The sequence below is a fragment of the Streptomyces sp. Je 1-332 genome, assembly GCF_040730185.1.
In the GTDB taxonomy this organism is placed as follows: domain Bacteria; phylum Actinomycetota; class Actinomycetes; order Streptomycetales; family Streptomycetaceae; genus Streptomyces.
Map to the genome: position 1 here is coordinate 7003768 of NZ_CP160402.1, position 56532 is coordinate 7060299.

The window sequence follows — 56532 nt, forward strand, 5'->3', positions numbered from 1 at the left end:
CACCCTGCACATCGAGTTCGAGAACCTGATGGACGTCGACGCCAGCCTGCACGTCCACGGCATGGACTACGAGATCTCCAGCGACGGCACCAGACACACCAAGAGCCACGTCGAGCCGGGCGGCAAGCGGACCTACACCTGGCGCACGCACGCGCCGGGCCGCCGCAAGGACGGTACTTGGCGCCCTGGCACGGCGGGCTACTGGCACTACCACGACCACGTCGTCGGCACCGATCACGGAACGGGCGGCGTACGCAAGGGGCTCTACGGCGCGCTGGTCGTGCGCCGCAAGGGTGACCTGCTGCCGGACAAGACGTTCACGATCGTCTTCAACGACATGACGATCAACAACAAGGCAGGGCACGACAGCCCCAACTTCGAGGCCACGGTGGGTGATCGGGTCGAGTTCATCTCGATCACGCACGGCGAGTACTACCACACGTTCCACGTCCACGGTCACCGCTGGGCGGACAACCGCACGGGCCTCCTGACCGGCCCCGACGACCCGAGCCAGGTCCTCGACGACAAGATCACCGGGCCAGGTGACTCGTTCGGCTTCCAGGTCATCGCGGGGGAGGGGGTGGGGGCGGGCGCCTGGATGTACCACTGCCATGTGCAGAGCCACTCCGACATGGGGATGGCTGGTTACTTCCTGGTCAAGAAGGCGGACGGCACGATCCCGGACTACGAGCCGCACCATCCGCCGGCCGCGAAGAAGTCCGGCGGTTCCAGTGACGCTTCCGGTTCCAAGTCCGGCGCCTCCGGGCACGATCACGGCTAGGGCGTTTCCCTTCCGTTTCCCTTCCGGGTCGTGGCCCGGTCACGGCGCCGACAGGCGAGAGAACGCCCTACCCCACCGTCAGGTTCGTGAACTGCGGCGGCGCGAGCCGCTGGTGGAACGGGTCATCGGAAGACTCCCTGAGCTGTCGGCGCTTGAGCCGTGGAGGTGGGCCAGGAACATCTCCCTGGCCCCCGGTCAACGGCGGTGTCTGTCGGACGGCTTGAGTCTGCGGGCCGACCGGTCCCGGCCACCACGAAGAGCGGGAAGATCGGGACGCTGGAACGCACACCCCGGCGCTGACCAGGGGAAACAAAGCAGGGGTGGAACGCTGGAATGGGACGCGCACAGCGGGAGCGGAGGCGGGAAGCGCGGGAACGCTTCAGGCACCCTTGATGCGTCGGACCCTGCCTAGAGGTCGCGCAGGGCCTCGATGAGGTCGGAGAGCAGCTCGGCCCGGTCGGCGATGCTCAGGACCTCCACGTTCGGGCGGGCCGCGGCGGGCTCGGGCACCTGCCGGTCCGCCCAGCCCGTGTCGCGCAGGGTTTCCAGGCGTTCGATGAGCGCTTTGCGCACCGCGCGCGAGGGAAGAACGAAGCCCGTGTCGGTGGGCACGTGCAACAGCCCCCTCAACAACTCGCTGTGCACATACGGGGCTTCGAGCCCGTCCAGCAGCCGGTCGTACGCGTCCGGGGCGCCGCGCCGCAGAGCGTCGGCAACGCTGTGCGCGCGAAGCTCGGGGTCGGCCGCGTCCGCCTGACGCTTCAGCGCCTCGGCTCCGGCGCGGGAGTGGCGCTCCTCGCTGTACTCCATCCACCGCAGGGAACTCGCGGCGTGCCGCCGTACCGTGACGTCGGGGTCATGCTCCAGAAGCCCGATGAGCCCCTCCACGGCCTGCCCTTCCGCGGCCGTACCCACGGCGATCGGGTCGAGACCTTCGGCGGCGGAGGAGCGAACACCGGGAGCGGGGTGCCGAAGACCGTCCAGGAAGAGGTCGAGGGGTGGGGCGTCCAGGGGCAGCAGGGTGTGGAGGTTGCTGTAGCAGTCCAGGACCCGGCTCAGGACGAAGGGAGCCGGGAGGGTGGATGGGTCGGAGTCCGGCGGGGTGTGGGACGGGGCGCTGGCGGCTGCGCGGGCGAGGAGGCGGGGCAGTGTGTCCAGTACCTCGTCGCGCCTGACCGCCTCGGCGAAGAGGAGCTTGGCCAGGGCTTCGGTGCCCAGTGTCACCAAGTCCGGGTCCTCGCTCGCGCAGAGGGACAGTGCCTCGTCGACGCGCGCGCCCGCTCGCGCGCGGTCGGTCCACGAGCCCAGCTGTGTGTTCCGGAGGAACGGGCCGAGGACGGCCGCCCGTTCGGCGCTCCCCGGCGCGTGGGGCAGCGCCTTCTTGAGCGTGGCGCGCTCGTCGGCGCGGACCTGCTCCGCCTCCTCGGCTGGCAGCGGCGTGTTCCGGCGCATCACCACGCAGGCCAGCAGGACCGCGAGGTCGAACGCAAGCTCGCTCACGAAGTGATCAGGCCGGCCGAGGCCGGCAAGGCCCTCCGCCGTCCAGCCCCTCTCCCTCAGGGAGGCGAGGCGGGCCCGCATGTCGTCGCGCAGGTCGGCGGGGACCTCGCGCACGGCGGGGGCTCCGCCGAGCTCCGCCGTCAGCTCGGTCCAGGCCCGCACGAAGCCCTCGGGGTCGTCGAGATGCCCCGCGAAGATCCGCTCCGTACGCTCGCGGACCGGCCGCTCGCGGCGCAGCGCGGTGGCGAAGCCGTCCACCACCGTCTCGGAGAACTCCTCCGCCCACGGCTCACGCTCGACGGCCTGCGCCAGCTCACGCAGTGCCCACCGCGGCTCGGCACTCACGGCCGCGGTGTCGGCGGCCTTGCGCCGGACCCCCGCGTCCGGGTCCCGCAGCGCGGCGGCAAGCTCCTCGTGCAGCTCCGACTGCTTGCGGGCTCTTCGCTTCTCGAACATCCGGACAGCCTAAGCGCCCCGCGTCACACGCCGAGCGTGCCGATGTCGAGGACGGACCACGCGGCGTACGGCTCCTTCTGTGTGCTGTGCTCGGCCTCGCCCTTTCTGGTCGTCATGTGGAGATCGTGTGGGACAGGCCGATCCTCGCGCCATCCCTTTACCCGGAGGTCCACGATGGGTGTACTCCTTGTACGCCTCATCCATGCACCTCATCCACGCGCCACACCTGCCATGAACTGCCATTCAAGGGAGTCGAGTTGAGCAAGGACAGCGTGTACGACTACGTCATCGTCGGCGCCGGCTCCGCGGGATGCGTTCTCGCCGCGCGGCTCTCCGAGGACCCCGCGGTGCGGGTGGCGCTCGTCGAGTCGGGGCCGCGCGACCGGAAGCCCGAGATCCGTATCCCGGCGGCCTTTCCGAAGCTGTTCAAGACGCCCTGCGACTGGGACTACTCCACCGTGAAGCAGTCCGCGCTCGACGGCCGCGAGCTGTACTGGCCGCGCGGCCACATGCTGGGCGGCTCGTCCTCGATGAACGCCATGATGTGGGTGCGCGGGCACCGCGCCGACTACGACGCCTGGGGCGAGGCCGCGGGGCCCGAGTGGTCCTACGACGCGATCGAACCGTACTTCCGGCGGGCGGAGCGGTGGACGGGCGGGCCCGGTGGACGGGGACGCTCGGCCGCGGGCAGCGTGTACGGGAGTGAGGGGCCGCTCTGGATCTCTCCGCCACGTGCCCTCAACCCGACCACCGGCGCGTTCCTTGACGCCTGCCGTGACGCGGGCCTGCGCGAGCTGACGGAGCTGAACGAACCCGACCACACCGGCTTCGCCCTCACCCCGGTCAACCAGCGCCGCGGGCGTCGGTGGAGCGCCGCCGACGGCTATCTGAGACCGGCCAGGCGCCGCCGCAACCTCGACGTGCTGACCGCCGCGCGCGTCCGCAGGCTGGAGTTCGACGGCACGCGCGTGGCCGGAGTCATCGCCGACGGCGTCCCGGGCAAGCTGATAGCCCGCCGAGAAGTGCTGCTGTGCGCGGGCTCCATAGGCTCGCCCCAGCTCCTCCAGGCCTCCGGCGTCGGCGACCCGGAGACCCTCGCGAAGGCCGGCATCGAGCCGCGCGTGGAGTCCCCGGGCGTGGGACGCCACCTTCAGGACCACCTCGCCTACGCGGTGACCATGCGCTGCCCGGAGCCCGTCACGCTGACCGGCGCGGACTCCCTCGCCAACGTCGGCCGCTTCCTGCTCGCCGGGCGCGGCCCGCTCACATCGAACGTCGGCGAGGCCGTCGCCTTCATCAAGACCAGGCCCGAACTGGCGGCCCCCGACATCGAGTTGATCTTCGCCCCCGTCCCCTTCGTCCAGCACGGCCTGACCCCGCCCACCGAACACGGCATCACCGTCGGTGTCGTGCTCCTCCAGCCCGAGAGCGAGGGCCGGATCACGCCGAGGGGGCCTGGAGTCGGCTCCGCGCCCCTCATCGACCCCGGCTATCTGACGGCGGAGGCCGACATCCGTACGCTCGTCGCCGGGGTGCGCCGCGCGGAGGAACTCCTCGCCGGGCCCGCCCTCGGTCCGTACACGTCGGGGCCGTTGGCGCCGCATCCGGGCAGGGTGGACGACGCGACGCTGGCCAGGACGATCCGCGGGGCGTCCGAGACGCTCTACCACCCGGTCGGCACCTGCCGGATGGGCAGCGACGACGCCTCCGTCACCGACCCGGCGCTGCGGGTGCGGGGAGTGACGGCGCTGCGGGTCGTGGACGCGTCGGTCATGCCGCGGATCACTCGCGGCCACACGCACGCCCCCACGGTGGCGCTCGCGGAGAAGGCGGCCGAGCTGATCATGGCGGACGCGGGCAGGTGATACGGGCAGGTGGCGCGGGGAGGGGGTGCGGGCAGGGGGTGTCTCCGTGCCTCGCCCACCGGTCGTATCCTGACCGGCGCACACCAGCAGGACCGCCCCCGAGGAGCCCCACGTGACCGAGCCGCCGAGCGCCGCCCCGCGCCCCACCCTGGAGGCCGTGGCCGCGCGGGCCGGAGTCTCCCGGGCCACGGTCTCCCGCGTCGTCAACGGCGACGCGGGCGTGCGCGAGGTGCTCGCCGAGAAGGTCAGGCGGGCGGTCGACGAGCTCGGCTACGTCCCCAACCGTGCCGCCCGCAGCCTGGTGACCCGCCGCCATGACGCGGTGGCCGTGGTGATCGCCGAGCCCGAGACGCGGGTCTTCGCCGACCCCTTCTTCGCCCTGCAACTGCGCGGCATCAGCAAGGAGTTGACGTCACGTGACGTGCAACTGGTGCTGCTGCTCACGGAGGGGCGCGACGATCACGAGCGGGTCGGCCGCTATCTGGCCGGAGGCCATGTGGACGGCGCTCTCGTCTTCTCCCTGCACCTGGACGATCCGCTGCCCGGCATCATCCAGGGCGCGGGCGTTCCAACCGTGTTCGGCGGCCGCCCCGGGTGGCCGGACGGTACAGCGACGTCTCCGTACGTCGACTGCGACAACCGAGGCGGTGCGCGGGACGCGGTCCGCCACCTCCTCTCCCTCGGCCGCACCCGCATCGCACACATCACCGGCGCGCTCGACCAGACGTCGGCGGTGGACCGCCTCGACGGGTTCCGCGACGTCCTGCCGGAGGCGGGGGAGAGGTTCGTCGCACAGGGCGACTTCACCCCGGCGGGCGGCGAACGCGCGATGCGCGAGCTCCTGGACCGCGTCCCCGACGTGGACGCGGTCTTCGCCGCCAACGACCTGACGGCGTCGGGTGCGCTACGAGTGCTCCGGGAGCGGGGCAAGCGGGTGCCGCAGGATGTCGCGGTGGTGGGCTTCGACGACATGCTGGCCGTGGCCGAGCAGGTGGACCCACCGCTGACGACAGTGCGCCAGGACATCGAGGAGATGGGCCGCCTGATGGCCCGCATGCTCCTGGCACGCGGCGAGCTGCCGACGGAAAGCGTGGTGCTGCCGACGGAGCTGGTGCGCAGGGGCTCGGCGTAGGAGGTGTTCTGGGGGTTCCGCACGGCTCCGGAAGGGCGGCATTCGGTCCATGGGTCCCACTAACGGGTGCCCTCGTTACACCGCACGGTCCACCGGCGTTTTTGGCGCGGCGTGCGTGGGTGAGGCTCGGTTCAGCACTTCCCCTCATCCGGAGGTAACACCATGCGCAAGTGCGCGATCCTGGCAGCAGCGGCGTTCGCCGCGGTCACCGTCATCGGCGGGGCCGGCTCCGCCGTCGCAGGCCCCGGCCCCGGCTCCTCCGCCGAGGCCACGGCCAAGGAGTCGCCGGGCGTCCTCAGCGGCAACGTCGTCCAGGTTCCCGTGGACGCTGCCGTCAACGCGTGCGGCAACTCGGTGAACGTCGTCGGCGTCCTCAACCCGGCCGCCGGCAACAAATGCAAGTAGGTCTCAGGACCGGCGGGCCAGGCCTGCCGTAACGACACCCGCCCCGTCGCGATCAGCTCGCGGCGGGGCGGTGTATGTGTGTGCGGGGGCGGTGCTGTCCGGGACGTTCAGGCGCCGACGCTCACGGTGAAGCGGCGCGGGTTGCCGTCGTGGGCCGCCCCTGACACGTCGGGCTCGCCGTCCGGCCGGACGTCGTCGTACGGGAACGCGTACCCGATGGGCGAGTTGGCGTGCACCACACGCGCCCAGTGGTTGGTCACGTCGCCCTTGTAGTAGTCCCCGGCGCCCGCGCCGTTCGGCTGCTCCGCGTGCGTCAGCATGATGCTCCGGTTGAACCCCGCGGCGAGCCGCGCGAGCAGGCCCTTCTTGTCGTCGGAGTCACCGGGATTGTTGGTGAAGGGGCCGTGGTTGCAGGTGAAGATGTCCTTCGACGTCGGCTTCGGGAACGTGTGCCCTCCGTTGAACGTCAGCGTGTCGCCGCTCACCCGGCCCGTGAACACGCCTCGGCCGCCCTGGAGGTCGATCTTCAGGTCGGTGCCGCGGTACTTCTCCCACGTCTGGTCGATGTAGCTGTTCCACACGTCGCGGAACGGCATCTGGTCGGGGCGGTCGAAGTAGGGCGCCATGAGGTTCTGCGGCGAGATGACCCGCAGTACGTCCCCGCCGTCACCGCGGATCACCAGGTCACCCCAGGGCTGCCCGTCCTTCTGTCCCTGGGCGACGAGGTCGGCGGCTATCTTGTCGACGGCGCCGTCCGGCAGCGGGGCCACCGTGTGCGTGGCGTCGCCCTCCAGGGTCAGGCCGATGGGGAGGGCCGTGACGAGGTCCACGTAGCTGATGTTGGCGTACAACTGCGTGCTGTTGAAGGTGAATTCGCAGAACGACCAGGTGCGCCCGTAGTTGGGGTCCTCCTTGGTCGCGAAGGCGGGCTCGACCAGCGAGGGGCCCGGGTTCAGGAAGAAGTCCAGCTTGTCGTCCCGTACGAAGTAGACGCGTGCGCCGAACATCTGAGGCAGCGTCAGGATCTTGGGGGCGGAGCCCGCCGCGCCGAGGGGGATCGCGCAGTCGACGGGCAGCGGGGTCTGCGGTGCCGACGGAGAATCGGGCCGGTAGACACCCCCGTCCGGCTTCAGCAGGACCCAGCGGTCGGTGCCCTGCTCGTGTCCGGTGACGTAGGCCCGCACCTCGCCGGGCAACGACTTGTTCTGCAGGGCGAGTTCACAGGTCGCGGGGGCCGCCTTGGCGCCGGGGCTGAGGGCGCTTCCCCAGACGGGGTAGGTGAGGGCTCCGGCGGCACCGGCGGCAGTGGACAGGAACACTCGACGCGAAATCACGGAAGGTCTCCCGGGATGAGTGGGGGGGATGTCATGCGGCCGTGGGGGTGGGGTGGCCGTGTGGTGCGACCACTGTCGCGGCGGCGAATTCGGCCGTCAAGAGTTGTGACTGAGAGCGCTCTCAGAATCTTGGTTCTTTCACAAGATGGCAGCGCGCGCGCACTGTCAGTGCCGGGTGACAGACTCAGAAGGACGGAAGAGAGATACGACAAAGGAGTCGATCATGCTCAGTACCCGTTATGTCGCCGGCGCCCCGACCTGGGTCGACCTGGGCACCCCGGACCTGGACGGCGCCCATGACTTCTACCGCGCCCTCTTCGGGTGGGAGTTCCGATCGGGCGGCGCCGAATTCGGTGGATATGGCACCTACCAGGCGGACGGAAAGACCGTGGCGGGCGCCATGACCGTCCCCGCCGACCAGGCGCCTCCGTCCTGGACGATCTACTTCAAGACGACGGACGCCGACGCGACGGTCAAGGCGGTCGAGCAGGCCGGCGGCAGGATGGTGTACGAGCCCATGGACGTCGGCGACCTCGGCCGCATGGCCGTCCTCGCGGACGCACAGGGCGTCGGCTTCGCGGTGTGGCAGTCGGGCACGAACAAGGGCCTCGACCTGGTGGACGCCCCGAACAGCATGTGCTGGAGCGAGCTCTACACCCCGGACACGAAGGCAGCCCTTGAGTTCTACGGCTCCGTGTTCGGCTGGGGCACCACGACCCAGGCCTTCGATGGCGGTTCGTACACGATGGTGCACCCCGCGGGCGGCACGGAGAACGACATGTTCGGCGGCCTGTGGCCGCTGTCCGACGCCCCGGAGGAAGTCGAGGCCGGGCCGTACTGGACTCCGTACTTCCAGGTGGCCGACATCGACGCGGTGCTCGCCGAGGTCGAGCCGGCCGGGGGCACGGTGCGGGTGGCCCGCATGGATCTCGCGGGCGTCGGCAGCTTCGCCAAGCTGGCCGACCCTTCCGGTGCGCGGTTCGCGCTGATGCAGCCGGAGGCGCCGGGAGGAGCCTGAACAGCGCCGTCACGGCGTTGATCGTTCGTTGATCCCATGTTTCGCGCGCCCTGCCAGCATCGGCGGCATGCAGATCGACATGACAGCCGAGCCGGAACTCGCCTGGCAGGAGCAGGCCCTGTGCGCCCAGACGGGATCCGATTTCTTCTTCCCCGAACCGGGAAGCTCGGTGCGCGAGGCCAAGTACATCTGCCGGCTGTGCGAGATGCGCCCCGCGTGTCTCGAGTACGCCCTGGCCCACGACGAGCGGTTCGGCGTCTGGGGCGGCCTCTCGGAGAAGGAGCGGCTCAGCCTCAGACGCACCTGATCCGTGCAGGGCCCCGGACTCCTCGGACGACCTCACCCTTGAGGCGCACATGCCCCCTCAGGCCCAAGGGCAACCGCCTACTTCCCCCGAGCCGCCATCCGCGCCTTGCGTGCCGCCAGCTTCTCGTCGAACTTGGAGGCTTCCGTGTCGAGGCCGTTCATGTACAGGCCGAGTTCCTCCTGTGCCTTGAGACCCTCCGGGCCGAGCCCGTCGATGTCCATCACCTTGAGGTAGCGCAGGACGGGCTGGATCACGTCGTCGTGGTGGATGCGCATGTTGTAGATCTCGCCGATCGCCATCTGCGCGGCGGCCCGCTCGAAGCCGGGCATGCCGTGTCCGGGCATCCGGAAGTTGACCACGACGTCGCGCACGGACTGCATGGTCAGATCGGGGGCGAGCTCGAAGGCCGCGCCCAGGAGGTTGCGGTAGAAGACCATGTGGAGGTTCTCGTCGGTGGCGATCCGCGCCAGCATGCGGTCGCAGACCGGGTCGCCCGACTGGTGACCCGTGTTGCGGTGCGAGACGCGGGTGGCGAGCTCCTGGAAGGCCACGTACGCGACCGAGTGCAGCATCGAGTGGCGGTTGTCGGACTCGAAGCCCTCGGCCATGTGCGCCATGCGGAACTGCTCGAGCTTGTCGGGGTCCACGGCACGCGAGGCCAGGAGGTAGTCACGCATCACGATGCCGTGGCGGCCCTCCTCCGCGGTCCAGCGGTGCACCCAGGTGCCCCAGGCGCCGTCGCGGCCGAACAGGGAGGCGATCTCGTGGTGGTAGCTGGGGAGGTTGTCCTCGGTCAGCAGATTGACGACGAGCGCGATCTTGCCGATGTCGGTGACCTTGGACTGCTCGGGTTCCCAGGCCTCGCCGTCCTCGAAGTACCCGGGGAAGTTCCGGGCGTCGGAGAACGGCACGTACTCGTGCGGCATCCAGTCCTTCGCCACCTTCAGGTGGCGGTTGAGCTCCTTCTCGACCACTTCTTCCAGGGCGAACAACAACCGGGCGTCGGTCCAGTCGTCCGTGCTGCCGAGATGAGGAGAGGTGATCGTCACGGGGGCTCCAGGGGGACGGGAGTTTTCTTACGGATTACGTGCGCAGGGGTTACGCGGTGGCACGAGCGGGTGCTACCTACCTACGGTCTCGTAGGTTACGTTGCCGTAGGTTAAGCCCTCCGTAAAGTGGCTGAGACAGAGGGGCCCACGGGCCTCCCGCGCCCCACCCGCCCCAGGACTGGTCAGGCGTACAGGCCCCTGAGGCGCACTGAGAGGCATGTCACACAGCCTTCGAGCTTCTCGAATTCGCTGATATCCACCACGACGGGATCAAAACCGAGACCCGAGAGCAGCTCCGCGCTCTTCGGCGCGCTTGCGGCGAGCAGCAGTTTCGCGCCACCGAGCAGCACCACGTGGGCCCCGGACTCCTCCGGCACCGGCAGGAAGCGCGGGAAGAGCGAAGGGGAGTCCACGAGCGGCGGGTACCCGATGACCGTGCCGTCCGGCAGCGCCGTCACCGCCGACTTCAGATGCAGGACCTTGCTGACGGGGACGGCCACGACCCGGGCCCCCAGTGGCTCGAACACGGCCCGCAGCTGCCGGACGCCCGCCGCGTTCGTGCGCCCGCCCCGACCCACGTAGATCGTGTCGTCGATCTTGAGGATGTCGCCGCCGTCCAGGGTGCCCGGCTCCCACACCCAGTTCACGGAGGCGCCGAGCCGGGCCACCGCCTCCTCCACGGCCACCGTCTCCGCCCGCCGTGACTCGGCGCCCGGCCGGGCGATCAGGGCCACGTTGCGGAAGACGACGACCGTGTCCTCGACGAAGACCGAGTCGGGGCAGTCGTCGGCCGGCTCCACCTCGACCGTCTCCCAGCCGTGCGCCCGCAGCGCCTCGGCGTACGCCTCCCACTGTTCGAGGGCTAGGCCGACGTCCACCGGGGTCCGCTCGACATGCGTGACCAGGCCGTCGGCGAGACGCGGTCCTGGCCGGCGGATCAGCGCTTTCCTGCTGGGCACGGGATGTTCTCCGTAAGGGTGGAGCGGTGGGGGGCGTCCCCGTCCGGCGGGCGCCGGGGCGGGGGTTCGTGCTCATCATGCAGCGTGCGAGGGGTCCAGGCCCAGAGCTCGTCGCAGATGATCGGCGGTGAACGAGCCGGCCGCCTCGATCAGCTGTCCCGGCGTTCCCTCGAAGACGATCCGGCCCCCGTGCTTGCCGCCGTCGGGTCCGAGATCGATCACCCAGTCCGCGTGCTTGACGACCTGGAGGTTGTGCTCGACGACGATCACGGTGTTCCCCGCGTCGACCAGCCGGTCAAGGAGGGCAAGCAGGCCGTCCACGTCCGCCATGTGCAGGCCGGTCGTCGGCTCGTCCAGGACATAGGTCGTGCCGGTGCGGTGCAGTTGCGTGGCGAGCTTGATGCGCTGCCGCTCGCCGCCCGACAGGGTGCTCAGCGGCTGCCCGAGCGTCAGGTAGGTGAGCCCCACGTCGTGCAGGGCCCGCAGCCGGCGGCGCATGGCCGTGTCGTCCACGGCGGCGAGGAAGTCGAGGGCGCTCTCGGCTGTCATGTCGAGCACGTCGGCGATGGAGCTGCCGCCGACGGTCAGTCGCAGCACCTCCCCCTTGAAGCGGCGACCCTCGCACGCCTCGCAGGTCGTGGTCACCGGGTCCATGAAGGCCAGGTCGCTGTAGATGACTCCGCGGCCCTGGCAACTCTCGCACGCGCCACTGGAGTTGAAGCTGAACATCCCCGCGTCCCTGCCGGTCTCGCGCGCGAACAGCTTGCGCAGCGAATCCATGATCCCGAGGTACGTCGCCGGGGTCGAGCGGCCCGAGATGCCGATGCTCGACTGGTCCACGACCACGGCGTCCGGAGGTTCGGCCACAAATGCCCCCGACACCAGCGTGCTCTTGCCCGAGCCCGCGACCCCCGTCACCGCGGTGAGCACCCCGGTCGGTACGCGCACACTGACGTCCTTGAGGTTGTGCAGATCGGCGCCCTTGACCCACCGGCCGCCGATGGGCTCGCGCGGGCTCTCCTTGATGGCCGTCGAGCGCCGCAGGTGCCGGCCGGTGAGCGTGTCGGCACGGCGCAGCTCGTCCGGTGTCCCCTCGAAGACGACCAGGCCGCCGCCCGTGCCCGCCGCCGGGCCCATGTCGACGATGTGGTCGGCGACGGCGATCACATCGGGGTCGTGCTCGACGACCAGGACGGTGTTCCCCTTGTCGCGCAGGCGCAGCAGCAGGTCGTTGAGGCGCCCCACGTCACGCGGGTGCAGCCCGACGCTCGGCTCGTCGAAGATGTACGTCATGCCGGTCAGGCTGGAGCCGAGGTGCCGCACCGTCTTCAGGCGCTGGCCCTCGCCGCCGGACAGCGTGGACGTCTCGCGGCCGAGGCTGAGGTAGCCGAGCCCGATCGCCTCGATCCGGCTCAGCGCCGCCACGGCGGCCGACGCGACCGGCCCCGCCACCGGGTCGTCGATCGGCTCCAGGGCGGCGATGAGGTCGGTGACCTCCATGCGCGAGCAGTCGGCGATGTTCATGCCGCCGATCCGGGTGGCGAGCGCCGCCGCGTTGAGCCGTGCGCCGTCGCAGGCGTCGCACTCGCCCTCGGCGAGGTAGCGCTGGACGAGGTCGCGGGTCTTCTGGGAGAGCGTCGAGAGGTCGCGATTGAGGTAGAGCCGCTCGAAACGGTCGGCGAGTCCCTCGTAGTCGATGTCCCGTGCGCCTCCGGTGTTGTCGACGTTGACCTTGCCGCCGTGCCTTCCGTCGCGCGTGCCGCGCATGAGGAAGTCGCACTCCCGCGCGCTGAACCGGCCCACCGGCTTGTGCGTGTCCAGGTCGGGGGTGTTGGTGTACGTCTGGCCCTGCCAGGTCCCCACGGCGAACGGCGGGAAGAGGATAGCGCCGTCCGCCAGGGACTTGGCGGGGTCCAGGATGCGGTCGTAGTCGGGCCGCACGGTCTTGCCCAGGCCGTGGCAGCGGGGACACATGCCCGACGGGTCGTTGAACGAGTACGCGGTGGCCGGACCGGCACTCGGTGTGCCGTGCCGCGAGAACAGCACGCGCATCACCGAGTAGATGTCCGTCATCGTGCCCACCGTGGACCGGGAGTGGCCGCCGATCGGCCGCTGGTCGACGACGATCGCGGGCGAGAGGTCCTCGATGGTCTCCGCGTGCGGCCGCTCGTACTTCGGCAGCCGGTTGCGGACGAACCACGTGAAGGTCTCGTTCAGCTGACGCTGCGACTCGACCGCGATCGTGTCGAAGACGACCGACGACTTCCCCGACCCCGATACGCCGGTGAAGACCGTGAGCCGGTCCTTCGGAATGCGCAGGCTCACCTCCTTGAGGTTGTTCTCACGGGCTCCGGTGATGGTGATGTATTGGTGCATACACGCGAAGCTAGCCGGAATACCGGACACCTTCTGTCGTGATTTCCTTGATCGCGCCGTCGAGGAGCAGCCAGCGCGTGATGCCGATCGACTCCAGGAACGGCACGTCGTGACTGGCCACGATCAGCGCTCCCTCGTACGACTCCAGGGCCGAGGCCAGCTGTTTCACGCTGGCCATGTCGAGGTTGTTCGTCGGTTCGTCGAGCATCAGGAGCTGTGGCGCGGGCTCCGCGAGCAGCAGCGCGGCCAGGGCCGCACGGAACCGCTCGCCGCCCGACAGGGTCGCCGCCCGCTGATCGGCCCGTGCCCCCTTGAACAGGAAGCGGGCCAGGCGGGCCCGGATCCGGTTGTTGGTGGCGTCGGGTGCGTAGCGTGCCACGTTCTCGGCGACGGTCAGCTCCTCGTCGAGCACGTCGAGGCGCTGCGGCAGGAAACGCAGCGGGACATGGGCGAGAGCCTCTCCCTCCACGGCCGCCAGCTCTCCGGCGATCGTCCGCAGCAGCGTGGTCTTGCCCGAGCCGTTGCGGCCGACCAAGGCGATCCGCTCGGGGCCGCGCAGCTCGAACTCGCCCTCCATGCGCGCTCCGTACCGCAGGGAGAGCTCGCGCAGTGTGAGCACCGTGCGGCCCGGTGGGACCGCCGTGAACGGCAGGTCGACGCGGATCTCGTCGTCGTCCCGCACCGCCTCGACGGCGTCGTCCAGGCGCTCCTTCGCCTCGGTGAGTTTCTCCTCGTGCATGATGCGGTGCTTGCCCGCGGACACCTGGGCCTGGCGTTTGCGCTCGCTCATGACGACCTTCGGCTCGCGCTTGGTGTCCCACATCTTCTGGCCGTACCGCTTGCGGCGGGCCAACTTGACGTGTGCGTCGGCGAGTTCGCGCTTCTGCTTCTTCAGGTCGGACTCGGCGACGCGCACCATGCGCTCCGCCGCCTCCTGTTCGGCGGCCAGCGCCTCCTCGTAGGCGGTGAAGTTCCCTCCGTACCAGTTGAGTTCCCCGTCCCGCAGATCGGCGATCTGGTCGACCAGATCGAGGAGTTCACGGTCGTGGCTGACCACGACCAGGACCCCGGACCAGGCTTCGACGGTCGCGTACAGGCGCCGACGGGCGTACAGGTCGAGGTTGTTGGTGGGCTCGTCCAGCAGCAGCACGTCGGGCCGGCGCAGCAGGAGCGCGGCCAGGCGCAGCAGCACGGACTCGCCGCCCGACACCTCGCCGGTGGTGCGGTCGAGGCCGATGTGCCCGAGGCCGAGCTGATCGAGGGTCGCGACGGCGCGCTCCTCCACGTCCCAGGCGTCACCGACGGCCGCGAAGTGCTCATCGGCCACGTCGCCCGCCTCAATGGCGTGCAGGGCGGCGCGCGTTGCCGCGATGCCGAGCACCTCGTCGACACGCAGAGTGGTGTCGAGCGTGACGTTCTGCGGCAGATAGCCGATGTCACCCGCGACACGGACGGCGCCGTCGCTGGGAGCGAGTTCACCGGCGACAAGCTTCAACAGGGTTGATTTTCCAGATCCGTTGGTGCCGATGAGGCCGGTCCTGCCGGTCCCGAAGGCGGCCTGGAAACCGTCGAAGACACGGGTGCCGTCCGGCCAGGTGAAGTCGAGCGACGTGCACGTGATGGAGGTGGGGTGGGTAGACATGTGGTCCTCGCGGTTGCGTGAGATGAAGCGCGGTCAGGGGCAACGCGTTTCGGGACACCGCGGGGCGCGACAGGAGGACGGGAGCAGCGTCGTCACAGGGGACGAGGGCAGAAAAAGGGGCCCTGCGTCGGGGGAGACGGCTCGTACGCCGAGGTCGCACGCTACGCACACGGCTGAGCCGTGTGACGCGGTGACTCCAGACCTCAGACGAGCAACGTCCTACTCCTATCGGCGACAACAGAACCGCTATACACCGTAGGTCGCACCCCGGTCACTGTCAACGAATTATCGTGACCACGAAGAAGGAGGCCCTCATGCCGTACGGCTCGCTCTCGCTTCCGGCCCGTATCTTCCTGCTGGCCTGGGACCCCGGTCGGAACAGAATCGCCGGCGCCCCCGACCTGCACTACGCGGTACGGGCGTGCGCGCTCGCGGAGCTGGCCCAGCGCGGACTGCTCTCGGACGTGGGCGGCATCGTCACACCGGTCCTCGGCACCCGCACCGGAGACCCGGCGCTCGACAGCGTCCTGGAACTCGTCGAGGAGTCCCGGCCCCGCAAATGGAACGGCTGGATCACCCACAAGTCCCGCCACACGTTGGACAAGGTGCGCGAGCAGCTGGCGTTGGAGGGGTATCTGCGGACGGAGCGCACCCGGATCCTCGGGATCTTCCCCTCACGGCGGTACGAGCTGGAGCGCGCCGGATACGTCGAGGTCCTGCACGCCGAGGCGCTCGCGGTCCTGCGCGGTCCCGTGCCGGTGTCCGAGGTTCCCGCGGGCGACGCGGCCCTGGTGGTGTGCGCGGCGACTGGCAAGCTGCGGGCGGTCATCTCGGGCAAGGAACGCCGGCGGTACAAGGAGCGGCTCGACGCGCTCACCGACCGCAGCGGCGCACCGGCCCCGGAGCTCCCCGAACTGATGCGCGGGCTGCGCAAGGCGCTGGCATCGGCGGTGACGTACGCGGAGGCGGCCAGGTCGGGCGGCGGTGGGAGTGGTGGCTGAGGAGGGGCGGTCAGGGGGGTAGGGAGCCGGTTTCAGCAGGCGTCGCGCATCAGATCGGCGAGGTCCTGGTCCAGGTCGACGTGCAGATGCTCGTCGCCCGTGGGCACCAGGTTCTGTGTGCGCTGCAGGAAGCGGCGCAGCTCGCCGGTGCGGATGTGGACGATGGCCGTGCCCTCGGGGGCGTGGAACTCGACGACCGTGCGGTCGAAGCCGTAGGGCCGCACGCGGACGTCGCCGTCGCCCACCGCCTCCTCCATGCCCAGCGCGAGCAGCTCACGGGCGAAGGTCCAGTAGACCTCGACGCCCTCCAGGGTCGCCGGGGCGGGGAAACTCATCCGGACGGCGAAGGGATCGCCCTGGTCGTAGTGCAGGGAGGCGGGAATGGTCGACATCCGCGGTGCGGCGGCGACGAGGCGGGCCTCTACGGCTTGATCGATGCTGGTGGACAACGCCTGCTCCCTCAACTACAGCTGGACGACTCGGGTCGGCACTTGGATAGACGTCGGAATGACGGAATCCGTGCACGCGAACACCGAGTGACCTCGGTCACCGCGTGCTCTTCACTGTCTTCACAGAAACCCCGGAAGGAATCCTGTGTTCCGGTGGTAGCTTCGGCCGCCATGAGGTCCTTGGGGAAGACGAGATGGTCGCGGCCCGTGGGTCGAGCGGTGTCGGTGGGACTGTGCGGGGCGGCTCTCGCGGTGGCCGCGCTCGCTACACCTGGACCGGCCGAGGCAGCGCCCGAGCGTCCCTCGCAGCGGGGCGGCGGCTGGGACCTCAAGGACAGCGGCACCGACGCGCGCTTCCGCGGTCTCGCCGCCGTCAGCAGGAACACCGCCTGGGTGGCCGGCGCGCAAGGCACCGTGCTGCGCACCTCGGACGGCGGCAGGCACTGGCGGAACGTCTCACCGCCCGGAGCCGGAGCGCTGGAGTTCCGGGACGTCGAGGCCTTCGACGGCCGCCGCGCCGTGGTGCTCGCCATCGGCGAGGGCGAGGCCTCGCGGGTCTTTCGCACCGCGGACGGCGGGGCGACCTGGACGGAGTCCTTCCGCAACACCGACCCCAGGGCCTTCTACGACTGCATGACGTTCTTCGACCGGCGCCACGGCCTGGCGATGAGCGACCCGGTGGACGGCAGGTACCGCATCCTGTCCACCGCCGACGGCGGCCGCTCCTGGAAGGTCCTGCCCAGCGACGGCATGCCCGCCGCGCAGCAGGGCGAGGCGGGCTTCGCGGCGAGCGGCCAGTGCCTGGTGAGCTCCGGCTCCCGCGACGTGTGGCTGGCCACCGGGGGAGCGGCACGCGCGCGTGTCCTGCACTCCGCCGACCGCGGCCGCACCTGGACGGCCACGGACGCCCCGATCCCGGCCGGCGATCCGGCGCGCGGTGTCTTCGGCCTCGCCTTCCGCGACCGTACGCACGGCATCGCGGTCGGCGGTGACTACCGCGCCGACCAGCCGTCCCCGAAGGCGGCGGCCACCACCGGCGACGGGGGCCGCACTTGGGCCGCGGCGGCCGAGCCGCCGCCCGCCTACCGCTCCGGGGTGGCCTGGCTGCCCGGGAGCCGCCGGGGCGCGCTCGCGGTCGGGCCGACCGGCACGGACGTCACGACGGACGGCGGGCGCAGCTGGCGGACGGTCGACACGGGGTCGTACGACACCGTGGACTGCACACGGGACCGGGCCTGCTGGGCGTCCGGCGAGAAGGGCCGGATCGCGCGCTGGGAGCGGGACTAGGGCAGTACCTGCCGGTAGGCGGCGAGTTCCGGGGCGGTCTTCGTGGCGATGAACTCGGTGACGCGGTACTCGCAGACCTCCTGGAGCACGAAGGGGTCGCTCGCCACGATCTCCTCGATCGCCGCACGGTCCTCCGCCACGGCCAGGATCACGCCGCCGTCGCGCGGGTTCTTGCGCCCGGAGGCGATGAACACGCCCTGCGCGTACAGCTGGTCGAGCCAGGCGACGTGGGCCTCCAGCTCCTTGTCGACGGCGGTCACGGGCGCGGTGTAGGTCAACTCGAGAACGAACATGATCGTGAGGCTACCGCCGCTCATCGCCATGTGCGGGCCCGGGGCGGGGTGTTCGCTTCGTCCCATATCCGTAGCAAGTGTGAACGCGTGTCGCGGGCACGGTCTGGAATCGCCTCGACCACTTGCGTAATCACCCCCTATGCTGACCGCTCAACCGGGCGCGCCATGGCGTGAATTCGTGCTGCGCGCCGGTCCATTTCTGCCAGGAGTTCACTTTGCTGTACAGGAAGACCGCTTTGCGCGTTGCCGCTCCCGTGGCCGTGCTCGCCCTCGCGCTGACCGCCTGCGGTGGCGGCGACGACAAGAAGGACTCGGCGGACAAGCCGAAGGCCGGGGCGAACGAGCCGAAGGCCAAGCCGAAGCCCGAGTCGGGCGGCGAGCTCGGCACCGGCGAGAGCGCCACCGGCAAGGTGAAGGAGGGCGACGCCTCCGTCACCTACGAGATCACCGCGCAGAAGGTGGAGCTCGGCACGGAGGCCGACACCAAGAAGATGGTGTCGGACCCCAAGGAGGCCAAGGGCCTGGTCCCGGCCATCGCCTACGTGAAGTACACGCACAAGTCCGGCGCGGCCCTCACGGAGTCCCCGGACGCCAACGACGGCACCACGGTGTGGGCGGACGGTCAGCGCGGCACCCTGGTCATCGGCGCCGCCGAGGACGCTCCGGGCTGCGAGGACGCCTCGTCCATCGAGGGCTGGAAGAAGGGCCAGAGCCACGTCCTGTGTGAGACCTACCTGGTCCCCAAGGACGCGAAGGACCTGGAGATCCACTGGTCCGAGGAGGACGGCGAGCCGTTCATCTGGAAGTTCGCGGCCAAGTAGCGCACCGCCGGGCGGGCGGGGTGGGGAAGGCCGAAGGCCTAGTCTTGACCGCACCATGACGACCCACGCCGCCGCCCTCGCGCCCATCCCGGCCGACTGGCCCACCGACGAGCCGACCGCCCGCGCGGTCCAGGACGCCCTCCGCGCCCGGGTCGTACTCGACGAAGCGGGCCCCGAGCCGGACACGGGACATGTCACGGGCGTCGACGTCGCCTACGACGACGAGCGCGACCTCGTCGCCGCCGCGGTCGTCGTCCTGGACGCCGCGACGCTCGACGTCGTCGAGGAGGCCACCGCGGTGGGCCGCGTGGCCTTCCCGTACGTGCCGGGCCTGCTCGCCTTCCGCGAGATCCCCACCGTCCTCGCCGCCCTGGGCGCGCTCGAAGCCGCCCCGGGCCTCGTCGTCTGCGACGGCTACGGCATCGCGCACCCCCGCAGGTTCGGCCTCGCGAGCCATCTCGGAGTCCTCACCGGCCTGCCCACGATCGGCGTGGCCAAGAACCCCTTCACGTTCACGTACGAGGCTCCGGAGGCGCCCCGGGGCAGCGCGGCCCCGCTCCTGGACGGCGGTGAGGAGATCGGCCGCGCCCTGCGCACCCGCGAGGACGTCAAGCCGGTCTTCGTCTCCGTCGGCCACCGCGTGGGCCTGGACAACGCCTGCGCCCACACGCTCCGGCTGACGCCGCGCTACCGCCTCCCGGAGTCGACGCGCCGCGCGGACGCCCTGTGCCGCCGGGCCCTGCGCGACGCGACCGCCCAGGTACCGTCCAGCGCGTCGCCGCTCTAGCGCGTCGCCGCCACCCGGAAGCTGAGCCCGGCCGCCGTCAGCCGCGCCGTCAGCGCGTTGCCCATCGCCACTGCGGTGGTCACCTGCCCGGCCACGTCCGGCAGGTCGTCGTCGACGGCCAGGCACAGCGCCGCCTCGGCCAGCATCTTCGCCGTCTCGTCGTACCCCGGATCGCCGCCCGAGACCTCCGTGAACACCCGCTTGCCGCCGCCCTCGCCGACGAACCGCACGGAGAACCAGCTCTCCGCGCGCCGCTGCTCGCTCGGCCCCTCGCCCGGCTGCAGGCGCGACGACAACCACCGCCGTGCGGGCGGCAGTTGGGCTGCGGCCACCAGACCGCCGACGGCCGCGGCGCCGCCCAGTGCGAACGGCAGGGTCTTCACGGCCGCGTAGTGCCGGTAGCGGAAGTCGGGCCCGTAGCGTTCCAGCGCCCGCGCCGAGCGCTGCACCACCTGCGGGTCGATCGTCGGCAGCGGCAGGGCCCAGGCGCCGACCTCGCCCGCGTACCGGGGCGCGCTCGGCGGCGCGTACGCCTTGCGGTCCACCAGGCGCGGTTCGTGCCGACGCCGGTCGCGCGCGGCGGACAGCATCTGCGGTCCGCGCGCGAACTGGGCGAGCGCGGAGGCGAACGTACCCCCGGAGAACGTCGCGTTGGTGCGCACAAAGCCGTCGACGCGCAGCGGCACGCCCTCCGGGAGCTGCCGCACGGTGAAGTGCGCGCCCAGGTCGTGCGGGACCGAGTCGAAGCCGCAGGAGTGCACGAGGCGCGCGCCCGTCTCGCGTGCGCGGGCGTCGTGCCGCACGTACATGAGATCGACGAACTCCGGCTCGCCGGTGAGGTCCACGTAGTCCGTGCCCGCCTCGGCGCACGCGGCGACGAGTTCCTGCCCGTACTCGAGATAGGGCCCGACGGTCGTGGCCACCACGCGCGCGTGGCCCGCCATGTCCCGCAGGGACGCCGGATCCGCCACGTCCGCTCGGACGAGGGGGAGTTCCGCGCACGCCGGGTGGGCGTCGGCGAGCCGCTCCCGCAGCCGCTCCAGCTTCCCGGTGTCACGCCCCGCGATCGCCCAGCGCAGCCCTTCGGGGGCATGCGCCGCGAGGTACTCGGCGGTGAGCACACCGACGAAACCCGTCGCCCCGAAGAGCACGATGTCGTACGCGCGGCCCGCCGCCCGCTCCTTGCCGTTGCCGTTGCCGTTCTGACTGGTCATGGCACCTCTCTTCCGTGCACCCCGCGCCGATGTCGGTGGCCGAGGCTAGCGTGAGGGTGTGGAGCGGTTACCAGGAGGTACCCCATGGCTGTCCCGAAGAGTGCCCTGAAGAAGTGGGAGCGGGTGCGCGAGTTCGCGCTCGGTATGCCGGGCGCGACCGAGGACTTCCCGTGGGGCGAGACCGTCGCCAAGGTCAACAAGAAGGTGTTCGTCTTCCTCGGGACGGTCGACGGCAGTTACCCCCTCGGCATCACCGTCAAGCTCACGGACGAGGCGGTGCACGCCCATGCCCTCACGGCGCCGGGCGCCGAGCCCGCCGGGTACGGCCTGGGCAAGGCGGGCTGGGTGAGCGTCCCCCTGGAGGAGAAGGGCGCACCGGGCGCCGACCTGCTCTGCGACTGGGTCGAGGAGAGCTACCGCACGATCGCCACGAAGAGGCTGATCGCGGAACTGGACGCCCGCGCCAGGTGACGCACACACCTCAATTTGTCTAAGCGCTTGCTTGCTAGGGTCTTGTGCGGAGTGGAACACGTTCTTAGCATCACTGGTGTTACATCAGTTGTGTCATAGCTGTGCCATAGCGCTGGGGGCTCAATGGCAGTTCCGGACAGAGGCGTTCACGGACCGCTCGCAGGGGTGCGCGTGGTCGAGCTGGCGGGCATCGGCCCCGGCCCGTTCGCCGCGATGCTCCTCGCCGACCTCGGCGCCGACGTCGTTCGCGTCGACCGGCCGGGCGGCGGCGGCCTGGCGATCAACCCCGAGTACGACGTCACCAACCGCAACAAACGCTCCGTGATCGTCGACCTCAAGGCGGCCGGCGGAGCCGACCGCGTCCTCGACCTGGCCGACCGCGCCGACATCCTCATCGAGGGCTACCGCCCCGGCGTCGCCGAGCGCCTCGGGGTCGGTCCTGACGCCTGCCACGCCCGCAACCCGGAGCTCGTCTACGGACGGATGACCGGCTGGGGCCAGGAGGGCCCGCTCGCCCAGCGCGCCGGGCACGACATCGCGTACATCGCGATCACCGGCACCCTCGGCATGATCGGCAACCCTGGTGAGCCGCCCACCGTCCCCGCGAACCTCGTCGGCGACTACGCGGGCGGCTCGCTCTACCTCGTCGTCGGCATCCTCGCGGCCCTGCACCACGCTCGCGCGACCGGAGCCGGGCAGGTCGTGGACGCCGCGATCGTCGACGGCACCGCGCACCTCACGTCGATGATCCACGGCATGCTCGCGGCCGGCGGCTGGCAGGACCGGCGCGGCGCCAACCTCCTGGACGGCGGCTGCCCGTTCTACGGCAACTACGAGACCGCCGACGGGGGTTACATGGCCGTCGGCGCGCTCGAGCAGCAGTTCTACGACGAGTTCATCGCACTGCTCGGCCTCGCGGACCAGGCGCCCGCCCGCAAGGACCTCGCACGTTGGGGCGAACTGCGCGAGGCGGTCGCCGCCCGCTTCAAGGAGCGGACACGCGAGGAGTGGACCGCCGTCTTCGAGGGCTCCGACGCCTGCGTGGCGCCCGTGCTCTCGCTGTCCGAGGCCCCCGCACACCCCCACCTCGCCGCCCGCGGCACCTTCGTCGAGCACAGCGGCATCACGCAGCCCGCCCCCGCGCCCCGCTTCTCCACGACGCCCACGGACATCCGGACCGGCCCCGCCCAACCGGGCGCGGACACCGAGGCCGTGGCCCGCGACTGGGACGTACCGGCCCTGATCGACTCTCCGGCAAAGGAAGACGACTGATGCAACTCTCCGCACCCCTCGCCTACGCGGGCGACCCGCGGCAGGCCGCCGACGATGTCGCGGCCCTGGAGTCCGCCGGTCTGGACGCCGTCTGGGTGGCGGAGGCGTACGGCTTCGACTCGCCCACCATCATGGGCTACCTCGCGGCGCGCACCGAGCGTATGAAGATCGGCGCCGCGATCCTGAACGTCTACTCGCGCACCCCCGCCCTCATCGCCCAGACGGCGGCCGGGCTCGACGCGATCTCCGGCGGCCGGGCGATCATCGGGCTCGGCGCATCGGGCCCGCAGGTCGTCGAGGGCTGGCACGGAAAGCCGTACGACAAGCCGCTGGCCCGCACCCGCGAGGCCATCGAGCTGACCCGCCGCATCCTGCGCCGTGAGGTCATCGACCACCACGGCATCACGGACATGCCGCTGCCCGCGGAGAAGGGCGGCAAGCTGGGCAAGCCGCTCAAGATCCTCACCAAACCGGTCCGCTCCGAAGTGCCGCTGTACGTCGCCTCCCTGGGCCCCGCCAACGTCCGGATGACCGCGGAGATCGCCGACGGCTGGCTGCCCACCCTCTTCATTCCGGAAAAGGCCCACCAGGTGTGGGGCGCTCCGCTCGCCGAGGGCAAGGAGAAGCGCGATCCGGCGCTCGGACCGTTGCAGACGGTCGCGGGCGGACTGCTCGCCATCGGTGACGACGCGGCCGCCGTACGGGATCTGGCCCGACCCCAGATCGCCCTCTACGTAGGCGGCATGGGCGCCCCGGGGAAGAACTTCTACAACGACCTCGCGGTCGCGTACGGCTACGAGAAGGAAGCGAAGCTCATCCAGGAGCTGTACCTCTCCGGCAAGAAGAAGGAAGCCGAGGCCGCCGTCCCGGACGAGTTCTGCGAGCTCATGTCGCTGTGCGGGCCCGAGAGCTACGTCCGCGAGCGTGTCGAGGCCTTCCGCGAGGCGGGCGTCACCATGCTCAACGTCATTCCCGTCGGCCCCGAGCCGGCCAAGTCGATCGAAACCGTCAAGGGCTGGCTCTAGGGCTGTAGGAGGCCGAACGTGAAGCGACAGATCTTTACCGCCGAACACGAGGCGTTCCGCGAGACCGTCCGCACCTTCCTGGCCAAGGAGGTGCTGCCCCACTACGAGGAGTGGGAGAAGGACGGCATCGTCAGCCGTGACGCCTGGCGAGCGGCGGGCAAGCAGGGGCTGCTCGGGCTCGCCGTGCCCGAGGAGTACGGGGGCGGCGGCAACACCGACTTCCGCTACAGCGCCGTCCTCGCCGAGGAGTTCACCCGCGCAGGCGCGTCCGGGCTCGCGCTCGGCCTGCACAACGACATCATCGGCCCCTACCTGACCTCGCTGGCCACCGAGGACCAGAAGCGGCGCTGGCTGCCCGGCTTCTGCTCCGGCGAGATCATCACGGCCATCGCGATGACCGAACCGGGGGCCGGCTCCGACCTCCAGGGCATTCGCACCACTGCCACCGACCAGGGCGACCACTGGCTGCTCAACGGCTCCAAGACGTTCATCTCGAACGGCATCCTCGCCGACCTCGTCATCGTCGTCGCCAAGACGTCGGCGGAGGGCGGCGCGAAGGGCCTGTCCCTCCTGGTCGTCGAACGCGGCACGGACGGCTTCGAGCGGGGCCGCAACCTCGACAAGATCGGCCAGAAGTCCCAGGACACCGCCGAGCTGTTCTTCAACGACGTACGCGTTCCGAAGGAGAACCTCCTCGGCGAGCTCGACGGCGCCTTCATCCACCTGATGACGAACCTCGCGCAGGAGCGCATGGGCATCGCCGTCGCGGGGATCGCCGCCGCCGAGCACCTCCTGGACATCACCACGACGTACGTCAAGGAGCGCGAGGCCTTCGGACGCCCGCTCTCCAAGCTCCAGCACATCCGCTTCGAGATCGCCGAGATGGCCACCGAGTGCGCGGTCACCCGCACCTTCCTCGACCGCTGCATCGTCGATCACTCGAACGGCGAACTCGACGCCGTGCACGCCTCCATGGCCAAGTGGTGGGCCACCGAGCTCCAGAAGCGCGTCGCCGACCGCTGCCTGCAACTGCACGGCGGATACGGCTACATGACCGAGTACCGCGTCGCCAAGGCCTTCACCGACGGCCGCATCCAGACGATCTACGGAGGCACGACCGAGATCATGAAGGAGATCATCGGCCGCTCCCTGCTCGCCTGAGTCCGACCGACCCTCATCGTCGAAATCTTCAAAGTTCTTATGCGAAAGGCTGCTGTCTTGACCACCGAAGCGTACGTATACGACGCGATCCGCACCCCGCGCGGACGCGGCAAGGCCAATGGCGCCCTGCACGGCACCAAGCCGATCGACCTCGTCGTCGGCCTGATCCACGAGATCCGTGCCCGGTTCCCCGACCTGGACCCGGCCGCCGTCGACGACATCGTCCTCGGCGTCGTGGGCCCCGTCGGCGACCAGGGATCCGACATCGCGCGCATCGCGGCCATCGCCGCCGGTCTCCCCGACACGGTCGCGGGCGTGCAGGAGAACCGCTTCTGCGCCTCGGGCCTGGAGGCGGTCAACATGGCCGCGATGAAGGTGCGTTCGGGCTGGGAGGACCTCGTCCTCGCGGGCGGCGTCGAGTCGATGTCGCGCGTCCCGATGGCCTCGGACGGCGGCGCATGGTTCGCCGACCCGATGACCAACTACGAGACGGGTTTCGTGCCGCAGGGCATCGGCGCCGACCTGATCGCCACGGTGGAGGGCTACTCGCGGCGTGACGTCGACGAGTACGCCGCCCTGTCCCAGGAGCGCGCCGCGGCCGCCTGGAAGGACAACCGCTTCGAGAAGTCCGTCGTGCCGGTGAAGGACCGCAGCGGCCTGACCGTACTGGACCACGACGAGTACATGCGCCCCGGCACCACCGCCGACTCGCTCGCCAAGCTGAAGCCGTCCTTCAAGGACATCGGCGACCTCGGCGGCTTCGACGCCGTGGCGCTGCAGAAGTACCACTGGATCGAGAAGATCGACCACGTCCACCACGCGGGCAACTCCTCCGGCATCGTGGACGGCGCGGCGCTGGTGGCCATCGGCACGAAGGAGGTCGGCGAGCGGTACGGTCTCGCGCCGCGTGCCCGGATCGTCTCCGCGGCCGTCTCCGGCTCCGAGCCGACCATCATGCTCACCGGTCCCGCGCCCGCCGCGCGCAAGGCGCTCGCCAAGGCCGGTCTGACCATCGACGACATCGACCTCGTCGAGATCAACGAGGCCTTCGCGGCGGTCGTGCTTCGCTTCGTCAAGGACATGGGCCTGTCCCTGGACAAGGTCAACGTCAACGGCGGCGCGATTGCGTTGGGGCATCCCTTGGGCGCGACCGGGGCGATGATCCTGGGCACGCTGGTGGACGAGCTGGAGCGGCGTGACCTGCGGTACGGCTTGGCCACGCTGTGCGTGGGCGGTGGCATGGGGATCGCCACGATCGTGGAGCGGATCTCCGGCTAAGCGCCGCGGGGCTGCCCCTCCTCGCCGACTGACCGCCGGTGGGGGCTGGTCGCGCAGTTCCCCGCGCCCCTGAGATGCCCACTTCGTGCGGCATCTCATCGGGGAAGGCTGCGCGCAGCGCACGCCTTCAGGGGCGCGGGGAACTGCGCGAGCAACCCACCAGGACCCGCAGTCGGCGTCGAGGAGCAGCCATCCTCCCCAGACCCCGCCCCCGCCAAGGGCCCGCATCAGACTTCACGGAGAAAAGACCATGACCGAAAGCACCACCATCCGCTGGGACATGGACGCCACCGGCATCCTCACCCTCGTGCTCGACGACCCCAACCAGTCCGCGAACACCATGAACCAGGGGTTCAAGGACTCCATCGCGGCCATCGCCGAACGCGCGGAGGCCGAGAAGGACTCCATCCGCGGCATCATCTACACCTCCGCCAAGAAGACCTTCTTCGCGGGCGGTGACCTCAAGGACATGATGCAGGCGGGCCCCGAGAACGCGCAGGACGCGTTCGAGGCGGGCGTCGCCATCAAGAGCTCCCTGCGCCGCATCGAGACCCTGGGCAAGCCGGTCGTCGCCGCGATCAACGGCGCTGCCCTCGGCGGCGGTTACGAGATCGCCCTGGCCAGCCACCACCGCGTCGCGCTGGACGCGCCCGGCTCCAAGATCGGCCTGCCCGAGGTCACCCTCGGCCTGCTCCCGGCGGGCGGCGGCGTGACCCGTACCGTGCGCCTGATGGGCATCGCGGACGCGCTGCTCAAGGTGCTGCTCCAGGGCACCCAGTACAACCCGAAGCGCGCCCTGGAGAACGGCCTCGTCCACGAAGTGGCCGCCACCCGCGAGGAGATGATCGAGAAGGCCCGCGCCTTCATCGACGCCAACCCCGAGTCGGCGCAGCCCTGGGACAAGCCGGGCTACCGCATCCCCGGCGGCACCCCGGCCAACCCGAAGTTCGCGGCGAACCTGCCCGCCTTCCCGGCCAACCTCAAGAAGCAGATCAACGGCGCCCCCTACCCGGCCCCGCGCAACATCCTCGCCGCGGCCGTCGAGGGCTCGCAGGTCGACTTCGAGACCGCGCTGACCATCGAGGCCCGGTACTTCACCGAGCTGGTCACGGGCCAGACCGCCAAGAACATGATCCAGGCGTTCTTCTTCGACCTCCAGGCCGTCAACTCCGGCGCCAACCGCCCCAAGGGCATCGAGCCGCGCCAGGTCCGCAAGGCCGCCGTGCTCGGCGCCGGGATGATGGGCGCGGGCATCGCCTACTCGTGCGCCCGCGCGGGCATCGAGGTCGTCCTCAAGGACGTCTCCGCCGAGGCCGCCGCCAAGGGCAAGGCCTACTCCGAGAAGCTGTGCGCCAAGGCGGTTCAGCGCGGGCGTACGACCCAGGAGAAGGCCGACGCACTGCTCGCCCGCATCACGCCGACCGCCGACCCGCAGGACCTCGCGGGCTGCGACGCCGTGATCGAGGCGGTCTTCGAGGACACCTCGCTCAAGCACAAGGTGTTCCAGGAGATCCAGGAGATCATCGAGCCGGACGCGCTGCTGTGCTCCAACACCTCGACGCTGCCGATCACCCAGCTCGCCGAGGGCGTCACGCGGCCCGTCGACTTCATCGGCCTGCACTTCTTCTCGCCCGTCGACAAGATGCCGCTCGTCGAGATCATCAAGGGCGAGCGGACCGGGGACGAGGCGCTCGCGCGCGCCTTCGACCTCGTACGCCAGATCAGCAAGACGCCGATCGTCGTCAACGACTCGCGTGGTTTCTTCACCTCGCGCGTCATCGGGCACTTCATCAACGAAGGCGTCGCGATGGTCGGCGAGGGCATCGAGCCCGCGTCGATCGAGCAGGCGGCGGCCCAGGCCGGTTACCCGGCGAAGGTCCTGTCCCTGATGGACGAGCTGACCCTCACCCTGCCCCGCAAGATCCGTAACGAGACCAAGCGCGCCGTCGAGGAGGCGGGCGGCACCTGGGCCGGGCACCCGTCGGACTCCGTCATCGACCGCATGGTCGACGAGTTCGAGCGTCCCGGCAGGAGCGGGGGAGCGGGCTTCTACGACTACGTGGACGGCAAGCGCGCCGGGCTCTGGCCGGGCCTGCGCGAGCACTTCACCAAGCCGGGCACGGAGATCCCGTTCCAGGACATGCAGGAGCGGATGCTCTTCTCCGAGTCGCTCGACACCGTGCGCCTGGTGGAGGAGGGCGTCCTGACGTCCGTCGCGGACGCCAACATCGGCTCCATCTTCGGCATCGGCTTCCCCGGCTGGACGGGCGGTGTGCTCCAGTACATCAACGGCTACGAGGGCGGCCTACCCGGATTCGTGGCACGCGCGCGTGAGTTGGCCGACCGCTACGGGGAGCGGTTCACGCCACCCGCGCTGCTCGTCGAGAAGGCGGACAAGGGCGAGAAGTTCAGCGACGCCTGACAGCAGGAGGGTGGGAGTGGCTCAGCCTTCGTCGAGCCACTCCCGCAGCTCCTCCTTGAGGGAGCGCTGGAACGCCGTCACCAGGGCCTGCACCACCATCGGCTGCATATGGGCCGACAAGGAGCGCATCGCGGCCACGTGTTCGGGGTCCGACTCGCGGTCGCGGTAGGGGCCCCACACCTCGTCGCGGAAGAGCCGGGAGAGCTCGACGGCGGCCGAGCGCGTGTGCTCCATCAGGACCGTGCGCGCCGCCAGGATCGTCTCGTGCGCGATGGGCACGTCGAGCAGTTCCACCCCGAGGCGCAGCAGCCCCGGGTCCACGCGGTACGACCCCTGGGGCTCCGTCGGCGCGACGACGCCCATCGCCGAAAGACGGTCCAGGTCGGCGGGGGTCAGCGAACGGCCCGCTCTGCGTTCCAGCTCCGCGTGGTCGGTGTCCTCGGCCGAGTCGGGGGCCCAAGAAGCCACCACCGCGCGGTGGATGGCGAGGTCGTGGGCGCTCAGATCGGGCGGCAGCTGTTCCAGGTACCGCTCGATCGCGGCCAGGGTCATGCCCTGGTGCTGCAACTCCTCGATGAGCCCGAGCCGGGACAGATGCTCCTGGCCGTAGTGGCCGACCCGGCGCGGGCCGATCACCGGGGGTGGCAGCAGGCCCTTGGTGCTGTAGAAGCGGATCGTGCGGACGGTGACGCCCGCGCGCGCGGCCAGTTCGTCGACCGTGAGCGTCGGCTCGTCCGTGTCCGAAGCCGTCGTCATCGTCATGGCAGCGCATCGCCTCCCCAGTTGAGCACCGACAGCTGTGCACCAGTAGGTGTGCACCAGTAGGTGAGCACCCACAGCAGCGCACCGTCAGTTGTGCACCGATCAGGTGCAACAGTATTGCTGTCTCACCACTGTTGTGAAAGCGTCCGGGCCAGTCACTTGCTTCGTCGATGACGCCAGGAGGCGGTCATGACCACGATCCTGCGACTCCCCGGGGAACCCGCCGACATCACCCTCCCCGCCCTGCTGCTCCGCAACGCCGAGGACCACGGCGACCGCCCCGCACTCTCCTGGCGCGCCACCCCCGAAGGGGAATGGTCGACACTGACCTGGCGTGAAGCACGCCGCAAGGTCGCCGTCCTCGCCGCCGGGTACACGGCGCTCGGCGTACGGCGCGGCGAGCACGTCCTGATGATGATGGGCAACCGCCCCGAACACTGGCTGAGCGACCTCGCGCTCGTGCACATCGGCGCCATTCCTATCACCGTGTACGGCACGTCGGCCCCCGAGCAGATCGCGCACATCGCCCGGCACAGCCGTGCCCGGTTCGCGATCGTCGAGGGCGCCCGCGAGCTGGCACGCTGGGAGCCGCTCCTGACGGACCCCGACGCGCCGATCGAGCGCCTGGTGGTCGTCGAGGCGGCCGAGGCCGGCCCGCACCGCACGTACGGCTCCCTGCACGCCACCGGCGGCCGGCTGTTCGACCCGGATGCCTTCGAGAAGGGCTGGCGCGAGTCACAGGCCGACGATCCGCTCACCGTCGTCTACACCTCGGGCACCACCGGCGACCCGAAGGGTGTGCGCATCACGCACCGCAACGTCGTCCTCAACGGCGTCGCCCTGGACGCCGTCGTCGAGCTCCCCGACTTCGTGGAGCACATCAGCTATCTCCCCTTCGCGCACGTCGCCGAGCGCATGCTGGGCATCTACCTCCCTGTCTTCCGTGCCTCACACGTACACCTATGTGCCGACCCGACCGCCGTCGCCGCGACCGCGCGCGAGCTGCGCCCCGCGCAGTTCTTCGGGGTCCCGCGCGTGTGGGAGAAGCTGACCGCGTCCGTGAAGGCCGTGCTCGCCGGTCTGCCGGAGGAGCAGCGGGCGTCGATCGAGGCGGCGAACGAGACGACACGCGCGCGCGTGGAGTACGTCGAGCGCGGCGAGACACCGCCGCCCGACGTGGAGACGGCGTACCGCGAGGCCAAGGAGAAGATCCTCGGCCCGCTGCTCTCCCTGGCCGGGTTCGACCGCCTGGTGTGGACCGCGAGCGCGGCGGCGTCGATGCCCCTGGACGTCGTGCGCTTCTGGGCGGGCTTCGACATCGTGATCATGGACGCGTGGGGGCTCACGGAGACGACCGGGGTCGTCACGATCAACACCCCGGCCGACTTCCGGCTCGGCTCGGTGGGCAAGCCCCTGGACGGCCTGGAGATCCGCACCACCGGCGACGGCGAGATCCTGGTGCGCGGCGCGACGGTGTTCGACGGCTATCTGCTGCCGGACGGCGGCGTCGAGTCGGCCCTCGACGCGGACGGCTGGTTCGCCACCGGCGACGTCGGGCGGATCGACGAGGACGGCTTCCTCTGGCTCACCGACCGCAAGAAGGAACTGATCGTGACCTCGACGGGCAAGAACGTCTCGCCCGCGCTCGTCGAGAACACCCTCAAGGAGCACCCCCTCATCGGCCAGGCCCTGGTCCACGGCGACGGCCGCTCCTACCTGGTGGCGCTGCTCGTCCTGGACGCCGAGCTGGCTCCCGTCTGGGCCGCCGCCCAGGGGATCACGGGAGACCTGATGGCGAGCGAGGCCGTACAGGAGGAAGTCGCGCGGGCCGTCGACGCGGCCAACGCGCGCCTCAACCGCACCGAGCAGGTCAAGCGCTACCGGCTCCTCGGGGAGGAGTGGGGCCCCGACACGGGGGAGCTGACGCCGTCCCTGAAGCTGCGCCGCAGGGTCATCAGGGAGAAGTGCGGGGACGCCATCAACAGCCTGTACACCCAGTGATCAACAGCTGTACACCCCCTGCTCACCATGTGAGAAGTCCCGCTATGTGACGTGCGCCACCGCATGTCGGGGGATCTCTGAGGGAAGGTGTCGCGTCGGTCCACGTACACGTCAGGGGTGCCGTGGGCCGGAGCACATCCGGACACCGGAGTTTTCCGGGCACCAGAGAGTAGACCCCCCACGTGAGCAAGGAAGCCGTAGACACGGCCGCTGCGGACGCATCCCGCACAGATGCGTCCCAGGCCCCCGCGGATGCGGGCGACGCCGGTTACAGCAAGGACCTCAAGGCCCGTCACGTCAACATGATCGCCATCGGTGGTGCGATCGGAACTGGACTCTTTCTCGGTGCGGGCGGCCGCCTGCACTCCGCGGGCCCCGCGCTCGCCGTCGCGTACCTCGTGTGCGGCATCTTCGCCTTCTTCGTCGTGCGCGCCCTCGGCGAGATGGTCATCTACCGGCCCTCGTCGGGTTCGTTCGTCAGTTACGCGCGTGAGTTCCTCGGCGAGAAGGGCGCCTACGTCGCCGGCTGGATGTACTTCGTCAACTGGTCGACCACCGGCATCGCCGACATCACCGCCATCGCGCTCTACACGCACTACTGGAGCTTCTTCACCGACATCCCGCAGTGGGTGCTCGCGCTGATCGCCCTCGCCGTCGTCCTCGTGATCAACATGATCTCGGTGAAGTACTTCGGCGAGATGGAGTTCTGGTTCGCGATCGTCAAGGTCGCGGCCCTGGTCGCCTTCATGCTGATCGGCATCTTCCTGCTGGTCACCCAGCAGGACGTGGGCGGGCAGACACCAGGCCTGAGTGTCATCACCGACAACGGCGGCTTCCTGCCGAACGGCATCATGCCGGTCGTGATCGTCATGCAGGGCGTCGTCTTCGCGTACGCGTCGCTCGAGCTGGTCGGTGTCGCGGCGGGCGAGACCGCCGAGCCGCACAAGGTCGTCCCGCGCGCGGTGAACTCGATCATGTGGCGCGTGGGCCTCTTCTACGTCGGCTCGGTCGTCCTGCTCGCGCTGCTGCTCCCGGGGTCGGTGTACTCGGCGGACCAGAGCCCGTTCGTGACGGTCCTGTCCAAGATCGGCGTCCCCGCGGCCGGTGACGTGATGAACCTGGTCGTCCTCACGGCGGCGCTGTCGTCGCTGAACTCGGGCCTGTACTCCACGGGCCGCATCCTGCGGTCGATGGCGATGGCGGGATCGGCGCCGAAGTTCACGGCGCGGATGAACAAGAGCCAGGTTCCCTACGGCGGCATCCTGCTCACCTCCGCGGTGTGCGTGCTCGGCGTCGGCCTGAACTTCCTCATGCCGAGCCAGGCCTTCGAGATCGTCCTGAACGTGGCGTCCCTCGGCATCATCAGCACATGGGTGATCATCATGGTCTGCCACCTGGCGTTCGTCCGCCGCGCCAAGGAGGGCCTGATCACCAGGCCCGGCTTCCGGCTCCCCTGGAGCCCGGTCACGGAGATCGTCACGATCGTCTTCCTGCTCTCCGTGCTCGTCCTGATGTGGAAGGACCCGGAGATCGGCCGCAAGACGCTCTACCTCATCCCGATCATCGCGGCGGCCCTGGTCGCCGGCTGGTACGGAATCCGCCGCCGGGTGGACCACGAGGCGGCGAGCCTCACCAAGTAACCGCACGAAACAGCAGCTCAACAGCCACTGTCAGTGGCAGCGCCTACGGTGGCGTCATGTCGGAGATCACTTACATCCGAGGTGACGCCACCGCGCCGTTGGGCAAGGGCGTCAAGCTGATCGCCCACGTCTGCAACGACCTCGGGGGCTGGGGCAAGGGCTTCGTCGTCGCGCTCTCCCGCCGCTGGCCCGAGCCGGAGGCGGCGTACCGCCGGTGGCACCGCGAGCGCGCCAAGAACGACTTCGGTCTGGGAGCCGTCCAGTTCGTCGAGGTCAGCCCGTACATACGGGTGGCCAACATGATCGGCCAGCACGGCATGCGCACCGGCTCCAAGGGCGTCCCCGTGCGGTACGAGGCGATCGACACCGCCCTCGGCACACTCGCCGACAAGGCGGCCGAACTGGACGCCTCCGTGCACATGCCCCGCATCGGCTGCGGGCTCGCGGGCGGCAAGTGGTCCCGCGTCGAGCCGCTGATCACCCGGCGTCTGGTGGAGCGGGGCATCGCGGTGACGGTGTACGACTTCGGGGACTGAGGGGCACGTCCGGCAGCGCCGCGTACCGGCGAGGCCGCGCAGGTGCGGCAGCGGGCCCGGGCGGACGGCGCAGCCCCGATCGCCGCCGCCCGCGAGGGCGGACCTGTGCGGTGAGTTGTTTCGCGGTCGACGAGGACGACCACGTACGGGACTTCGCGCGCCGCTTCCTGGTCCCCCTTGCTCGGTAGATCTTCGGTGGATAGACGCTCCGCGGGAGAACTAGAACCGGGCGTGCAGCCCGCGACCGAGCTTCACCGCCCGCGCCGTCTTCTCCTTCGCCGTCGCGAAGGACGTCAGGTCCGCGTAGGGCGTGAACCGCTGCACCGTCACCGAGAGCGGCTCGGCGAGCGACCGCTTCCACCCGAGCAGCCGCGCTCGACGGCCCGACCAGCCGAGGCCCGCCCACACGCCGGCGGCACCCCGGCCGCGTACGACCGGGTGCGCGATGTCCGTGGCGCCGTGATGCAGCGCTCCGGTCCCAACTCACCCTGCTCCGCTGACTCCGGCCGAACGCCGTGACCTCGGCAGTCGCATACTGGAACACACATACCGGGCACCGACCGGCGGGCCCGCCGACCGATGGGAGCCGTGTGATGCCAGACCGCCGCCAGGCTCCCGAGCCGCCTCCGCCCGGCGGGATCCTGTGGGACATCGCGGGCGACGTCCGCGCCCTGCTCGCCCTGCCCGCCGCGCTGACGATGCAGGTCGCGCACCCCGCGGTGGGCGCCGGCGTCGATCTGTACTCCGTCTTCCGCACCGACCCCTGGGGGCGCGGTGAGCGGTCGCTGCGGTCGCTGCAGACCTGGGTCTACGGCGGGGGGAGCGCGGCCGAGGAAGGGCGCAGGCTGCGCGCATTGCACAAGGGAATACGGGGCACGGACGCGCACGGCCGCGACTACCACGCGCTCACGCCCGCCTACTACGCGTGGGTCCACGCCACCGGCTTCCCCGTCTACCGGCACGCCCAGAAATACCTGAGCCGCGCCTTCACCGAGGCGCAGGAGCGACAGCTGTACGCGGAGTGGCTCCAGGTCGGCCGCATCCTCGGCATCCATGACCGGGACATGCCGCAGACGCTCGAGGAGTTCTGGCCGTACTACGCGAAGGTCCTCGCCGATGAGCTGGAGGAGACCGAGGTGGTCCGCGACCTCGTCGCCACGGACCGCCCGCTCCCGCCGCCGGATCGCGGCCCCTACCCGCTGCGGGTGGCGCTGCGCGCGCTCTGGCCGCTGCTCCTGCCGCCCCTGGCCCGCTTCCGCCGCTTCATCACGATCGGCCTGATGCCGCCGGACGCGCGGTCGGCCATCGGCCTGCCGTGGACCGCCGCCCAGGAACGGCGGCTGCGTCGCTTCGGCCGAGTCGTGCGAACGGTGGCCCCGCGGCTCCCGGAACGCCTGCGGTACCTCCCCCTGGCCCGCAGAGCCCGCGCCAACCGGAAGTCGCTCGACCGGGGCTGATCCCCCACCCACCCGCACTTCCCAGCAACTCACTGCCGGGTGATCGGGTGGGTGGGCGGGAGACATCCGCCGCGAAGCGGCGGTTCAGCATCAGTGACCGCGGCCGTGCCCGTGCCCGTGCACACCATTCGTCGCAGCGATCGACTTCCACGACTTCGGCGCGGCAGCCGGAACCGCCGATGACCGAGCGATCCCCGCGCTCCGGGCGGCCGGCGCATCCGGTCGCGACGGCTGGAACAGCCACGCGTCGAACAGCGAGGCCAGCGGCTTGCCGGAGACCTTCTCCGCGTACTTCACGAAGTCACTCACCTTCGCGTTCCCGTACGCGTGCTCCTTCGGCCACCCCTTCAAAATCGCTGAGAAGGACTTCTCGCCGATCTCGTTGCGCAGCGCCTGCAGGGCCAGCGCCCCACGGTCGTACACAGCGATGTCGAACTGGTTCTCCGGACCCGGGTCACCCGGCTTGACCTTCCAGAACGGGTCGTCGGCGGGGTGCTGGGCGTACACGTGGTCGGCCAGCTCCTGCGCCGTGCCCTCACCCTCCTTCTCCGACCACAGCCACTGGCTGTACCGCGCGAAGCCCTCGTTGATCCAGATGTCCTTCCAGCCGTCGACGGACACGCTGTCGCCGTACCACTGGTGGGCCAGCTCGTGGACCACGACGGACACGTTCGACCCGTTCGCGAACTGCTTCGGGCTGTAGAACGGCCGTGTCTGCGTCTCCAGGGCGAAGCCGCTCGTCACGTTCGGCACGTATCCGCCGAGCGCGTTGAAGGGGTACTTGCCGAAGACCGTCTCCAGCCACTCCGCGACCTCGGTGGAGCGCTCGATGCTCGCCCGCGCGGCCCCCGCGTTGTCACCGAGGTCCTTGCTGTAGGCGTTCAGGACGGGCAGGCCGTCCGCGGTCTTGTCCGTCGTGATGTCGAACTTGCCGACGGCGAGCGTCGTCAGATAACTGGCCTGCGGCTTGTTCGAGCGCCAGTTGAAGCGCGTCCAGCCGAGCTTCGAACTCTGCGACTGCAGCACGCCGTTGGAGATGGCCTGCGAGCCGTCCGGCACGGAGACCGAGACGTCGTACGTCGCCTTGTCGAGCGGGTGATCGTTCGACGGATACCACCAGGCGGCCGACTCGGGCTCCTGCGCCGCCACGCCACCGTCCGGCGTACGCGCCCACGCCGTATAGCCGTTGATCTTCACTTCGGACGGCTTGCCCGCGTAACGGACGACGACGGTGATCGGCGTGCCCTTGGGCAGGCCTGCCGCCGGAGTGATCTCCAGCTCCTGCTCGCCGGACTTCTTGAAAGCGGCCTTCTTGCCGTTGACGCGCACCTCGCTGACCTTGAGGCCGAGGTCGAGGTTGAAGCGGGAGAGATCCTGCGTCGTGGTGGCGTTGATGGTCGCCGTGCCTTCGAGCAGGTCGGTCTTCGGCTGGTACTTCAGCCGCAGGTCGTAGTGCGACACGTCGTAGCCGCCGTTGCCGCTCGCCGGGTAGTAGGGATCGCCGATACCCGGGGCGCCGGGGGTGAAGTCAGCGGCCGATGCCGGGATCGCCAGCAGGAGAGAGGCCGCGAGCGCGCCCGGCGCGATGAGTCTGCGGTGCACAAGAGCTCCAAGTCGTACAAGTCGTAGGGCCACTTCAGTAGGTGCGTCCGAAGATGCGTCCGACCTTATTGAGCCCCGTGGCCACGCGTCATGTCCATGGTCGCTGCTGTCACACGATCGCCATTCGGCCGACATGTGCCAAAACGCCCCACGAGGCTGTCATCGGCGCGTACCGCCCCCTGTCGCGCGGGAGTTGACCGGTGTACCTTCCGCGCCATGCCGATACGTGCGCGTCGCACGCGCTTGATCTGGAGAGCACTGCTGACGGCGGCCCTCGCCGCCCTGTTGGCCACGCTCGTGGCCCCGGGTCCCGCACAGGGGGCGCCGAGCGCCCCACGCGAGAGCAAGCCCGTCTACTCGTACGCGAGCGCGATCCGTGAATCCGTCTGGGTCGACACGAGGATCGACGGGGACGGTGACGGGAAGTCCGACCGTGTCGCCGTCGACATCGTCCGGCCCCGCGAACCGGCCGCGCGGGGCCGGAAGATACCGGTGATCATGGACGCGAGCCCGTACTACTCCTGTTGCGGGCGCGGCAACGAGAGCCAGAAGAAGACGTACGACGCGAACGGCGACCCCGTCCAGTTCCCGCTCTACTACGACAACTACTTCGTCCCCCGCGGCTACGGATTCGTCGCCGTGGACCTCGCGGGAACGAACCGCTCCGACGGCTGCGTGGATGTCGGCGGCCGCTCCGACGTCCAGTCCGCCAAGGCCGTCGTCGACTGGCTGAACGGCCGGGCCCGCGGCTACACCACCCGCACCGGCGGCAAGAGCACCAAGGCGACCTGGACGACGGGCGCCACCGGAATGATCGGCAAGAGCTACGACGGCACCGTCGCGCAGGGCGTGGCCGCCACTGGAGTGCGAGGTCTCAAGACCATCGTGCCGATCGGCGCGATCTCCTCCTGGTACGACTACTACTTCGCCAAGGGGGCCCCGCTCTACGCCAGCGGCCCCGAGTGGCTGTCGGACAACGTGGAGAGCCCCGAGGCGCGGGCCCGCTGCGGCGCCGTACAGCAGCGGCTGATCGACGAGGCGCCCCGCACCGGCGACTGGACCCGGCTGTGGAGCGAACGCGACCACGTCCCGGACGCGGACAAGGTGCGGGCCAGCGTCTTCGCCGTGCACGGCATGCAGGACCTGAACGTCCGGATGAAGCACTTCGGCCAGTGGTGGGACGCGCTCGCCGACGCGGGCGTCGACCGCAAGGTGTGGCTCAGCCAGACCGGACACGTCGATCCCTTCGACTTCCGCCGTGGCGCGTGGGTGCGCACCCTGCACCGGTGGTTCGACCACGAACTCCTCGGCCACGACAACGGCATCGACCGCGAGCCCATGGCCGACATCGAGCGCGCGCCCGACCGGTGGACCACCGACCGCGTCTGGCCCCCGCGCGGCACGGACACGGTCAAGCTCCGCCCCGGAAAGGGGACTTCACCCGGCGTCGGCACCCTCGGCACCCGCCACGGCACCGGCAGCGAGACCTTCACCGACGACCCGAAGCTGAGCGAGACCGACTGGGCCGCGCAGATCGACACCTCCACCCCCTCGAAGGCCGGGTTCGTCAGCAAGCCGCTGGGCCGCGACCTGCGCCTGTCCGGCTCCTCCGAGGTGACCGTCACCGCCACCCCGACGACCCGCACCGCCCACCTCTCCGCGGTCCTGGTCGACCTCGGCCCCGCCACCATCCGCGACTACGCGAGCTCCGGCGAGGGCATCACCACCCTCCCGGAACGCACCTGCTGGGGCCCGAGCACCAGCGGTGACAGCTCCTGCTTCAAGGAGACGGAGACGAAGACCGCCGACGTCGATTTCACGATCTTCAGCCGCGGCTGGGCCGACCTCGGCAACTGGGCCGACGACCACAAGGGCCGCCCCCTCACGCCGGGCAAGAAGCACACCATCACCCTCGACCTGGCCGCGAGCGACCACGTCGTACCGAAGGGCCACCGCCTCGCGCTGATCGTCGCGGGCACCGACAAGGACCTCATCGATCCCCCCGCCGACACCCCGACGCTCGCCATCGACCTCGCCCGCACCTCGGCGAAGGTGCCGCTCGTCGGCGGCGCCGACGCGTTCCGTACCGCCAAGACCGTCACCCCCCACGAGTCCCGTCTCGACGGCGTGGCCCCGCCGCGTCCGTTCCGCCCCGTACCAGGAGGCAGCACTACATGAGAGCCCGCACCGGCCTCACGCCCCGCGTCCGCACCGTGGCGCTCGCCTGCGTCACCGCCGCGCTCGCCGCACCGCTCCTGACCGCGCCCGCGCAGGCGAAGCCGTCCCCGCCACGCACCGGGTTCGAGGAGAGCAACGGCGCACGCTGGACCAGTCAACCCCAGGAGCAGGAGTTCCTCGCCGCCGTCGACAGGGCGAGCGACCGGGTCTCGGTGTCCCGCATCGGCACCACGAAGCAGGACCGGCCCGTGCAGTTGGTCCGCATCGGTGAACGCCCCACGAAGAACACGGTGTTGCTGATCTGCAGCCAGCACGGCGACGAGCCGTCGGGCCGCGACGCGTGTCTGTCGACCATCCGCGATCTGGCGTACGCGAAGGACAAGAAGACCCGCACGTTCCTTTCGCGCACCACGCTCCTCGTCGTTCCCACCGCCAACCCGGACGGCCGCGCAGCGAACACCCGCGGCAACTCCGACGGCGTCGACATCAACCGCGACCACATCGCCCTGCAGACCGCGGAAGCCCGCGCCATGGCCGCCGTCATGCGCGACAGGAAGCCCGACTCCATCTACGACCTGCACGAGTACGGAGCAACCCCGAAGTACTACGACAAGGACCTGTTCGACCTGTGGCCGCGCAACCTCAACACCGACGACGCGGTGCACAAGGAGGCGCGGACCCTGTCCGAGGCGTATGTCAGGCCGGCAGCCGACAAGTCGGGGTATACGACGGGAACCTACGGGATCTGGACGGATCCCGTGACCGGTGAACCCATCAAGCAGACGGCGGGTGACGGCCAGGAGCGCATCCTGCGCAACGTCTCCGGCATCAAGCACGCGGCGGGACTGCTCATCGAGAGCCGCGTCGACCCCCTGACGGACGCCGAGAAGAAGGACGACGCCCTGAACAACCGGCGCCGCGCGAAGTCCCAACTCTCGGCGCTGGGCGGCCTGTTCGCCTACGCCGACGAGCGGCGCGGTCAGTTGGAGGCGGCCACCGGCGCCGCACGCATCGAAGGGTTCCGTGACCGCGGCCCCATCTATCTCGGCGGCGCGGACAACGACCCGGCCGAGCCGTCCGAGGTGATCCAGGACCCGCCCTGCGGCTATGGGCTCGATGCGGCCCAGTACGGCGACATAAAGGACGAACTCGCCCTGCACGGGGTCAAGGTAAGGCGGGACGGAGGCGGAGCCTATGTGCCGATGCGGCAGTCGGCGCGATCTCTCGTACCGTTGCTCCTCGACGAGCGCGCTTCGTATCACCTCGTCACAGGTCGACCCGACACTGACTGTTGAGTAGGTGAGAGGTGCGTCACATGTGGTAGGGGGTAGCGGAGTAAAGATTTGGCACGTCGTCGACATCCGTGAAAGGTGCACTTGTGACGCAAGACCAGCAGAAATCGGACGACGGGGGAGAGGGAGCGATCATGACTCCCGCCCCCGGCGGCCGGACTCCACAGACCGACCGGGTCGTGTTCGGAGTGACCGCCGTGCTGACCCTGGCCTTCGTGGTCTGGGGCGCCGTGGCGACGGATTCCCTTCAGGACATCTCCACGGACATGCTCAACGGCCTGATGCACAACGGCGGCTGGTTCTTCATGCTGACCGCCAGCGGCTTCGTGGTCTTCGCGCTCTGGCTGGCCATCAGCCGGTACGGGAAGATCACCCTGGGCAAGGAGGGTGAGACTCCGGAGTTCCGCACGGTGTCCTGGGTGGCGATGATGTTCAGCGCCGGCATGGGCATCGGCCTGATGTTCTACGGCGTGAGCGAGCCGCTCGCCCACTTCACGACGCCACCGCCGGGCACCGACCCCGCGGACTCCGCGGCGGCGATGGAAACCGCCATGGCCACCACCCTCTTCCACTGGACGCTCCACCCGTGGGCGATCTACGCCGTGGTGGGCCTTGCGATCGCGTACAGCACCTTCCGGCGCAACCGGCGCCAGACGATCAGTGCCGTGTTCACGCCGCTCATGGGCGAGAAGCGCGCCAACGGCGGCTGGGGCCGCGTCATCGACATCCTGGCCATCTTCGCCACGCTGTTCGGCTCGGCGGCCTCCCTCGGTCTCGGCGCGCTGCAGATCGGCAGTGGCGTCGAGGTGCTCGACTGGATGGAGAACGCGGGCACGGGCCTGCTCGTCGTCATCATCGCCGTGCTGAGCCTGGCCTTCGTTGCGTCCGCCGTCTCCGGTGTGGAGAAGGGCGTCCAGTGGCTGTCCAACATCAACATGGTGCTCGCCGGGGTTCTCGTACTGTTCGTCTTCATCGCGGGCCCCACGGTCATCATTCTGGACATGCTGCCGACGTCCCTCGGCGCCTACTTCAACGACCTCCCGCAGCTGATGGGCCGCACCGAGGCCTCCAGCGGCAAGGGCGTCGCGGACTGGCTCAGCGGCTGGACCGTCTTCTACTGGGCCTGGTGGATCTCGTGGACGCCCTTCGTGGGCATGTTCATCGCCAGGATCAGCCGGGGACGTACGATCCGCCAGTTCGTCGGCGGCGTCATCCTGGTGCCCAGCACGGTCAGCCTGATCTGGTTCGCCGTCTTCGGCGGCTCCGCCATGACGGTCAGCGAGCGGGGCGGTCTGAAGGACGAGACCACGCCCGAGGCCCAGCTGTTCGGCCTGCTGGCCGAGTACCCGATCGCCACGGTCACCAGCCTGCTCGTGATGATCCTCGTGGGCATCTTCTTCGTGTCGGGTGCCGACGCGGCGTCGATCGTGATGGGCACGCTCTCGCAGAAGGGCGCGCTCGAACCGGGCAAGCTCGTCGTCATCTTCTGGGGCATGGTGACGGGAGCCGTCGCCGCGATCATGCTGCTCATCGGTGACGGTTCCGACGACGCGCTGACCGGTCTGCGAAATCTCACGATCCTGGTCGCGGCGCCCTTCACCCTGGTGATGATCGGGATGTGCGTGGCCCTGATGCGCGACCTGCGCCACGACCCGCTGATCGTCCGGGGCGAGCACGGCACGGAGGCCGTCGAGAAGGCCGTGATCGCGGGCCACGAGCAGTACGACGGTGACTTCGAGATCCGTATCGGCCCGAGCGAGAACGGGGACGAGGAGGAGACTCCGACCAAGTCACTCTGAGTTGACCAAGTCACTCTGAGTACGCACCACTTCAGGAGGCGGCCCGTCTCGTTCGCGAGGCGCGCCGCCTCCTGCGCTCGTTTCCGGGCCGGCCGTCCAGCCGGGGCTCGCCTTGTACGCCATCGACCATGCGTACGCCGGTCCGGGCCGGCCAGGGGGCCAACTCCTGGTACACGGGCAGGGGGTGAATCGCCCGCATAGTGGAATGTGCCATGCCGTGCTCATATCGTCCCCCAGATGGGGATACTCACACCATGTCTGCCGAGTACGCGACCTTCGGTCTGGCACCGGCCATGCGCGCCGGTGGGGTTCTCGCCAACGGTGATTTCCAAGTCCACCGGGATTTCGTCGACTTCATCGTGAACGGACGCCCGCTGCTGTTCCAGCTCTCCGACCTCGACGCGGTGTCCCCGCTCGCTTCCGACGTACCGCCCGCGATCTTCACCCACCACGTGCGCGGACTCCTCCTGGAGGCCGAGGCGCCCCTGCTCGACCAACGGCACGTCATCTACGGCTGTCCCGAATGCGAGGGCCTTGAGTGCGGGGCCGTCACGGCGGTCATCGAGCGGGCGCCGGACGGAACCGACACCTATGTGTGGCGGGACTTCGCCTGGCAGACGGCCGAGCGGGCCGACCTGGCACTCAACGGCTACCACGGCATAGGGCCCTTCCACTTCCAGGGCGCCGAATACCGCGAGGCGCTGCGGCAGTTGCTGGCCGACGGCGAACCCGCGGCGCGCCGCAGGGTGCTCCTGATCGGCGCCCGCGTCGCCGTCCTCGCCAAGCTCGCGGCGGCGCTGCGCACCATCGGTGTCGGCGCCGAGATCGCCGCGGACGCGGCGGGCGTGCCGCCGGACGAGCTGCGGACGTACGGTGCGGTGGTCTTCGGGCGGTCCGTGCCGGCGGGGACACGCGACGCGGTCCGTGCGTCGTTCGAGGGCGCGGGGCTCCATGTCGCGTACGTCGACGGCCTGGCCCCGATCATCCCGCTCCTGGTCGCCCAGATAGAACACGCCCTGGACCGCAGCCCGTTGGCGCAACGCCGCCTGACACGGCTCGGCGCCTCGAACGGCACGGCGGACGTGGAGATCACCTCGACCTGCCGGGTCCAGCTCATCGCGTACCGCCTGGACAGACTCTCCCGCACCCAGATCCACCAGGTCTTCGACGGAGTCCTGGAGCCGGGTGAGCACCGCGTGTCCCTGGACGCGAAGGCGACCAAGGGCGAATCGTTCGTGGTGGCCCGCACGACGGACAGCGTCCTGACGGCGCCGATAGTGCGGTAGCCCACGGGCCACCGCGGGGCGGGCCGACCCGCGCCTCGCCTAAACTCGACCCCCTGATGACCGCAACCCTCGTCGCCAAGAATCTCGCCGCCGGCCACGGCGACCGCTCTCTCTTCTCCGCCCTGGAGCTGGTCGTCGCCCCCGGCGACGTCATCGGGCTCGTCGGTGCCAACGGCGCCGGCAAGTCGACCCTGCTCCGTCTCCTCGCGGGGCTCGACACCCCGGAGAGCGGGGAGCTGCGCCTCTCGCCGCCCACCGCGGCCGTGGGACACCTCCCGCAGGAGCCCGACCGCCGCCCCGGCGAGTCCATCCGCGCCTTCCTGGACCGCCGCACCGGCGTGGCCGAGGCTCAGCGGACCATGGACGAGGCCACGCAGGGCCTGGTCGACGGAACCCCGGGCGCCGACGACGCGTACGCGATCAGCCTGGAGCGCTGGCTGGCGCTCGGCGGCGCCGACCTGGACGAGCGGGCGGAGGAGGTCGCCGCATCGCTGGGCCTCGACGTCGGTCTGGATCAGCCGATGACCTCGCTCTCCGGCGGCCAGGCCGCCCGCGCGGGCCTCGCCTCGCTGCTCCTGTCCCGCTACGACGTGTTCCTCCTGGACGAGCCGACCAACGACCTCGACCTCGCGGGCCTCGAACGCCTGGAGAGCTTCGTCCGCGGACTGCGCGCCGGCACGGTCGTCGTCAGCCACGACCGCGAGTTCCTCGCCCGCACCGTCACCAAGGTCCTCGAACTCGACCTCGCCCAGCAGCAGATCAACCTCTACGGCGGCGGCTACGACGCCTATCTGGAGGAGCGCGACGTCGCGCGCAGGCACGCCCGCGACGAGTTCGAGGAGTACGCCGACAAGAAGTCCGCCCTGGAAGGCCGCGCCCAGATGCAGCGGAACTGGATGGACAAGGGCGTCAAGAACGCCCGCCGCAAGGCGGGCGACAACGACAAGCTCGGCCGGAACTTCCGCAGCGACGCCAGCGAGAAGCAGGCGGCGAAGGCACGCCAGACGCAGCGCATGATCGAGCGGCTCGACGTCGTCGAGGAGCCCCGCAAGGAGTGGGAGCTGCGCATGGAGATCGCGTCGGCGCCGCGCTCCGGCAGCGTCGTCGCCACCCTCCGCGACGCCGAGGTGCACCGCGGCCACTTCACGCTCGGCCCGGTGACGCTGCAGATCGACTGGGCGGACCGAGTGGCGATCACCGGCGCCAACGGCTCCGGGAAGTCGACCCTGCTCGGCACCCTGCTGGGCCGCATCCCGTCGGACGTGGGGCACGCGGCGCTCGGTTCGGGCGTGCTCGTCGGCGAGGTGGACCAGGCGCGTGCGCTGTTCCACGGCCCGGAGTCGCTCCTGGACGCGTTCTGCGCGGCAGTGCCCGACACCGAACCGGCCGAAGTCCGCACCCTGCTCGCCAAGTTCGGCCTGAAGGCGGCCCACGTCCTGCGCCCCGCGGCCACCCTCTCCCCGGGCGAGCGCACCCGCGCGGGCCTCGCGCTCCTCCAGGGCCGGGGCGTCAACCTTCTGGTCCTCGACGAACCGACGAACCACCTCGACCTGCCGGCGATCGAGCAACTGGAGTCGGCCCTCGACGCGTACGAGGGCACGCTGCTCCTGGTGACGCACGACCGCAGGATGCTGGACGCCGTCCGTGTCACGCGGCGCCTGGAGGTGACGGAGGGCAAGGTGACCGAGCTGTCACCCTGACCTCCGCCGACTCCAAGGACGCCCCGGCCTTCCCTGGATCAGCGCTTCTTGGGGTCCAGGAGCCCGGCCCGGCGCAGCGCGTCCGCCATCGCGTCATTGGCCGGCGGCGGGCCCTGCCGCTCCTTGCGCTGACCGCCACCGCCCCCGCCCTGCCGCTGGGGGCGCTGGCCGCCGCCCTGCCGCTGCTGCGGCGGACGGCCACCCCGCTTCGGCTGCTCCCCGGCGGCGGAGGCGCCGGCCTCATCGTCCAGACGCAGAGTCAACGAAATCCGCTTGCGCGGGATGTCGACGTCCATCACCTTCACCTTGACGATGTCACCCGGCTTCACCACGTCCCGCGGGTCCTTGACGAACGTCTTGGACATCGCGGAGACATGGACGAGCCCGTCCTGGTGGACGCCGATGTCGACAAAGGCGCCGAACGCGGCCACGTTCGTGACGACCCCTTCGAGGACCATTCCGGACGCGAGGTCGGAGATCTTCTCGACGCCGTCCTTGAAGGTCGCCGTCTTGAACGCCGGACGCGGGTCACGTCCGGGCTTCTCCAGCTCCTTGAGGATGTCGGTCACCGTGGGCAGGCCGAAGGACTCGTCCACGAACTCGTCCGCCCTGAGCGAGCGCAGCGTCCCCGTGTCGCCGATCAGCGAGGCGACCTCGCCGCCCGTCTTCTTCGCCATCTTGCGCACCACGGGATACGCCTCGGGGTGGACGCTCGACGCGTCCAGCGGGTCGTCGCCGCCGCGGATGCGCAGGAAGCCCGCGCACTGCTCGTACGCCTTGGGGCCGAGCCGTGCCACGTCCTTGAGGCCCTTGCGGGAGGAGAAGGGGCCGTTCGTGTCGCGGTGCGCCACGATGTTCTCCGCGAGGCCCGCGCCGATGCCGGAGACCCGGGAGAGCAGCGGGGCGGACGCGGTGTTCACGTCCACACCGACGCCGTTCACACAGTCCTCGACGACCGCGTCGAGCGAGCGGGACAGCTTCACCTCGGAGAGGTCGTGCTGGTACTGGCCGACGCCGATGGACTTCGGGTCGATCTTCACCAGCTCGGCGAGCGGGTCCTGCAGCCGCCGGGCGATCGACACGGCGCCGCGCAGCGACACGTCCATGTCGGGCAGCTCCTGCGAGGCGAAGGCCGACGCGGAGTACACCGAGGCGCCCGCCTCGGAGACCATCACCTTCGTGAGGTTCAACTCCGGGTGCTTCGTGATGAGTTCACCGGCGAGCTTGTCCGTCTCGCGGGACGCCGTGCCGTTCCCGATCGCGATCAGGTCGACCGAGTGCTCCTTGGCGAGCTTCGCGAGGGTGGCCAGGGACTGGTCCCACTTGTTCGCCGGGACGTGCGGGTTGATGACGTCGGTGGCGACGACCTTGCCGGTCGCGTCGACCACGGCGACCTTCACACCCGTACGGAAACCGGGGTCGAGCCCCAGCGTCGCGCGCGTGCCCGCCGGTGCGGCGAGCAGCAGGTCGCGCAGGTTCGACGCGAAGACGCGGACGGCCTCGTCCTCCGCGGCCGTACGAAGGCGCAGGCGCAGGTCGATCCCCAGGTGCACCAGGATGCGGGTCCGCCACGACCAACGCACCGTGTCCTGCAGCCACTTGTCGGCCGGACGGCCGCGGTCCACGATGCCGAAGCGGTGGGCGACCATCCCCTCGTACGAGGACGGGCCCTCCGTGGCCTCCTCCGGTTCGAGGACGAGGTCGAGGACGTCCTCCTTCTCGCCGCGCAGCATCGCGAGGACGCGGTGCGAGGGGAGCTCCTTGAAGGGTTCGGCGAAGTCGAAGTAGTCGGCGAACTTGGCGCCCGCCTCCTCCTTGCCCGCGCGGACCTTCGCGGCGAGGCGGCCGCGCACCCACATGCGCTCGCGCAGCTCGCCGATCAGGTCGGCGTCCTCGGAGAAGCGCTCGGCGAGGATCGCGCGCGCCCCGTCCAGGGCGGCCTGCGGGTCTGCGACGCCCTTGTCGGCGTCCACGAAGGCGGTGGCCGCGGCGAGCGGCTCCACGGACGGATCGCCGAGCAGCCCGTCGGCCAGCGGCTCGAGCCCCGCCTCACGGGCGATCTGCGCCTTCGTACGACGCTTCGGCTTGAACGGCAGGTAGATGTCCTCGAGGCGCGCCTTCGTCTCCGCCGCGCGGATCTGCGCCTCGAGCTCGTCGGTGAGCTTGCCCTGCTCGCGCACCGATTCGAGGATCGCCGCACGCCGCTCCTCGAGCTCTCGCAGATAGCGCAGCCGCTCCTCGAGCGTGCGCAGCTGCGCGTCGTCGAGCATCTCGGTCGCTTCCTTGCGGTAGCGAGCGATGAAGGGCACCGTCGAGCCGCCGTCGAGCAGCTCGACGGCGGCCTTCACCTGCCGCTCCCTCACGCCGAGTTCTTCGGCGATCCTGCCTTCGATCGATGCTGGAGTGGACGTCTGCAGAGGTGCCACGTTTCCCGCCTTCTCACTGGGGTTGCGGGGCAATTGTGGCAGGTGGCACCGACAGCGGGGGGATCAGACCCGGCGTGCCCGCCCGGGGCGGCGTCCCGACCGGCGCCCGCCTCGCCGAGTGGAGCTGGAGGCACCGCCGAAGAGCCGGGCAACGGCGCGGAACGGCAGCGTCACCACGGTGGCGAGTGCCGCGCCGATCTGACGCAGGACATCTGCGATCGCTCGGAACACGGGATTTCCCCTTTCGTCGCCCGGTCCCGCGCCAAGCGCGCGGGGCCGGAGACGAACGGGTACCTCGCCCGGCGCCGTCCATGCCTGCGCCAGTGCGTTGCCTGTGCGATGGGCCCCGCCTACTCCTTGCCGAGCAGATCCGCCGGGAACGCCCCGGCCTCGAGCGCCGCTCCCGCGAACACGGTCCCCAGCTCCGTCAGACGCTCGACGCCGGCCGCGCCCAGATGCTCGTACGGCGCCCGGTCGAGGCGGTCCGTTGCTTCCTCGACCTCCTGGCGCAACGCGGCTCCCGCTTCCGTCAGCTCGGACACCCCGTCGTGCAGGCCGCGGGTGCGGAGCCGCTCCACGGCGGCGTCCCAGTCCTCCTGGTTCCAGCCGCGCGTGGTGAAGTTCCACTTCGGCGTCATGCCCTTGCCGGTCGCCGTGTGGCTCACCAGCGCCTCCAGGCCGTCGAGTTCGGCGTACTGGAGAGCGGTGAGGTGCCCGTCGCCGCGGTGCTCCCGCAGCAGCGTCGCGGCGTGCCAGAGCGCGAGGTGCGGCTGCTCGGGCACGGGCAGATCCGCGTGGGCTGCGTAGAGCGGGCGTGCGGAACGGGAGCAGGCCTCGGTGGCGCGCAGCGCGAGCTCGGCGGCCTCCGCCATCTCCGGGGACGCGAGGGCTTCCTCTCCGAGGAGGCGCCGCAGCGTCGAGTCGACGGCACGCGCGCGTGCCGCGAGGACGTCCTCGGGGGACGCGGTGTTCCAGATGCCGGGCACGTGCCGGGCGACGGTCTCGTGCTTGTAGTTGTAGAACGCCGCCGTGACCACTCCGGCGCCGACCGGACCCATCGCCGCCGTACGCACGGCGAAGTTGACGGCCCTGGGGTGGGTGATCCCGAGCTCGCCCAGCTCGCGGCCCACATCGGGCGAGAAGTAATGCGTCGAGTGCAGCGAGTTCAGCACGGTGTGACACCGACGACCCGCGCGCGGGTGCGGCGCCGCGGCCGGGGTGGGAGGCGTAAGAGAAGTCATGACCGCACGTTACCGACTGGTTGGTATGACGTGAAGTCCGGGGGCGCCTCACTGGGATCGGTCTATGGCAGGAAAGGAGGGGCATTCGGCATTGCGGCCATCGCGCCCGAGGCCAAGAATCAGGGCATGGAGCAGCGAACTGTCCTGGTCGTCCTCTTCGACGGGGTCCAGAGCCTTGATGTCACGGGGCCGGTGGAGGTCTTCGCGGGCGCCGCCGCCTGCCGCGGCGGTGACGTCCCCGCGTACCGCATCCGCGCGGCGTCCCTGGACGGCGCTCCCGTACGCACCTCCAGCGGACTCACGCTCGTCCCGGACTCCTCCCTCCCGGACGCCCCCGTGCCGCACACCCTGCTCGTCCCGGGCGGTCTCGGCAGTCGCGAGGCCGACCCCCGCCTGATCGACTGGCTGCGCGCGAACGCCCCGCGCGCGCAACGCCTCGTCTCGGTCTGCACCGGCGCCATCCTCTTCGCCGAGGCCGGGCTCCTGGACGGCCGCCGGGTGGCGACCCACTGGGCGTACTGCGCCCAGCTCGCCCGCGACCACCCCGCCATCGAGGTCGACCCCGACCCGATCTTCGTCCGTGACGGTCATGTCGCGACCTCCGCGGGCGTGACGGCCGGCATCGACCTGGCCCTTGCCCTCGTGGAGGAGGATCTGAGCCGGGACGAGGCGCTGACGGTGGCGCGGTATCTCGTGGTCTTCCTGCGGCGTCCGGGGAACCAGGCGCAGTTCAGCGCCCAGCTCTCCGCGCAGACCGCTCAGCGCGAGCCCCTGCGCGAGGTCCAGCAGTGGATCACCGAGCACCCGGACGAGAACCTCTGTGTCGAATCGCTCGCCGCCCGTGCCCGGCTCTCACCCCGGCACTTCGCCCGAGCGTTCCAGACGGAGACCGGCATGACGCCGGGCAAGTACGTCGAGCGCGTCCGCGTCGAGCACGCCCGCCGTCTCCTGGAGGACACCTCCCACGGCGTCGAGGAGGTCTCGCGCGCCTGCGGCTACGGCACTCCGGAGGCGATGCGCCGCGCCTTCGTCAAGACCCTCGGCGCGGCGCCCGCCGAGTACCGGCGGCGCTTCCACGCCCCGCTCGCACCTCGGCGGGCCACCGCCCTCACCACCGCCCTCAACGGATAGGTACTCCATGCAGATCGCCATCGCCCTGTTCGAACGCTTCACCGCCCTGGACGCCGTCGGCCCGTACGAGACCCTCAGCCGCATGCCCGGCGCCGAGACCCTCTTCGTGGCCGAGTGCCCCGGCCCGGTGCGCAACGACAACGGCTCCCTCGCGCTCGTCGCCGACCGTGCCTTCGCCGACGTACCCGACCCCGACGTCGTGGTCGTCCCCGGCGGCCCCGGACAGAGCGACCACATGGCGGACGAGGCGCTCCTGGGCTGGCTGCGGTCCGCCGACGCCACCAGCACCTGGACCACGTCCGTGTGCACCGGATCCCTCCTGCTCGCCGCCGCGGGGCTCCTCAAGGGGCGGCGTGCCACCTCGCACTGGCTCGCCCTCGCGGAGCTGGAAAGGTTCGGCGCCACGTCCACGGGGGAGCGGGTGGTCTTCGACGGCAAGTACGTCACGGCGGCCGGGGTCTCCTCCGGCATCGACATGGGGCTCACCCTGATCGGCCGGATCGCGGGCGAGGAGGCGGCCCAGACCGTGCAGCTCCTCACGGAGTACGACCCCCAGCCGCCCTACGACGCCGGGTCCCCGCACAAGGCGCCCGCGCACATCGTCGAGAAGTTCCGCGCGGGCAGCCGCTTCAGCCAGTAGCGCCGTCGGCGGGAGAGCTGTCGCCGAAAGAGCTGTCGCCGGGAGCGCCGTCGCCGGGAGTCCAGGTGAAGCGCGGCTCGCGGCGCTCCAGGAACGCGGCGACCCCCTCGGCGGTGTCGCCGCCCTCGCGCGCCTGCCCGGTCCAGTACGCGTCCCGATCCGTGTGCCCCGCGGCGAACTCCTTGGCCGCGGCCTGCGTCAGCTGCGAGCGCGAGGCAAGGACCTTGGTGAACTCGGCGACCCGCTTGTCCAGTTCCCCCGCGGGCAGCACCTCGTCCACGAGACCGGTGCGCAGCGCACGCCCCGCGTCGATCAACTCTCCCGAGAACAGCAGGTACTTGGCGGTCGCGGGCCCCACGAGCGACACCAGCCGCCGGGTGGACGACGCGGGATAGACGATCCCCAGCTTCGCCGGAGTGATGCCGAACAGCGCGCCCTCGTCCGCGAACCGCAGATCGCAGGCGGCCGCCAGCTGACTTCCCCCGCCCACGCAGTAACCGCGCACGGCGGCCAGCGTCGGCTTCGGGAAGACCGCGAGCGCCTCCTCCGCCCGTACCGCCAGATCCTGCGCCTCACCGGGCGCCTCACGCAGCGAGGAGATGTCGGCCCCCGCGCAGAACGTCTCGCCCTCGCCGGTCAGCACGACCACCCGCACCGCCGGATCGGCGGCGAGCCCGGCGAGCAGCGGCGGCACCTGCCGCCACATGTCCGCCGTCATGGCGTTGCGCTTCGCCGGATGGTCGATGACGACGGTGGCGACGCCGTGGGTGACGGCCTGCCTCAGCTGCGGCTCCATGCGCAGGATGCTAACCGCACTACTCGAACGTACGATCAAGAAGGGGCGGCCCTGAGAACTCTGCGCACCGGGGGAAGCAGGACGGAGACGCTGATGGCCCGATCCAAGAGCGCCAAGACCGCCACGAGCGCCGAGACCTCCCCGACGGACACCCAGGGCGCCAAGCAGCTCAGCCGCAGTCTGGGCTGGCTCGCCCTGCTGGGCGCGATCCTCGCGCTGGCGGGGATCGTCGGCCTCGTCTACACGGGCGTGGCCACCCTCACCTCCATGTTCCTCTTCGGCTGGCTGCTCCTGATCGGCGGCGTCGTCGGCCTGCTGCACGCGGTGCAGTCGCGCGGCACGAACTTCTTCTGGCTCGGCGTGGTCGTGGCGGCCCTGAACCTCGCGGCGGGAGTGGTGATCATCCGCAGGCCGGAAGTGGCTGCGGAGGCGCTGACGATGTTCGCCGCGCTGCTCTTCCTGACCGGTGGTGTGTTCCGTCTTGTCGGCAGCCTGGTGGTGCGCGGCCCGCAGTTCGGCTGGACGCTCGTGCAGGGCGCCTTCGGCCTGCTGCTCGGCATCCTGGTGCTCGCCAACTGGCCGAGCAGCAGCCAGTACGTGATCGGTTGTTTCTTCTCGCTCGCACTGCTCTTCGACGGCCTCGGCCTGCTCGCCACGGGCCTGGGCGGGCGCCGGATCGTGAGCATGGTCGCCGACGACCGGCCGCCGCACGGGCCGAGCGACCCGAGCGGCCCCGACGAGCCGAGCGGCACGAACAACCCGTACAAGCCGAAGAACGCTTGAAAGCGAAACCACGCGGACAGGATCAGTCGCTCGACTGACAGGTTCGGGCGACAGCGATCAAAAGCCGTCGATAGTCGCTGACTTCTGGTCAGTCCTACGGTCCGGACCAGGACATTCCCAACACTCGTTGCGTGGTGACAATCGAGCGCAAGGGCGGCGACCCGACGATGGGTGACGACGGGAGCGGCCCCGGCCCACTCCCTCGGGAGGCCGCGAAGGTGCCCTATGAAGGCGTATGGCGGTTCACCGCCGCCGCCGTGGACGCCTCGGTGCCCCAGGCCCGGCACGCGGTACGCGATCTGCTCGTCCGGCAGGGCGTGCCCGTTTCGGACGACGTCGTGCAGGGCCTGCTCCTGATCGTGTCCGAACTGGTCACCAACGCGGTGCGGCACGCGGCCCTGCTCTCGCCGATGCTCGCGGTGGAGGTGGCGGTCGGTGCCGAGTGGGTGCGGGTCTCCGTGGAGGACGACCACCCCTACCGCCCGACCGCCCTGGTGGCCGACCACGGCCAGACCGGCGGCCGCGGCCTTCTCCTCGTGCGCGAGATCACCCAGGAGGCGGGCGGCGCCTGCGACGTCGAACACACCGCGAGCGGGGGCAAGGTCATCTGGGCGGCCCTGCCCCTGAAGCCCAACGGCTCCGCCCCGGACGGGGATTGACTCACCAGCCCGCTGAAGGCCCCGTCAGCTCCCTGATCGCGGGCCGCGCCGCGTCGAGGACGGTCATGAACCACGCGGAGAACGGCCCCCGCGCATGCCGCTCCGCCAGCTCGGCGGCCGTCACGAACACGGTCTCACCGACCTCGGACGCGTCGGGCCGCAGCGCCGACTGGACCATCCCCACGAAGAGATGGTTGAACTCCTGCTCCACCAGACCCGAGTCGGGGTCCGGGTGGTTGTAGCGCACCGTGCCCGCCTCGGCGAGCAGTGAGGGCGAGACGCCCAGCTCCTCGTACGTCCGGCGCGCGGCGGCCGCGAACGGCGCCTCGCCGGGGTACGGGTGGCCGCAGCAGGTGTTCGACCAGACGCCGGGGGAGTGGTACTTGCCCAGGGCGCGCTGCTGCAGCAACAGCCGCCCCTGCTCGTCGAAGAGGAAAACGGAGAACGCCCGGTGCAGCTGCCCGGGCGCCTGATGCGCGGAGAGTTTCTCCGCTGTGCCGATCGTCCTGCCGTCCTCGTCGACGAGTTCCAGCAAGATCGCTTCTCCGGTGCCGTTCGACGAGTTGTTCGCCGCGGTGGCAGGTGTGGTCGGCATACGCATCCTTCGCTTCGGGCTTCGAGCCTCAAGTCTGCCGTACGCGACCGGCCCTACCGGCAAGGAACCACCGGAAGCCACCCTCACCGGTGTCAGTGGCAGAGCTTCGCCTCGTGCTCCGCGTGGCCGACCGGCTCCAGCTGGAAGGTGCAGTGCTCCACGTCGAAGTGGTCGCCCAGGCATCCCTGCAGTTCGTGCAGCATCTTCTCGTGGCCGATCGCGTTCAGCGTCTCCGTGCTGACGACCACATGTGCGGAGAGGACGGGCATCCCCGACGTGATGGTCCAGGCGTGCAGGTCGTGGACGTCCTCGACGCCCGGCAGATCCAGTATGTGCGAGCGGACCTCGCCCATGTCGACGCCCTTCGGCGCGGACTCCAGGAGCACGTTCAGGGTCTCGCGCAGCAGCTTCACCGTACGCGGGACGATCATCAGGCCGATGACGAGCGAGGCGATCGGGTCCGCCGCCTGCCAGCCGGTGGTCAGGATGAGCACGGCCGCGACGATCACGGCCAGGGAGCCGAGCGCGTCGGCCATGACCTCCAGGAAGGCGCCCCGCACGTTCAGGCTGTCCTTCTGGCCGCGCATCAGGAGCGAGAGGGAGATCATGTTCGCCACCAGGCCGATGACGCCGAAGACGATGGTCAGTCCGCCCTCGGTGTCGGCGGGCGTGATGAACCGCTGGATCGCCTCGAACAGGACGTAGCCGCCGACGCCGAGCAGCAGCAGACAGTTGGCGAGAGCGGCCAGGATCTCGGCGCGGGCGTAGCCGAAGGTGCGGTTCTCCGTCGCCGGCCGGCTCGCGAACTGGATCGCGAGCAGCGCCATGCCGAGGCCGAGCGCGTCCGTCGCCATGTGCGTCGCGTCCGCGATGAGCGCGAGCGAATCCGCCACGATGCCGCCGACGATCTCGACCACCATGACGGTGAGCGTGATGGAGAGCGCGACGCGCAGCCGCCCCCGGTACGCGGCTGTCGCCGTCCCCCCGTGTGTGTGTCCGTGGTCGTGCCCAGCCCCCATGGAAGCCGCCTCCGTGTGCTCGGTATCGGTCTTCTGTTCCCTGGTCGCGCGTCTGTCGCGATCACAGTGAACTACGGGTGGGGGGTACCCGGCAACACGGCACTGAACACCGTTGTCATATGCTCTGACCTGCGGAAATGACCGCAGGTCAGAGCGCTGTCATGATCAGGAGCGGAGGGCCTCGGGGTGGTGGAGGCACCAACCCGCCCACGCGGACTCGACCATCTCGCGTACCCCGCGCCGCGCCTTCCAGCCGAGCGCGTCGGCGGCCAGGCCCGCGTCCGCGACGGCGCGCGGGGCGTCACCGTCACGGCGCGGCTCCACGAGCGCGGGACGGGCGTCGCCGGACACCTCACCGATGAGCGTGACGAGTTCGCGTACGGAAACACCCTCGCCGCGGCCGATGTTCACCGTCAGGTCGCCCTCGGGGTGCGCCTGGACGCGGCGGGCCGCCGCGAGGTGGGCGTCGGCGAGATCGGCGACGTGGATGTAGTCGCGCACGCAGGTGCCGTCCGGGGTCGGGTGGTCGGCACCGAAGATCCGCGGCGCCTCGTCACGGGTGAGCCGGTCGAAGACCATCGGGATCACGTTGTAGACCCCGGTGTCCGCGAGCTCGGGGGTGGCGGCGCCCGCCACGTTGAAGTAGCGCAAGCACACGGTCGCGATGGAGTGCGCACGCCCGGCGGCCCGCACCAGCCACTCCCCGGCGAGCTTCGTCTCGCCGTAGGGGTTGATCGGCACGCAGGGCGTGTCCTCCGTCACGAGGTCCACGTCCGGCGGGTTGCCGTACACCGCGGCCGACGAGGAGAAGACGAACCGCTTGATGCCGGCCTCGGCCACCGCGTCGAGCAGCGTCACCAGGCCGCCGACGTTCTCCCGGTAGTAGCGCAGAGGCTGCTCCACGGATTCGCCGACCTGCTTGCGGGCCGCGAGATGCACCACACCCGTCACCCGGTGCTCGGCGAACACCCGCCGCAGCAGCTCGCCGTCGAGCGAGGAGCCCCTGACGAGAGGGATGTCCGCGGGGAGCCGCTCCGGCACGCCGGACGAGACGTCGTCAAGGACGACGACCCGCTCCCCGGCACCGGCCATCGCCCGCGCCACATGTGCCCCGATATAGCCCGCCCCGCCTGTGATCATCCATGTCATGGGCGTCGACTTTATGTCGTTTGTGCCGGTCGCACGAAGCGCGGTTTGTGGGTGCCGCCTCCGATCGACCATGATGATCGAGTCGGCACGGGCCCTCGCAGGCCGTGCTTGTCGGGCCGTAAACGGGCGGTGAACGCCCGGTTCCCGTCATCCGATAGCCTCTGCCGACGTGCCGCCCGGCCGCCGCCGGCCAGGGGCGCCCCTCATCACGCACGTGCCCGGCGCGAGCCGCGCCGGCAATCAAGGAGTGAGTTCGTCTGTCGACCGCCATCCTGACCGGTCAGCCGGTCCCCGGGTCGCCGCTCGAAGGCGATCTGCGGTCCCTGGGGTTTGACGTCCGGGTCGCATCCGACGCTGCGGACACCGAAGCGCTGCTCGCCGCCGTCCCCGCCGGGCAGCGGGTCGCGGTCGTCGACGCGCGCTTCGTGGGCCACGTCCACGCGCTCCGCCTCGGCCTGACCGACCCGCGCTTCCCCGCGTCGGCCGTCCCCGGCGCCGTCACCGCGCAGCCCGAGGCCCGCGCCGACCTGACGCACGCCCTGCGCGCCACCGTGGGCTCCGGCAACGGCGGCGGCTCCGCCGTGGTGGTCGAGGCGCTCGCGGACCACGTGGCCCAGGCGATCGAAGCCGGGGGCCGCGCGCTGCACCGCCCCGACCTCGGCACCCTCGTCGCCACCGTGCCCAGCGATCCGCAGACGCGGAACGAGGCACGCCAGGCCGTCGCCGCCGTGGACGACGAAGCCGTACGCCTGCGCACCGCGGTCAAGTCGCGGGACGGCTTCTTCACGACGTACTGCATCTCCCCGTACTCGCGCTACATCGCCCGCTGGTGCGCGCGCCGGGGCCTCACCCCGAACCAGGTCACCACCGCCTCGCTGCTCGTCGCCCTGATCGCGGCGGGCTGCGCGGCCACCGGCACCCGCGGCGGCTTCGTCGCGGCCGGCCTCCTTCTGCTCTTCTCCTTCGTCCTGGACTGCACGGACGGGCAGCTCGCCCGCTACTCCCTGCAGTACTCGACGCTGGGCGCCTGGCTCGACGCGACCTTCGACCGAGCCAAGGAGTACGCCTACTACGCGGGCCTCGCGCTCGGCGCGGCCCGCGGCGGCGACGACGTATGGGCGCTCGCGCTCGGCGCGATGGTGCTGCAGACCTGCCGGCATGTCGTGGACTTCTCCTTCAACGAGGCGAACCACGACGCGACGGCCAACACCAGCCCCACCGCGGCCCTTTCGGACAAGCTCGACAGCGTCGGCTGGACGGTCTGGCTGCGCCGCATGATCGTGCTGCCGATCGGCGAGCGCTGGGCGCTGATCGCCGTGCTCACCGCGGTGACCACCCCGCGCATCACGCTGATCGTGCTGCTCATCGGCTGCGGCCTCGCCGCCTGCTACACCACGGCGGGCCGCGTCCTGCGCTCGCTGACCCGCAGGGCGACCCGTACCGACCGTGCCGCCCAGGCACTCGCGGACCTCGCCGACACCGGACCGCTCGCCTCCGCCTTCGCGGCACTCGGGCTCCGTGGTCCCTCGCTGCCC

General features: G+C 70.5%; 50 protein-coding genes (2 of these 50 cut by a window edge). 30 read left to right on the forward strand and 20 right to left on the reverse strand.

Features of this window, described 5'->3' with window-relative positions:
- Positions 1-781 carry the 3' portion of a multicopper oxidase domain-containing protein gene (locus ABXJ52_RS31515; protein ID WP_367046652.1) on the forward strand. The gene continues 266 nt to the left of window position 1, outside the view, so 781 of the gene's 1047 nt are visible here — the last part of the coding sequence; its start codon lies beyond the left edge, outside the window; it ends in the stop codon at positions 779-781.
- A 408-nt stretch (positions 782-1189) separates the two neighbouring features.
- On the opposite strand, the gene ABXJ52_RS31520 is transcribed toward ABXJ52_RS31515, so the two are convergent.
- Positions 1190-2737 carry a HEAT repeat domain-containing protein gene (locus ABXJ52_RS31520; protein WP_367046653.1) on the reverse strand — a complete coding sequence of 516 codons (1548 nt, stop codon included), beginning with the start codon at positions 2735-2737 and terminating at the stop codon, positions 1190-1192.
- A 257-nt stretch (positions 2738-2994) separates the two neighbouring features.
- On the opposite strand from ABXJ52_RS31520, the gene ABXJ52_RS31525 reads away from it, so the two are divergent.
- From ABXJ52_RS31525 to ABXJ52_RS31535, 3 genes are all read left to right on the forward strand, one after another.
- Positions 2995-4602 (forward strand): GMC family oxidoreductase N-terminal domain-containing protein, encoded by a 1608-nt coding sequence (locus ABXJ52_RS31525; protein WP_367046655.1) that lies wholly within the window; start codon positions 2995-2997, stop codon positions 4600-4602.
- A 112-nt stretch (positions 4603-4714) separates the two neighbouring features.
- Positions 4715-5734: a LacI family DNA-binding transcriptional regulator gene (locus ABXJ52_RS31530; RefSeq protein ID WP_367046657.1), complete on the forward strand. Its 1020-nt coding sequence runs from the start codon at positions 4715-4717 to the stop codon at positions 5732-5734.
- A gap of 162 nt (positions 5735-5896) precedes the next feature.
- Positions 5897-6139, forward strand: a complete 243-nt coding sequence (locus tag ABXJ52_RS31535) for a chaplin (protein ID WP_367046659.1) — start codon at positions 5897-5899, stop codon at positions 6137-6139.
- Positions 6140-6246: 107 nt separating this feature from the next.
- Here ABXJ52_RS31535 and ABXJ52_RS31540 read toward each other — a convergent pair whose 3' ends face one another.
- Positions 6247-7473 (reverse strand): glycoside hydrolase family 64 protein, encoded by a 1227-nt coding sequence (locus ABXJ52_RS31540; RefSeq protein ID WP_367046661.1) that lies wholly within the window; start codon positions 7471-7473, stop codon positions 6247-6249.
- Between the two features lie 223 nt (positions 7474-7696).
- On the opposite strand from ABXJ52_RS31540, the gene ABXJ52_RS31545 reads away from it, so the two are divergent.
- Both ABXJ52_RS31545 and ABXJ52_RS31550 read left to right on the forward strand, forming a co-directional pair.
- Positions 7697-8491 (forward strand): VOC family protein, encoded by a 795-nt coding sequence (locus tag ABXJ52_RS31545; RefSeq protein WP_367046662.1) that lies wholly within the window; start codon positions 7697-7699, stop codon positions 8489-8491.
- Positions 8492-8558: 67 nt separating this feature from the next.
- Entirely contained in the window at positions 8559-8798 is a 240-nt protein-coding gene (locus ABXJ52_RS31550) for a WhiB family transcriptional regulator (RefSeq protein WP_367046663.1), read from the forward strand.
- 77 nt (positions 8799-8875) lie between these two features.
- Here the strand turns inward: ABXJ52_RS31550 and ABXJ52_RS31555 are convergent, their stop codons facing one another.
- The 4 genes from ABXJ52_RS31555 to ABXJ52_RS31570 all read right to left on the reverse strand — a co-directional run bounded on the left by ABXJ52_RS31555 (position 8876) and on the right by ABXJ52_RS31570 (position 14824).
- Entirely contained in the window at positions 8876-9847 is a 972-nt protein-coding gene (locus ABXJ52_RS31555; protein ID WP_367046664.1) for an acyl-ACP desaturase, read from the reverse strand.
- A gap of 182 nt (positions 9848-10029) precedes the next feature.
- Positions 10030-10806 (reverse strand): dimethylargininase, encoded by a 777-nt coding sequence (ddaH, locus tag ABXJ52_RS31560; RefSeq protein WP_367046666.1) that lies wholly within the window; start codon positions 10804-10806, stop codon positions 10030-10032.
- A 75-nt stretch (positions 10807-10881) separates the two neighbouring features.
- Complete coding sequence (locus ABXJ52_RS31565; RefSeq protein WP_367046667.1) at positions 10882-13182, reverse strand: excinuclease ABC subunit UvrA; 2301 nt, start codon at positions 13180-13182, stop codon at positions 10882-10884.
- Positions 13183-13192: 10 nt separating this feature from the next.
- Complete coding sequence (locus ABXJ52_RS31570) at positions 13193-14824, reverse strand: ATP-binding cassette domain-containing protein (RefSeq protein WP_367046670.1); 1632 nt, start codon at positions 14822-14824, stop codon at positions 13193-13195.
- 290 nt (positions 14825-15114) lie between these two features.
- On the opposite strand from ABXJ52_RS31570, the gene ABXJ52_RS31575 reads away from it, so the two are divergent.
- Positions 15115-15825, forward strand: a complete 711-nt coding sequence (locus ABXJ52_RS31575; RefSeq protein WP_367046672.1) for a GPP34 family phosphoprotein — start codon at positions 15115-15117, stop codon at positions 15823-15825.
- Positions 15826-15857: 32 nt separating this feature from the next.
- Here ABXJ52_RS31575 and ABXJ52_RS31580 read toward each other — a convergent pair whose 3' ends face one another.
- Positions 15858-16274: an SsgA family sporulation/cell division regulator gene (locus ABXJ52_RS31580; RefSeq protein WP_367046674.1), complete on the reverse strand. Its 417-nt coding sequence runs from the start codon at positions 16272-16274 to the stop codon at positions 15858-15860.
- Between the two features lie 171 nt (positions 16275-16445).
- Here ABXJ52_RS31580 and ABXJ52_RS31585 point away from each other — a divergent pair, with 171 nt between their 5' ends.
- Complete coding sequence (locus ABXJ52_RS31585; RefSeq protein ID WP_367046675.1) at positions 16446-17561, forward strand: oxidoreductase; 1116 nt, start codon at positions 16446-16448, stop codon at positions 17559-17561.
- Here ABXJ52_RS31585 and ABXJ52_RS31590 read toward each other — a convergent pair.
- Complete coding sequence (locus tag ABXJ52_RS31590) at positions 17558-17854, reverse strand: YciI family protein (protein WP_367046677.1); 297 nt, start codon at positions 17852-17854, stop codon at positions 17558-17560. The genes ABXJ52_RS31585 and ABXJ52_RS31590 overlap by 4 nt on opposite strands.
- 215 nt (positions 17855-18069) lie before the next feature.
- Between ABXJ52_RS31590 and ABXJ52_RS31595 the strand changes: the two genes are divergently transcribed.
- Entirely contained in the window at positions 18070-18675 is a 606-nt protein-coding gene (locus ABXJ52_RS31595; protein ID WP_367046679.1) for a hypothetical protein, read from the forward strand.
- A gap of 55 nt (positions 18676-18730) precedes the next feature.
- Positions 18731-19462 (forward strand): deoxyribonuclease V, encoded by a 732-nt coding sequence (gene nfi / locus ABXJ52_RS31600; RefSeq protein ID WP_367046680.1) that lies wholly within the window; start codon positions 18731-18733, stop codon positions 19460-19462.
- Here nfi and ABXJ52_RS31605 read toward each other — a convergent pair.
- Entirely contained in the window at positions 19459-20676 is a 1218-nt protein-coding gene (locus ABXJ52_RS31605) for a saccharopine dehydrogenase NADP-binding domain-containing protein (RefSeq protein WP_367046681.1), read from the reverse strand. The genes nfi and ABXJ52_RS31605 overlap by 4 nt on opposite strands.
- Positions 20677-20760: 84 nt before the next feature.
- Here ABXJ52_RS31605 and ABXJ52_RS31610 point away from each other — a divergent pair, with 84 nt between their 5' ends.
- The 6 genes from ABXJ52_RS31610 (at position 20761) to ABXJ52_RS31635 (ending at position 28305) form a co-directional block, all read left to right on the forward strand.
- The gene (locus ABXJ52_RS31610) at positions 20761-21147 is read left to right on the forward strand and encodes an MmcQ/YjbR family DNA-binding protein (RefSeq protein ID WP_367046683.1); all 387 of its coding nucleotides are present in this window, start codon (positions 20761-20763) and stop codon (positions 21145-21147) included.
- 123 nt (positions 21148-21270) lie between these two features.
- Positions 21271-22419, forward strand: coding sequence for a CaiB/BaiF CoA-transferase family protein (locus ABXJ52_RS31615; protein ID WP_367046685.1), 1149 nt, complete (start codon positions 21271-21273; stop codon positions 22417-22419).
- The gene (locus ABXJ52_RS31620) at positions 22419-23444 is read left to right on the forward strand and encodes an LLM class F420-dependent oxidoreductase (RefSeq protein ID WP_367046688.1); all 1026 of its coding nucleotides are present in this window, start codon (positions 22419-22421) and stop codon (positions 23442-23444) included. Before ABXJ52_RS31615 ends, ABXJ52_RS31620 begins: the two co-directional genes overlap by 1 nt.
- An 18-nt stretch (positions 23445-23462) precedes the next feature.
- Positions 23463-24605 (forward strand): acyl-CoA dehydrogenase family protein, encoded by a 1143-nt coding sequence (locus ABXJ52_RS31625; protein WP_367046690.1) that lies wholly within the window; start codon positions 23463-23465, stop codon positions 24603-24605.
- A 57-nt stretch (positions 24606-24662) separates the two neighbouring features.
- On the forward strand, positions 24663-25883 hold the full coding sequence (locus tag ABXJ52_RS31630; RefSeq protein ID WP_367046691.1) for an acetyl-CoA C-acetyltransferase: 1221 nt from the start codon (positions 24663-24665) through the stop codon (positions 25881-25883).
- Between the two features lie 250 nt (positions 25884-26133).
- The gene (locus ABXJ52_RS31635; protein WP_367046693.1) at positions 26134-28305 is read left to right on the forward strand and encodes a 3-hydroxyacyl-CoA dehydrogenase NAD-binding domain-containing protein; all 2172 of its coding nucleotides are present in this window, start codon (positions 26134-26136) and stop codon (positions 28303-28305) included.
- 21 nt (positions 28306-28326) lie between these two features.
- Here ABXJ52_RS31635 and ABXJ52_RS31640 read toward each other — a convergent pair whose 3' ends face one another.
- On the reverse strand, positions 28327-29061 hold the full coding sequence (locus tag ABXJ52_RS31640) for a MerR family transcriptional regulator (protein WP_367049418.1): 735 nt from the start codon (positions 29059-29061) through the stop codon (positions 28327-28329).
- Positions 29062-29256: 195 nt separating this feature from the next.
- Here ABXJ52_RS31640 and ABXJ52_RS31645 point away from each other — a divergent pair, with 195 nt between their 5' ends.
- From ABXJ52_RS31645 to ABXJ52_RS31655, 3 genes are all read left to right on the forward strand, one after another.
- Positions 29257-31068, forward strand: coding sequence for an AMP-dependent synthetase/ligase (locus ABXJ52_RS31645; protein ID WP_367046695.1), 1812 nt, complete (start codon positions 29257-29259; stop codon positions 31066-31068).
- Between the two features lie 182 nt (positions 31069-31250).
- The gene (locus ABXJ52_RS31650) at positions 31251-32708 is read left to right on the forward strand and encodes an amino acid permease (protein ID WP_367046697.1); all 1458 of its coding nucleotides are present in this window, start codon (positions 31251-31253) and stop codon (positions 32706-32708) included.
- 56 nt (positions 32709-32764) lie between these two features.
- Positions 32765-33244 carry a macro domain-containing protein gene (locus ABXJ52_RS31655; RefSeq protein WP_367046699.1) on the forward strand — a complete coding sequence of 160 codons (480 nt, stop codon included), beginning with the start codon at positions 32765-32767 and terminating at the stop codon, positions 33242-33244.
- Positions 33245-33463: 219 nt separating this feature from the next.
- Here ABXJ52_RS31655 and ABXJ52_RS31660 read toward each other — a convergent pair whose 3' ends face one another.
- Positions 33464-33652, reverse strand: coding sequence for a hypothetical protein (locus tag ABXJ52_RS31660; protein WP_367046701.1), 189 nt, complete (start codon positions 33650-33652; stop codon positions 33464-33466).
- Between the two features lie 185 nt (positions 33653-33837).
- On the opposite strand from ABXJ52_RS31660, the gene ABXJ52_RS31665 reads away from it, so the two are divergent.
- Positions 33838-34701, forward strand: coding sequence for an oxygenase MpaB family protein (locus tag ABXJ52_RS31665; RefSeq protein ID WP_367046703.1), 864 nt, complete (start codon positions 33838-33840; stop codon positions 34699-34701).
- 90 nt (positions 34702-34791) lie between these two features.
- On the opposite strand, the gene ABXJ52_RS31670 is transcribed toward ABXJ52_RS31665, so the two are convergent.
- Positions 34792-36303: a M1 family metallopeptidase gene (locus tag ABXJ52_RS31670; protein WP_367046705.1), complete on the reverse strand. Its 1512-nt coding sequence runs from the start codon at positions 36301-36303 to the stop codon at positions 34792-34794.
- A 216-nt stretch (positions 36304-36519) separates the two neighbouring features.
- Here ABXJ52_RS31670 and ABXJ52_RS31675 point away from each other — a divergent pair, with 216 nt between their 5' ends.
- The 5 genes from ABXJ52_RS31675 to ABXJ52_RS31695 all read left to right on the forward strand — a co-directional run bounded on the left by ABXJ52_RS31675 (position 36520) and on the right by ABXJ52_RS31695 (position 44558).
- Positions 36520-38481, forward strand: a complete 1962-nt coding sequence (locus ABXJ52_RS31675) for a Xaa-Pro dipeptidyl-peptidase (protein ID WP_367046707.1) — start codon at positions 36520-36522, stop codon at positions 38479-38481.
- On the forward strand, positions 38478-39776 hold the full coding sequence (locus ABXJ52_RS31680; protein ID WP_367046708.1) for a M14 family metallocarboxypeptidase: 1299 nt from the start codon (positions 38478-38480) through the stop codon (positions 39774-39776). The genes ABXJ52_RS31675 and ABXJ52_RS31680 overlap by 4 nt, the downstream gene beginning before the upstream one ends.
- 131 nt (positions 39777-39907) lie before the next feature.
- A complete protein-coding gene (locus tag ABXJ52_RS31685; RefSeq protein WP_367046709.1) occupies positions 39908-41572 on the forward strand; it encodes a BCCT family transporter in 1665 nt (554 codons plus the stop codon).
- Positions 41573-41826: 254 nt separating this feature from the next.
- Positions 41827-42858 carry an oxidoreductase gene (locus tag ABXJ52_RS31690; RefSeq protein ID WP_367046711.1) on the forward strand — a complete coding sequence of 344 codons (1032 nt, stop codon included), beginning with the start codon at positions 41827-41829 and terminating at the stop codon, positions 42856-42858.
- Positions 42859-42914: 56 nt separating this feature from the next.
- Positions 42915-44558: an ABC-F family ATP-binding cassette domain-containing protein gene (locus ABXJ52_RS31695; protein WP_367046712.1), complete on the forward strand. Its 1644-nt coding sequence runs from the start codon at positions 42915-42917 to the stop codon at positions 44556-44558.
- Positions 44559-44596: 38 nt separating this feature from the next.
- Here the strand turns inward: ABXJ52_RS31695 and ABXJ52_RS31700 are convergent, their stop codons facing one another.
- The 3 genes from ABXJ52_RS31700 to ABXJ52_RS31710 all read right to left on the reverse strand — a co-directional run bounded on the left by ABXJ52_RS31700 (position 44597) and on the right by ABXJ52_RS31710 (position 48225).
- Positions 44597-46984, reverse strand: coding sequence for a Tex family protein (locus ABXJ52_RS31700; protein ID WP_367046713.1), 2388 nt, complete (start codon positions 46982-46984; stop codon positions 44597-44599).
- 63 nt (positions 46985-47047) lie between these two features.
- Positions 47048-47215, reverse strand: a complete 168-nt coding sequence (locus ABXJ52_RS31705) for an LPFR motif small protein (protein ID WP_367046715.1) — start codon at positions 47213-47215, stop codon at positions 47048-47050.
- A gap of 119 nt (positions 47216-47334) precedes the next feature.
- Positions 47335-48225, reverse strand: coding sequence for a hypothetical protein (locus tag ABXJ52_RS31710; RefSeq protein ID WP_367046717.1), 891 nt, complete (start codon positions 48223-48225; stop codon positions 47335-47337).
- A 126-nt stretch (positions 48226-48351) separates the two neighbouring features.
- Between ABXJ52_RS31710 and ABXJ52_RS31715 the strand changes: the two genes are divergently transcribed.
- Both ABXJ52_RS31715 and ABXJ52_RS31720 read left to right on the forward strand, forming a co-directional pair.
- Positions 48352-49356: a GlxA family transcriptional regulator gene (locus tag ABXJ52_RS31715; RefSeq protein WP_367046719.1), complete on the forward strand. Its 1005-nt coding sequence runs from the start codon at positions 48352-48354 to the stop codon at positions 49354-49356.
- Positions 49357-49363: 7 nt separating this feature from the next.
- On the forward strand, positions 49364-49996 hold the full coding sequence (locus tag ABXJ52_RS31720) for a DJ-1/PfpI family protein (RefSeq protein WP_367046721.1): 633 nt from the start codon (positions 49364-49366) through the stop codon (positions 49994-49996).
- On the opposite strand, the gene ABXJ52_RS31725 is transcribed toward ABXJ52_RS31720, so the two are convergent.
- A complete protein-coding gene (locus tag ABXJ52_RS31725) occupies positions 49986-50792 on the reverse strand; it encodes an enoyl-CoA hydratase-related protein (RefSeq protein ID WP_367046723.1) in 807 nt (268 codons plus the stop codon). The two genes, ABXJ52_RS31720 and ABXJ52_RS31725, sit on opposite strands and share 11 nt — an antisense overlap.
- A gap of 93 nt (positions 50793-50885) precedes the next feature.
- Here ABXJ52_RS31725 and ABXJ52_RS31730 point away from each other — a divergent pair, with 93 nt between their 5' ends.
- Complete coding sequence (locus tag ABXJ52_RS31730) at positions 50886-51575, forward strand: DUF308 domain-containing protein (protein WP_367046725.1); 690 nt, start codon at positions 50886-50888, stop codon at positions 51573-51575.
- 167 nt (positions 51576-51742) lie between these two features.
- Entirely contained in the window at positions 51743-52234 is a 492-nt protein-coding gene (locus tag ABXJ52_RS31735) for an ATP-binding protein (RefSeq protein WP_367049420.1), read from the forward strand.
- A 1-nt stretch (position 52235) separates the two neighbouring features.
- Here ABXJ52_RS31735 and idi read toward each other — a convergent pair whose 3' ends face one another.
- The 4 genes from idi to ABXJ52_RS31755 form a co-directional block, all read right to left on the reverse strand.
- On the reverse strand, positions 52236-52829 hold the full coding sequence (idi, locus tag ABXJ52_RS31740; protein ID WP_367046727.1) for an isopentenyl-diphosphate Delta-isomerase: 594 nt from the start codon (positions 52827-52829) through the stop codon (positions 52236-52238).
- Positions 52830-52921: 92 nt separating this feature from the next.
- Entirely contained in the window at positions 52922-53848 is a 927-nt protein-coding gene (locus ABXJ52_RS31745) for a cation diffusion facilitator family transporter (RefSeq protein ID WP_367046729.1), read from the reverse strand.
- Positions 53849-54013: 165 nt separating this feature from the next.
- Positions 54014-54997 carry a UDP-glucose 4-epimerase GalE gene (galE, locus tag ABXJ52_RS31750; RefSeq protein WP_367046730.1) on the reverse strand — a complete coding sequence of 328 codons (984 nt, stop codon included), beginning with the start codon at positions 54995-54997 and terminating at the stop codon, positions 54014-54016.
- A gap of 206 nt (positions 54998-55203) precedes the next feature.
- Positions 55204-55431 (reverse strand): hypothetical protein, encoded by a 228-nt coding sequence (locus ABXJ52_RS31755; protein WP_367046732.1) that lies wholly within the window; start codon positions 55429-55431, stop codon positions 55204-55206.
- Here ABXJ52_RS31755 and ABXJ52_RS31760 point away from each other — a divergent pair.
- Positions 55423-56532, forward strand: the 5' portion of a protein-coding gene (locus ABXJ52_RS31760) for a DUF5941 domain-containing protein (RefSeq protein WP_367046734.1). 534 nt of this gene lie beyond the right edge of the window; the window shows 1110 of its 1644 coding nt (coding positions 1-1110); it begins with the start codon at positions 55423-55425; the stop codon falls past the right edge of the window. The genes ABXJ52_RS31755 and ABXJ52_RS31760 overlap by 9 nt on opposite strands.

Excerpts from the sequence above, each read along its gene's own strand:
- ABXJ52_RS31520 (WP_367046653.1), bottom strand. The coding sequence starts at position 2,737 with ATGTTCGAGAAGCGAAGAGCCCGCAAGCAGTCGGAGCTGCACGAGGAG.
- ABXJ52_RS31535 (WP_367046659.1), top strand. The coding sequence starts at position 5,897 with ATGCGCAAGTGCGCGATCCTGGCAGCAGCGGCGTTCGCCGCGGTCACC.
- ABXJ52_RS31545 (WP_367046662.1), top strand. The coding sequence starts at position 7,697 with ATGCTCAGTACCCGTTATGTCGCCGGCGCCCCGACCTGGGTCGACCTG.
- ABXJ52_RS31550 (WP_367046663.1), top strand. The coding sequence starts at position 8,559 with ATGCAGATCGACATGACAGCCGAGCCGGAACTCGCCTGGCAGGAGCAG.
- ABXJ52_RS31565 (WP_367046667.1), bottom strand. The coding sequence starts at position 13,182 with ATGCACCAATACATCACCATCACCGGAGCCCGTGAGAACAACCTCAAG.
- ABXJ52_RS31570 (WP_367046670.1), bottom strand. The coding sequence starts at position 14,824 with ATGTCTACCCACCCCACCTCCATCACGTGCACGTCGCTCGACTTCACC.
- ABXJ52_RS31585 (WP_367046675.1), top strand. The coding sequence starts at position 16,446 with ATGAGGTCCTTGGGGAAGACGAGATGGTCGCGGCCCGTGGGTCGAGCG.
- ABXJ52_RS31590 (WP_367046677.1), bottom strand. The coding sequence starts at position 17,854 with ATGTTCGTTCTCGAGTTGACCTACACCGCGCCCGTGACCGCCGTCGAC.
- nfi (WP_367046680.1), top strand. The coding sequence starts at position 18,731 with ATGACGACCCACGCCGCCGCCCTCGCGCCCATCCCGGCCGACTGGCCC.
- ABXJ52_RS31605 (WP_367046681.1), bottom strand. The coding sequence starts at position 20,676 with ATGACCAGTCAGAACGGCAACGGCAACGGCAAGGAGCGGGCGGCGGGC.
- ABXJ52_RS31610 (WP_367046683.1), top strand. The coding sequence starts at position 20,761 with ATGGCTGTCCCGAAGAGTGCCCTGAAGAAGTGGGAGCGGGTGCGCGAG.
- ABXJ52_RS31615 (WP_367046685.1), top strand. The coding sequence starts at position 21,271 with ATGGCAGTTCCGGACAGAGGCGTTCACGGACCGCTCGCAGGGGTGCGC.
- ABXJ52_RS31620 (WP_367046688.1), top strand. The coding sequence starts at position 22,419 with ATGCAACTCTCCGCACCCCTCGCCTACGCGGGCGACCCGCGGCAGGCC.
- ABXJ52_RS31635 (WP_367046693.1), top strand. The coding sequence starts at position 26,134 with ATGACCGAAAGCACCACCATCCGCTGGGACATGGACGCCACCGGCATC.
- ABXJ52_RS31640 (WP_367049418.1), bottom strand. The coding sequence starts at position 29,061 with ATGACGACGGCTTCGGACACGGACGAGCCGACGCTCACGGTCGACGAA.
- ABXJ52_RS31645 (WP_367046695.1), top strand. The coding sequence starts at position 29,257 with ATGACCACGATCCTGCGACTCCCCGGGGAACCCGCCGACATCACCCTC.
- ABXJ52_RS31655 (WP_367046699.1), top strand. The coding sequence starts at position 32,765 with ATGTCGGAGATCACTTACATCCGAGGTGACGCCACCGCGCCGTTGGGC.
- ABXJ52_RS31665 (WP_367046703.1), top strand. The coding sequence starts at position 33,838 with ATGCCAGACCGCCGCCAGGCTCCCGAGCCGCCTCCGCCCGGCGGGATC.
- ABXJ52_RS31675 (WP_367046707.1), top strand. The coding sequence starts at position 36,520 with ATGCCGATACGTGCGCGTCGCACGCGCTTGATCTGGAGAGCACTGCTG.
- ABXJ52_RS31680 (WP_367046708.1), top strand. The coding sequence starts at position 38,478 with ATGAGAGCCCGCACCGGCCTCACGCCCCGCGTCCGCACCGTGGCGCTC.
- ABXJ52_RS31685 (WP_367046709.1), top strand. The coding sequence starts at position 39,908 with ATGACTCCCGCCCCCGGCGGCCGGACTCCACAGACCGACCGGGTCGTG.
- ABXJ52_RS31690 (WP_367046711.1), top strand. The coding sequence starts at position 41,827 with ATGTCTGCCGAGTACGCGACCTTCGGTCTGGCACCGGCCATGCGCGCC.
- ABXJ52_RS31695 (WP_367046712.1), top strand. The coding sequence starts at position 42,915 with ATGACCGCAACCCTCGTCGCCAAGAATCTCGCCGCCGGCCACGGCGAC.
- ABXJ52_RS31710 (WP_367046717.1), bottom strand. The coding sequence starts at position 48,225 with ATGACTTCTCTTACGCCTCCCACCCCGGCCGCGGCGCCGCACCCGCGC.
- ABXJ52_RS31715 (WP_367046719.1), top strand. The coding sequence starts at position 48,352 with ATGGAGCAGCGAACTGTCCTGGTCGTCCTCTTCGACGGGGTCCAGAGC.
- ABXJ52_RS31720 (WP_367046721.1), top strand. The coding sequence starts at position 49,364 with ATGCAGATCGCCATCGCCCTGTTCGAACGCTTCACCGCCCTGGACGCC.
- ABXJ52_RS31725 (WP_367046723.1), bottom strand. The coding sequence starts at position 50,792 with ATGGAGCCGCAGCTGAGGCAGGCCGTCACCCACGGCGTCGCCACCGTC.
- ABXJ52_RS31730 (WP_367046725.1), top strand. The coding sequence starts at position 50,886 with ATGGCCCGATCCAAGAGCGCCAAGACCGCCACGAGCGCCGAGACCTCC.
- ABXJ52_RS31735 (WP_367049420.1), top strand. The coding sequence starts at position 51,743 with ATGGGTGACGACGGGAGCGGCCCCGGCCCACTCCCTCGGGAGGCCGCG.
- idi (WP_367046727.1), bottom strand. The coding sequence starts at position 52,829 with ATGCCGACCACACCTGCCACCGCGGCGAACAACTCGTCGAACGGCACC.
- ABXJ52_RS31745 (WP_367046729.1), bottom strand. The coding sequence starts at position 53,848 with ATGGGGGCTGGGCACGACCACGGACACACACACGGGGGGACGGCGACA.
- galE (WP_367046730.1), bottom strand. The coding sequence starts at position 54,997 with ATGACATGGATGATCACAGGCGGGGCGGGCTATATCGGGGCACATGTG.